The organism is Quatrionicoccus australiensis, from assembly GCF_020510525.1.
In the GTDB taxonomy this organism is placed as follows: domain Bacteria; phylum Pseudomonadota; class Gammaproteobacteria; order Burkholderiales; family Rhodocyclaceae; genus Azonexus; species Azonexus australiensis_B.
Genome location: NZ_CP075188.1, coordinates 956,898 through 1,012,422 on the forward strand (window position 1 = coordinate 956,898; position 55,525 = coordinate 1,012,422).

At 61.5% G+C, this 55,525-nt stretch carries 54 protein-coding genes, 1 tRNA gene and 1 riboswitch (2 of these 56 only partly in view); of the genes, 21 read left to right on the forward strand and 34 right to left on the reverse strand.

Features of this window, described 5'->3' with window-relative positions; all coding sequences use genetic code 11:
- Window positions 1-1,844: the 5' portion of a beta strand repeat-containing protein gene (locus KI612_RS04675; protein ID WP_226442666.1), read on the reverse strand. It extends 8,863 nt beyond the left edge of the window; only the first 1,844 of its 10,707 coding nucleotides appear in the window; its start codon is at window positions 1,842-1,844; its stop codon lies off the left edge, out of view.
- 211 nt (window positions 1,845-2,055) lie between these two features.
- Window positions 2,056-2,134, reverse strand: a riboswitch (cyclic di-GMP riboswitch).
- A gap of 52 nt (window positions 2,135-2,186) precedes the next feature.
- Window positions 2,187-3,050 (reverse strand): FkbM family methyltransferase, encoded by an 864-nt coding sequence (locus KI612_RS04680; protein ID WP_226442667.1) that lies wholly within the window; start codon window positions 3,048-3,050, stop codon window positions 2,187-2,189.
- A gap of 99 nt (window positions 3,051-3,149) precedes the next feature.
- Between KI612_RS04680 and KI612_RS04685 the strand changes: the two genes are divergently transcribed.
- Both KI612_RS04685 and KI612_RS04690 read left to right on the forward strand, forming a co-directional pair.
- Window positions 3,150-3,722, forward strand: a complete 573-nt coding sequence (locus tag KI612_RS04685; protein ID WP_226444149.1) for an FkbM family methyltransferase — start codon at window positions 3,150-3,152, stop codon at window positions 3,720-3,722.
- A gap of 69 nt (window positions 3,723-3,791) precedes the next feature.
- Window positions 3,792-4,028, forward strand: coding sequence for an FkbM family methyltransferase (locus KI612_RS04690; protein ID WP_404818077.1), 237 nt, complete (start codon window positions 3,792-3,794; stop codon window positions 4,026-4,028).
- Between the two features lies 1 nt (window position 4,029).
- Here the strand turns inward: KI612_RS04690 and KI612_RS04695 are convergent, their stop codons facing one another.
- Both KI612_RS04695 and KI612_RS04700 read right to left on the reverse strand, forming a co-directional pair.
- A complete protein-coding gene (locus KI612_RS04695) occupies window positions 4,030-4,878 on the reverse strand; it encodes a glycosyltransferase family 9 protein (RefSeq protein ID WP_226442669.1) in 849 nt (282 codons plus the stop codon).
- Window positions 4,879-4,906: 28 nt separating this feature from the next.
- Window positions 4,907-5,719, reverse strand: a complete 813-nt coding sequence (locus tag KI612_RS04700) for an IclR family transcriptional regulator (protein WP_226442670.1) — start codon at window positions 5,717-5,719, stop codon at window positions 4,907-4,909.
- Window positions 5,720-5,815: 96 nt separating this feature from the next.
- Here KI612_RS04700 and KI612_RS04705 point away from each other — a divergent pair, with 96 nt between their 5' ends.
- The 8 genes from KI612_RS04705 to KI612_RS04740 all read left to right on the forward strand — a co-directional run bounded on the left by KI612_RS04705 (window position 5,816) and on the right by KI612_RS04740 (window position 20,560).
- Complete coding sequence (locus KI612_RS04705) at window positions 5,816-6,433, forward strand: nucleotide-binding protein (protein WP_226442671.1); 618 nt, start codon at window positions 5,816-5,818, stop codon at window positions 6,431-6,433.
- Between the two features lie 68 nt (window positions 6,434-6,501).
- A tRNA-Met gene (locus tag KI612_RS04710) sits at window positions 6,502-6,577 on the forward strand.
- A gap of 456 nt (window positions 6,578-7,033) precedes the next feature.
- Window positions 7,034-10,687 (forward strand): response regulator, encoded by a 3,654-nt coding sequence (locus KI612_RS04715; RefSeq protein ID WP_226442672.1) that lies wholly within the window; start codon window positions 7,034-7,036, stop codon window positions 10,685-10,687.
- A gap of 219 nt (window positions 10,688-10,906) precedes the next feature.
- Complete coding sequence (locus tag KI612_RS04720) at window positions 10,907-13,891, forward strand: EAL domain-containing protein (protein WP_226442673.1); 2,985 nt, start codon at window positions 10,907-10,909, stop codon at window positions 13,889-13,891.
- Between the two features lie 45 nt (window positions 13,892-13,936).
- Window positions 13,937-16,573 (forward strand): PAS domain-containing protein, encoded by a 2,637-nt coding sequence (locus KI612_RS04725; RefSeq protein WP_226442674.1) that lies wholly within the window; start codon window positions 13,937-13,939, stop codon window positions 16,571-16,573.
- On the forward strand, window positions 16,570-17,886 hold the full coding sequence (locus KI612_RS04730; RefSeq protein WP_226442675.1) for an HD domain-containing phosphohydrolase: 1,317 nt from the start codon (window positions 16,570-16,572) through the stop codon (window positions 17,884-17,886). Before KI612_RS04725 ends, KI612_RS04730 begins: the two co-directional genes overlap by 4 nt.
- Window positions 17,883-18,449, forward strand: a complete 567-nt coding sequence (locus tag KI612_RS04735; RefSeq protein WP_226442676.1) for a response regulator — start codon at window positions 17,883-17,885, stop codon at window positions 18,447-18,449. Before KI612_RS04730 ends, KI612_RS04735 begins: the two co-directional genes overlap by 4 nt.
- 62 nt (window positions 18,450-18,511) lie before the next feature.
- Window positions 18,512-20,560, forward strand: coding sequence for a bacteriohemerythrin (locus KI612_RS04740; RefSeq protein WP_226442677.1), 2,049 nt, complete (start codon window positions 18,512-18,514; stop codon window positions 20,558-20,560).
- 18 nt (window positions 20,561-20,578) lie between these two features.
- On the opposite strand, the gene nifM is transcribed toward KI612_RS04740, so the two are convergent.
- From nifM to nifV, 6 genes are read right to left on the reverse strand one after another with little or no spacing between them, the layout of a single operon-like run.
- Window positions 20,579-21,394, reverse strand: a complete 816-nt coding sequence (gene nifM, locus KI612_RS04745; protein ID WP_226442678.1) for a nitrogen fixation protein NifM — start codon at window positions 21,392-21,394, stop codon at window positions 20,579-20,581.
- Window positions 21,375-21,848 carry a nitrogen fixation protein NifZ gene (locus KI612_RS04750; RefSeq protein WP_226442679.1) on the reverse strand — a complete coding sequence of 158 codons (474 nt, stop codon included), beginning with the start codon at window positions 21,846-21,848 and terminating at the stop codon, window positions 21,375-21,377. The genes nifM and KI612_RS04750 overlap by 20 nt, the downstream gene beginning before the upstream one ends.
- Window positions 21,845-22,186, reverse strand: a complete 342-nt coding sequence (gene nifW / locus KI612_RS04755; protein ID WP_226442680.1) for a nitrogenase-stabilizing/protective protein NifW — start codon at window positions 22,184-22,186, stop codon at window positions 21,845-21,847. Before nifW ends, KI612_RS04750 begins: the two co-directional genes overlap by 4 nt.
- An 11-nt stretch (window positions 22,187-22,197) precedes the next feature.
- Window positions 22,198-22,728, reverse strand: a complete 531-nt coding sequence (locus KI612_RS04760) for a hypothetical protein (RefSeq protein ID WP_226442681.1) — start codon at window positions 22,726-22,728, stop codon at window positions 22,198-22,200.
- Between the two features lie 7 nt (window positions 22,729-22,735).
- Window positions 22,736-23,512 carry a serine O-acetyltransferase gene (gene cysE / locus KI612_RS04765; RefSeq protein ID WP_226442682.1) on the reverse strand — a complete coding sequence of 259 codons (777 nt, stop codon included), beginning with the start codon at window positions 23,510-23,512 and terminating at the stop codon, window positions 22,736-22,738.
- Window positions 23,505-24,641 carry a homocitrate synthase gene (gene nifV / locus KI612_RS04770; RefSeq protein ID WP_226442683.1) on the reverse strand — a complete coding sequence of 379 codons (1,137 nt, stop codon included), beginning with the start codon at window positions 24,639-24,641 and terminating at the stop codon, window positions 23,505-23,507. Before nifV ends, cysE begins: the two co-directional genes overlap by 8 nt.
- A 304-nt stretch (window positions 24,642-24,945) precedes the next feature.
- Here nifV and KI612_RS04775 point away from each other — a divergent pair, with 304 nt between their 5' ends.
- The 3 genes from KI612_RS04775 (at window position 24,946) to KI612_RS04785 (ending at window position 28,549) form a co-directional block, all read left to right on the forward strand.
- Window positions 24,946-25,617 (forward strand): thiopurine S-methyltransferase, encoded by a 672-nt coding sequence (locus KI612_RS04775; protein ID WP_226442684.1) that lies wholly within the window; start codon window positions 24,946-24,948, stop codon window positions 25,615-25,617.
- 90 nt (window positions 25,618-25,707) lie between these two features.
- The gene (locus KI612_RS04780; protein WP_226442685.1) at window positions 25,708-26,544 is read left to right on the forward strand and encodes a phosphate/phosphite/phosphonate ABC transporter substrate-binding protein; all 837 of its coding nucleotides are present in this window, start codon (window positions 25,708-25,710) and stop codon (window positions 26,542-26,544) included.
- Between the two features lie 22 nt (window positions 26,545-26,566).
- On the forward strand, window positions 26,567-28,549 hold the full coding sequence (locus KI612_RS04785) for a putative bifunctional diguanylate cyclase/phosphodiesterase (RefSeq protein ID WP_226442686.1): 1,983 nt from the start codon (window positions 26,567-26,569) through the stop codon (window positions 28,547-28,549).
- Window positions 28,550-28,552: 3 nt separating this feature from the next.
- Here the strand turns inward: KI612_RS04785 and KI612_RS04790 are convergent, their stop codons facing one another.
- From KI612_RS04790 to nifH, 9 genes are all read right to left on the reverse strand, one after another.
- On the reverse strand, window positions 28,553-29,521 hold the full coding sequence (locus KI612_RS04790; RefSeq protein WP_226442687.1) for a hypothetical protein: 969 nt from the start codon (window positions 29,519-29,521) through the stop codon (window positions 28,553-28,555).
- Between the two features lie 16 nt (window positions 29,522-29,537).
- Complete coding sequence (locus tag KI612_RS04795) at window positions 29,538-30,287, reverse strand: 4Fe4S-binding leucine-rich repeat protein (RefSeq protein WP_226442688.1); 750 nt, start codon at window positions 30,285-30,287, stop codon at window positions 29,538-29,540.
- Entirely contained in the window at window positions 30,280-30,540 is a 261-nt protein-coding gene (locus tag KI612_RS04800) for a DUF6129 family protein (RefSeq protein WP_226442689.1), read from the reverse strand. Before KI612_RS04800 ends, KI612_RS04795 begins: the two co-directional genes overlap by 8 nt.
- The gene (locus tag KI612_RS04805; protein ID WP_226442690.1) at window positions 30,537-31,271 is read right to left on the reverse strand and encodes a dinitrogenase iron-molybdenum cofactor biosynthesis protein; all 735 of its coding nucleotides are present in this window, start codon (window positions 31,269-31,271) and stop codon (window positions 30,537-30,539) included. Before KI612_RS04805 ends, KI612_RS04800 begins: the two co-directional genes overlap by 4 nt.
- A gap of 118 nt (window positions 31,272-31,389) precedes the next feature.
- Complete coding sequence (locus KI612_RS04810) at window positions 31,390-31,581, reverse strand: 4Fe-4S binding protein (RefSeq protein WP_226442691.1); 192 nt, start codon at window positions 31,579-31,581, stop codon at window positions 31,390-31,392.
- Between the two features lie 102 nt (window positions 31,582-31,683).
- Window positions 31,684-31,911: a putative nitrogen fixation protein NifT gene (gene nifT / locus KI612_RS04815; RefSeq protein ID WP_028996171.1), complete on the reverse strand. Its 228-nt coding sequence runs from the start codon at window positions 31,909-31,911 to the stop codon at window positions 31,684-31,686.
- A 129-nt stretch (window positions 31,912-32,040) separates the two neighbouring features.
- A complete protein-coding gene (nifK, locus tag KI612_RS04820) occupies window positions 32,041-33,609 on the reverse strand; it encodes a nitrogenase molybdenum-iron protein subunit beta (protein ID WP_226442692.1) in 1,569 nt (522 codons plus the stop codon).
- A 146-nt stretch (window positions 33,610-33,755) separates the two neighbouring features.
- A complete protein-coding gene (gene nifD, locus KI612_RS04825; RefSeq protein WP_226442693.1) occupies window positions 33,756-35,228 on the reverse strand; it encodes a nitrogenase molybdenum-iron protein alpha chain in 1,473 nt (490 codons plus the stop codon).
- A 109-nt stretch (window positions 35,229-35,337) separates the two neighbouring features.
- Complete coding sequence (gene nifH, locus KI612_RS04830) at window positions 35,338-36,234, reverse strand: nitrogenase iron protein (protein WP_226442694.1); 897 nt, start codon at window positions 36,232-36,234, stop codon at window positions 35,338-35,340.
- Window positions 36,235-36,798: 564 nt separating this feature from the next.
- Here nifH and KI612_RS04835 point away from each other — a divergent pair.
- Window positions 36,799-37,614 (forward strand): NAD(+)--dinitrogen-reductase ADP-D-ribosyltransferase, encoded by an 816-nt coding sequence (locus tag KI612_RS04835; RefSeq protein WP_226442695.1) that lies wholly within the window; start codon window positions 36,799-36,801, stop codon window positions 37,612-37,614.
- A 66-nt stretch (window positions 37,615-37,680) separates the two neighbouring features.
- On the opposite strand, the gene KI612_RS04840 is transcribed toward KI612_RS04835, so the two are convergent.
- From KI612_RS04840 to KI612_RS04855, 4 genes are all read right to left on the reverse strand, one after another.
- Window positions 37,681-38,475, reverse strand: coding sequence for a bacteriohemerythrin (locus KI612_RS04840; RefSeq protein ID WP_226442696.1), 795 nt, complete (start codon window positions 38,473-38,475; stop codon window positions 37,681-37,683).
- Between the two features lie 36 nt (window positions 38,476-38,511).
- Entirely contained in the window at window positions 38,512-38,994 is a 483-nt protein-coding gene (locus KI612_RS04845) for a nitrous oxide reductase accessory protein NosL (RefSeq protein WP_226442697.1), read from the reverse strand.
- Entirely contained in the window at window positions 38,994-39,602 is a 609-nt protein-coding gene (locus KI612_RS04850) for a nitrous oxide reductase accessory protein NosL (RefSeq protein WP_226442698.1), read from the reverse strand. The genes KI612_RS04845 and KI612_RS04850 overlap by 1 nt, the downstream gene beginning before the upstream one ends.
- A gap of 81 nt (window positions 39,603-39,683) precedes the next feature.
- The gene (locus KI612_RS04855) at window positions 39,684-40,385 is read right to left on the reverse strand and encodes a sulfite exporter TauE/SafE family protein (protein ID WP_226442699.1); all 702 of its coding nucleotides are present in this window, start codon (window positions 40,383-40,385) and stop codon (window positions 39,684-39,686) included.
- Between the two features lie 169 nt (window positions 40,386-40,554).
- On the opposite strand from KI612_RS04855, the gene KI612_RS04860 reads away from it, so the two are divergent.
- The 4 genes from KI612_RS04860 (at window position 40,555) to KI612_RS04875 (ending at window position 45,384) form a co-directional block, all read left to right on the forward strand.
- Window positions 40,555-41,046, forward strand: coding sequence for an RNA polymerase sigma factor (locus KI612_RS04860; RefSeq protein WP_226442700.1), 492 nt, complete (start codon window positions 40,555-40,557; stop codon window positions 41,044-41,046).
- Complete coding sequence (locus KI612_RS04865; RefSeq protein ID WP_226442701.1) at window positions 41,043-41,966, forward strand: FecR family protein; 924 nt, start codon at window positions 41,043-41,045, stop codon at window positions 41,964-41,966. Before KI612_RS04860 ends, KI612_RS04865 begins: the two co-directional genes overlap by 4 nt.
- Window positions 41,967-42,068: 102 nt before the next feature.
- On the forward strand, window positions 42,069-44,792 hold the full coding sequence (locus tag KI612_RS04870) for a TonB-dependent receptor (protein ID WP_226442702.1): 2,724 nt from the start codon (window positions 42,069-42,071) through the stop codon (window positions 44,790-44,792).
- A gap of 40 nt (window positions 44,793-44,832) precedes the next feature.
- Window positions 44,833-45,384: a nitrous oxide reductase accessory protein NosL gene (locus KI612_RS04875; RefSeq protein WP_226442703.1), complete on the forward strand. Its 552-nt coding sequence runs from the start codon at window positions 44,833-44,835 to the stop codon at window positions 45,382-45,384.
- A 112-nt stretch (window positions 45,385-45,496) separates the two neighbouring features.
- On the opposite strand, the gene KI612_RS04880 is transcribed toward KI612_RS04875, so the two are convergent.
- The 11 genes from KI612_RS04880 to KI612_RS04930 form a co-directional block, all read right to left on the reverse strand.
- Complete coding sequence (locus KI612_RS04880) at window positions 45,497-47,926, reverse strand: heavy metal translocating P-type ATPase (RefSeq protein WP_226442704.1); 2,430 nt, start codon at window positions 47,924-47,926, stop codon at window positions 45,497-45,499.
- The gene (locus KI612_RS04885; RefSeq protein ID WP_226442705.1) at window positions 47,923-48,540 is read right to left on the reverse strand and encodes a hypothetical protein; all 618 of its coding nucleotides are present in this window, start codon (window positions 48,538-48,540) and stop codon (window positions 47,923-47,925) included. The genes KI612_RS04880 and KI612_RS04885 overlap by 4 nt, the downstream gene beginning before the upstream one ends.
- A 12-nt stretch (window positions 48,541-48,552) precedes the next feature.
- Complete coding sequence (locus KI612_RS04890; protein WP_226442706.1) at window positions 48,553-48,918, reverse strand: hypothetical protein; 366 nt, start codon at window positions 48,916-48,918, stop codon at window positions 48,553-48,555.
- Between the two features lie 12 nt (window positions 48,919-48,930).
- Window positions 48,931-49,113 (reverse strand): heavy metal translocating P-type ATPase metal-binding domain-containing protein, encoded by a 183-nt coding sequence (locus tag KI612_RS04895; protein ID WP_226442707.1) that lies wholly within the window; start codon window positions 49,111-49,113, stop codon window positions 48,931-48,933.
- On the reverse strand, window positions 49,110-49,601 hold the full coding sequence (locus tag KI612_RS04900; RefSeq protein ID WP_226442708.1) for a TlpA family protein disulfide reductase: 492 nt from the start codon (window positions 49,599-49,601) through the stop codon (window positions 49,110-49,112). Before KI612_RS04900 ends, KI612_RS04895 begins: the two co-directional genes overlap by 4 nt.
- Before the next feature lies 1 nt (window position 49,602).
- Entirely contained in the window at window positions 49,603-50,610 is a 1,008-nt protein-coding gene (locus KI612_RS04905; protein ID WP_226442709.1) for a hypothetical protein, read from the reverse strand.
- Window positions 50,611-50,615: 5 nt separating this feature from the next.
- Entirely contained in the window at window positions 50,616-51,290 is a 675-nt protein-coding gene (locus tag KI612_RS04910) for an ABC transporter ATP-binding protein (RefSeq protein WP_226442710.1), read from the reverse strand.
- Between the two features lie 4 nt (window positions 51,291-51,294).
- Complete coding sequence (locus tag KI612_RS04915; RefSeq protein ID WP_226442711.1) at window positions 51,295-52,428, reverse strand: ABC transporter permease; 1,134 nt, start codon at window positions 52,426-52,428, stop codon at window positions 51,295-51,297.
- Window positions 52,391-52,723, reverse strand: coding sequence for a hypothetical protein (locus KI612_RS04920; protein ID WP_226442712.1), 333 nt, complete (start codon window positions 52,721-52,723; stop codon window positions 52,391-52,393). Before KI612_RS04920 ends, KI612_RS04915 begins: the two co-directional genes overlap by 38 nt.
- Window positions 52,723-53,301, reverse strand: a complete 579-nt coding sequence (locus tag KI612_RS04925; protein WP_226442713.1) for an SCO family protein — start codon at window positions 53,299-53,301, stop codon at window positions 52,723-52,725. Before KI612_RS04925 ends, KI612_RS04920 begins: the two co-directional genes overlap by 1 nt.
- An 80-nt stretch (window positions 53,302-53,381) precedes the next feature.
- Window positions 53,382-53,558 carry a hypothetical protein gene (locus KI612_RS04930; protein ID WP_226442714.1) on the reverse strand — a complete coding sequence of 59 codons (177 nt, stop codon included), beginning with the start codon at window positions 53,556-53,558 and terminating at the stop codon, window positions 53,382-53,384.
- Between the two features lie 222 nt (window positions 53,559-53,780).
- On the opposite strand from KI612_RS04930, the gene KI612_RS04935 reads away from it, so the two are divergent.
- The 3 genes in view from KI612_RS04935 to KI612_RS04945 are tightly spaced (at most 27 nt apart) and all read left to right on the forward strand, a layout consistent with a single transcriptional unit that may run on beyond the window.
- A complete protein-coding gene (locus KI612_RS04935) occupies window positions 53,781-54,617 on the forward strand; it encodes an SIR2 family protein (RefSeq protein ID WP_226442715.1) in 837 nt (278 codons plus the stop codon).
- A 27-nt stretch (window positions 54,618-54,644) separates the two neighbouring features.
- Window positions 54,645-55,202 carry a hypothetical protein gene (locus KI612_RS04940; RefSeq protein WP_226442716.1) on the forward strand — a complete coding sequence of 186 codons (558 nt, stop codon included), beginning with the start codon at window positions 54,645-54,647 and terminating at the stop codon, window positions 55,200-55,202.
- On the forward strand, window positions 55,202-55,525 hold the 5' portion of the coding sequence (locus KI612_RS04945; RefSeq protein ID WP_226442717.1) for a bacteriohemerythrin. Its footprint extends 63 nt past the window's final position; only the first 324 of its 387 coding nucleotides appear in the window; the start codon lies at window positions 55,202-55,204; the stop codon falls past the right edge of the window. The genes KI612_RS04940 and KI612_RS04945 overlap by 1 nt, the downstream gene beginning before the upstream one ends.

Genomic DNA, 55,525 nt, shown 5'->3' on the forward strand with positions numbered 1-55,525 from the left:
GAAACACCGATGGTGGCCGCGGTGGACAAGGTGACGGTATCGTTGCCGGTCGAGCCCTGCAGGATGTCGATGTCACTGATGCTGACGACTGCGCTGGTGCCGAGCAGGCTCAGGGTGTCCTGGCCGGTGGTGCCGACGACGCTTTCGACGCCAGAGATGGCAAGAATGCCTGCTGTACGCAGGTTGACCGTGTCGCTGCCAGCGGAGCCGATGACGGTATCGACCAGGCTGACGTAGAGGCTGGTCGTGCCAGCCATCATGGTGATGATGTCGGCCCCGGCCGAGCCATTGACCGTGCCCAGTCCGGATATAGCCACACTGCCGCCGCCGGAGAGAGTCAGCGAGTCGGTCGATGCATTGCCGACTACGGTTTCGACGTTGGCCGTTGTAACGATTGTCTGGCTGGCATCAAGGGTGACAATGTCGGTGGTCGATGCCGAGCCGAGTACGGTTTCAATGTCGCTGACCTTGAGATTTCCGCCGGTCATCATGGTGACTGCATCGGTGTTGGTCGTGCCGATCACCGTATCGATGCCGGAAACCCGCAGCGTCAGACTGGCGGTGTCGAGCTGGACGCTTTCTGCGGCAGTCGTGCCGATGACGGATTCTACTGACGAAACGTTGATGGCGCCGCTGCCGGTCAGATAAACCGTATCGGTGCCGCTGCTGCCGATCAGGCTTTCGACGCCGGAGAGCGTGACGGAACCGTTGGTCAGCATGGTGATGGTGTCTGCGCCGGCGGTGCCGGTGATCGTATCGACAGCCGAAACACTGACGTCGGCGCTGGCGCCGAGCAGGGTCAGGCGGTCGGTCGTGCTCGCCGTGCCGATGACAGTGCCGAGGCCGCTGACGGAGAGAACGCCGCTGGAGAGCATCTGGACGCCATCGGTCGTCGTCGAGCCAATGACGGTATCGATACTCGAAACGGCAAGATTGGTCTGGGCCGAAGCCATGGTGACGACTTCAACCGCCGTCGTGCCAACCAGACTTTCGATGCTGGATGTTTCAACGCTGCCGGCGCTGGTGATGTAGACAATATCGCCGGTTCCGGTCGTGCCGATGATGCTTTCGATGCCGCTGATGCGGATGGTCGAGGCCGGGGCGGAAACAATCTGTACTGTGTCAGCACCGCCGCTACCGATCAGCGTTTCCACACCATCGACATTGACTGTTCCGGTAAGCGCGTTGAGCAGGGTGACGGTGTTGACGCCAGCCGTGCTGACGATTGTTTCGAATTTGTCGACGGATACAGCGCCCGCTGTCGCCAGGGTGACTGCATCGGTTCCCGTGGTGCCGATCACGGTTTCAATGCTGCTGATTTCCAGTCCGGTGGAAGCGTTGTCCAGGCGCAGGATGTCGGTGCCGGTCGAGCCGACAACGGAGTCGACATCGGAAATGTTCAGCGTGCCGGCGCCGAGTATGGTGACGGTTTCAGCGGTCGTACTGCCGATCACGCTTTCGATGCGTGAAATGCTGAGCGCGGCGGTGTTGGTGCTCAACTCCAGTGTTTCGCCAGTGCCGGTGGTGCCAACGACTGTTTCAATCAGGTCTATGGTCAGGTTGCCGGTGAGCGGGGAAAGCAGGTTGACCTGGTTAGTGCCGGCCGAACCAGTGATGGTCTCGATCCGGGAGATCGATACCGTGCCGGCGTTGAGCAAGGTGATGGCATCGGCATCGGTCGAGCCGACGATGGTTTCGACGCTGGAGACGCTGAGTGAGCCGCCTGATCCCAGAATTACCGTGTCTTGTCCGGAAGAGCCCTTGATGCTGTTGATTGTTCCATCAATGGTCATGCCATCAATATCGGTGGCGGAATTGACGATGGTTACTTGGGTTACGGACATGGCACACCTCTCAAGATTCGAATCAAGTCACCCGGCAAGGGACTATGGGCACAGACAGCAATTACGATCATTAACGACAGGACGCGAAGAAGCTTTAGGGCTTCTTCGCGCTAAATTCTTCAAGACCGGAACGAGCAAAAACCGCACTGAAACGGCGTGCCTGATCGTTGTTTTGAGGGAATGGGGGTGGGAAACTGAAGCGAGTCTGCTCCAGTGCAACCCAGCCATCCTGTCAATCAGGACCTGAGGCTTTGCGTCCTGCAGTTGCCTGCAGTTTGCCGATTTAATGAGTTTTCTTACTTTCCGAAAACTCCTTCCTTATATTTGAAGTGTAAGGAAATGTCAAGATGGGGTGTTGTTGCTGACTTTCAGGAAGCTGTCGGAGCGGTCGGTGCTGTGGATGGCGATGAAATTCAGGTGGTGTTTGTAGACGCGGTAGCCGTAGTTGGTCAGCAATTCGAAGAGTGCTGTCTGGTCGGTCTTGATGGCTTCGATCATCATCGCCGGCCGGCAGCGTTCGATGATCTGGCGAGCGCCGTCCAGTACTTCGAGTTCCATGCCTTCGACGTCAATCTTGATGAAATCGACCCGGCCAGTTTCGAGTGCGTCGAGTGGAACAAGGCGGACGTTGAAGCAATTTTCCGGGGAGTAGTCGATGGTCTGGCCAATGAATTCGGTACGTTCGCGCTTTTTCAGTTCGAGGCTGCCGAAACTGCCTGGCTTCAGGTAGTCAGGTACCGGGATGTCCAGCGTGCCATGCTCGGCCCCGAGTGCTGCGTGGATGGCGGAGGCGTTGAGGCAATTATTGAGGGCAATGTTGCCGGCCAGTGCGTAGAAAACGCGTTCCTGCGCTTCGATGGCGGTAACCCGTCCCCAGCCGTGCATGGTCTTGGCCCATTCGAGGGTATGCACGCCAAGGTTGGCGCCAGCATCGATGGCGACGACGCCATCGCCGAAGAACTCGCGGCGGGCCTTGAGAATGCTTAGCGCAACGCCGACTTCGACCGGATCAAAATTCGAGTTGTTCAGCAACTGGAAGCCGACGCCATAGGCCTGGTTTTCGCCGACCATGCGGTAGTCGTTGCGGTTCACGATCATGCTGCCATGGTCTGTCGATACGAGAACAAAGGGGGCAGGGCGCTTGATGGAGGTCATGGTGTCGGCGATGGTGTTGAGGAATGGGTTGGAAAAGGCACGGTGTGTCATGTGATCGCTTCCGACCGGTCGACACCGGGAAAAGAGCCATTTTCCCTGTTTGTTTCGTAGCGCAGGATACTACCCCGAAATTTCCGGGCATTGAATCCGGTGTGCCGCTTCCGCTTCCGCTTCCGCTTCCGCTTCCGCTTGCGGGAAGTGCTGCGCGGTTTAAACTCCGGCATCGCCCCTACTTTGATCATGGACCGTAAAGACATGCTTTCCGCCATTGCAGAAATTCCTTACACGATCTGTTTGCCGACGGCTTATGGGCAAATTCTGGTCAATCGCTATGACCTGAACCAGACCAATGCGCTGGTCAAGAATCCCTTCGGCCTGGATTACGCCGAAATCGATTTGCTGGTGAAAGTGGCGAAGCTGTTGCCGGAGGGTTCGATCTGTCTTGATGTCGGAGCCAATTTCGGGGTGTACACCCTGGCTCTGGCCAAGGCGCTGGCGCCACGCAAAGGGACAGTGCATTCGTTCGAAGCGCAGCGGGTACTGGCTTACATGGTGTGCGGCAGTGTTGCGCTTAACAGCATGGAGAATGCCCATATTCACCACAACGCAGTGGGTGCGGAAAGCGGCGAGATCGATATTCCGGCTTTTGATTACCGTCGGGTTTCGAACTTTGGCAGCGTCGAGTTCGGTGGCAAGCAGCAGGAGTTCATCGGTCAGCCGTAGGGCGAGAATAGCGGCGACCGGGTCAAGCTGGTGCGGATCGATGATTTCCACTTCGAAAAAGTGGGCATCATGAAAATCGACATCGAGGGCATGGAAGAAATGGCCTTGGCCGGCGCGGTCGAAACGATAGAGCGCAATCGCCCCCTGGTGCTGATTGAATGGTTGAAATCCGACAAGCAGAAACTTGCCGCGTTCTTCGAGCAACGGCAGTACGAAGTGTTCGTCATGGGCGGCAATTTCCTTTGTCTGCCGCAAGGCAGCAGCATCAAGATCTCGCACCAGTTGCCGCGCTGGGGTGCCGAATAGGCTAGCGGGCCGCGAGTATCCGGAAAACGGCCTTTTCGATGGCGAAGCGTTGCAGGCCGATCAACTGGTTGTTCTGCATCAGGTGCACATGGTGCTCGGTCGTTGCGCTGTCCGTGCAGGGGAGGCTGTTCCAGATGCGGCCGGCCCATGCTTCGCCATATTCGCTGGTCACGCCGTAGCTGTTGTTGCCGTACAGCGAGATGATCAGTGGTACGCGTGACAGGCCGGCAAAATGCGAAAAGCCGGTGTCGCCGCCGATGAATGCCGTGGCTGCATTGATGATGTAAAGCAGGTCGTAAGTGTTGCTGCGGGGAACGACGAAGACGCCGTCCGGAGCGTCGATCAGTTCCGGGGTGTCGGTAATGACCCAGAGTTGCTGGCCCAGCTTTTTCGCGAGGCCTTGCAGCAGTTGGTTGACCAGGGCAGGCGACATGCCGCGGCTCTGGTTATAGGGCGGGTTGAACAGGGTGGAGAAAACCGCAAATGGCGCCTTGGGCAAAGCCGGGCCGCCATACAGTGAGGACTCAAAACGGGGGCGTGGCAGCAGTTGACCGCCGTGAGCCGCCACCAGTTCGGGCACGACAATCCAGAGCGGGCCGGGGTCATGGACAGGCGCATCTGCCTCGCCTTGCGTGCGGAACTGATGGATGACGTGCGGAAACAGGCGATCCAGGTGGAGTTCCCGATGGCTGGGCTCAAGATAGGGGAAGTCGACAATTTTGCCTTCCCACATCGCCATGTATTGGGCGTAGATCATCGTGGCTGCGAGATCGCCGATGCGCAGCGTTGTCTCCATCTGCCTGGCGGGCAGCAGGATGGTTCTTCTTGATGCGGCTTGGGTGTCTTGCATGCTCGCCGGCAGAGGTGAATGCTTGCTGCTAGGCGCTCAGCGTATCCGCATTCGGACGGTAACCGAGGCGTTCGGAGAGTGCCCTGGCCGCGGCCAGGATGGTCTTGACCAGCGGGCTGTCCCATTCGACGTTGAATTCGCCGACGGCGCCCAGTGAAGTAATGGCCGCAACCATGGTGCCGCTGTGGTCATACACCGGCGCACTGAAGCCATTGATGCCCGGGGTCAGGCTGCCGGTGGCGCGGGAAATGCCGCGCGTGCGGATTTCGGTCAGCGTTTTCTCGAGTTGGCGGCGCAGTGTAGTGATTGCGGTGTCGCTGCTCTCGGCGGCTTCACGGAGCTCCTCGTCGAGCATTTTCTTCAGGTAGGGCGAGCGGTAAAAGGCCGAGAAGGCACGTCCACTGGCGGACTTGGAGAGCGATAGAACCGTGCCGGCGCGTAGGGTGATGGTGATCGGAGCGCCGGCATCAACGATGCGGACGATGGTCGGGCCATGGTTGCCCCAGACGGCGAGTGCCACGGTTTCCTGGATGTCTTCACAGAGCGCGTCGAGGATGGGGCCGGAGAGACGGACCGGATCGAGGCGGCCCAGGCCTGAGAGACCGAGGTTCAGTGCATAGGCACCGAGATCATAACGGCCGCTGCTGATTTCCTGTTCGACGATGCCGATGCGCAAAAAGCTGACCATGTAGCGGTGCGCCTTGGCGGCCGGCATGCCGGCGCCCTTGGCGATGTCACGCAACATCATCGGGCGGTTGGTGCTGGCCAGAACATCCAGCAAACGGAATCCGACTTCGATGGACTGGATGCCCTGACGATCATCCGCAATTTTTGTGGCCATGGTGACTGCTGTTTATTGAAAGGCTACATTCTATGCATCTATGACGTCCTTGCGGTGCCCGAATATAATCACCCTACAAATATTAAGGGAGCTTGTATGCGTGCAGTTCTGGTGGCGAATCCAAAAGGCGGGGCCGGCAAGACAACTTTAGCAACCAATCTGGCGGGGCATTTTGCCAATCAGGGCAAGAAAACCACGCTCTGCGACCTTGATCGGCAGCAATCTGCCCTGCGCTGGATGGCGTTCCGCGATCCGGTGTTGCCTCCTGTAACGGGGTATTTCGGTGGCAACCAGATTGTCCTCAACCTGCCCAAGGAGGCCGACTGGGTGGTCATGGATGCGCCGGCCGGGCTGCAGGGCTTCAAACTCTCGGATTACCTGCGCGTCGTTGACAAGGTCATCGTGCCGCTGGTGCCTTCCGTGTTCGACATGGCCGCGACCGAGGACTTCCTGGTCTCCATCCGCAACGAGATGCGCAGCGCGCGCAGCAAAGTCGGCATTGTCGCGATGCGCGTTGATCCGCGCACCAAGGCGGCCGGCATGCTGGAAGAGTTTCTCAAGCACTTCGACATTCCCATCGTCGCCTACCTCCGGAATACCCAGAACTACGTCAATGTCGCTGCTGCCGGGCAGACCGTGTTCGATCCGCCGCGCGCCAAACACAAGCGCGATGTCGAGCAATGGGGACCATTGCTGGAGTGGCTGGCAAAATAAATGCCGGTAAATGACGAATTTGATTGACAGAGGTCATGTGCGTCCGGATAATGCGCACCTCTGACGGACGCGGGGTGGAGCAGTTGGCAGCTCGTCGGGCTCATAACCCGAAGGTCGCAGGTTCAAGTCCTGCCCCCGCAACCAGGAAATTCAACGAAGGATCAACTGCTTAGCGGCGTTGGTCCTTTTTTGTTTTTCGGCCGAAAAAAGCTTGTGACAGCTTTGTGCCGCATTCTGATATGTCGCACTACTTGTGCGCGTACGCTAACTCCCGTATTTTGACATTCGACAGTGACCTAAGCCGCAAACGGCTCTGCCTGGGTTCGGCGGATGAGTCCAGGAGTCGAGTTGGTCATTCGCAGCAGGGTTAAAATCAATTTTGTCGAATTTGTATTTTGTGTCAATATTATCATATATTCCTGTTCGCGTCCGGTCGCTAGCGTGAGGTTTCATGGTGTTTTGCCGAGTTGACCGGTGTGACAGTCTTTAAGCAGACTTTGGTGCGGCCGCTTTGATCCGGGTGAGAACTCGTGGCGGTTGCATTGAGAGCGGTGTTTTCAGAAGAAAAACTTCTTCGGTCATCGTTTTTTGGGGAAATCAATGCGTGATCCCGCCGGCACAATATGCAGTCGACTCATTGAACTTGCTGATAGCCAGGTAATTATTTCGCGCTCAGATCTTGCCGGGCGTATCGTTTACGCCAATGCCGACTTCATTGAGGTCAGCGGTTACAGCGAAGATGAGTTGCTTGGCCAGCCTCACCGGATTATTCGTCACCCTGATATGCCTGCCGCTGTCTTCACGGACCTGTGGGCGGATATTTCCAGCGGTCGGCCCTGGGTTGGCGTCATCAAAAACCGCAGCAAGAGCGGTAATGCCTACTGGGTTGAAGCCCATGTTTCCCCGATTCGCGAGAAGGAAGCCATCGTTGGCTATCTGTCGATTCGCCGCAAGGCGAGTGCGACCCAGATCGCTGCTGCCGAGGCGACTTACGCCGCGATGCGCGAAGCGGCGGGCGGCAGCCCGGTTTTCAAGCATGGCGTGCCCCATTCCGCTGGCGGCTTCGCGCATCTGCGCCTTTTGTTTGCCAATGCACCGGTTGCCTTCAAACTGATCCTTTCCTCATTGCTGGTGGCATTGCTCGTCCTCGGCACGCTTGCCTTCTTCTTGGCAAGGAACGTCACGCAGGTGCTCGACCAGGATGCGCGTGAGCGGCTGAAACACGATGTTGGTCTGGTGTATTCCGCATTCTCGGCGCGTATCGAAAGCACCCGCCGCGAGGCGATCGATCATGGGCGTACTTTTTTTGAGCGACTGCATTGGGGGCTCGGCGAGAAAACGCCGGTCAGTCGGGCTGCTCTCGAAAAACTGGCACGTCAGACAAACACCGGAGAATCCAATTCCATCCAGCGCTTCCTGCCTGATCTGAGAACGATAGGAAGTGTCTTTGTGCGCACACCGGAGGGATTTCGGCGGGTGATGTCCAACCTCAAGGACGAGTCGGGCAATGAGGTTGTCGGCTCTTTTCTCGAACCCGGGCATCCTGCACTCGATGCCTTGCTGGCCGGAAAGCCTTCCTCGGGTTCTTTGCTTCTGTTTGGCCGCGAATACATGACGGATTACCGCCCCATTCTTGATGCCAGCGGCGAGGTGATCGGTGCAACTTTTGTCGGGATAGACCTCGCAGAAAGCCTTGAGGATCTCAAGGAGAGGATACGCGGACTGAGCGTTGGCAAGACGGGCTACTATTTCATTGTTGATGCGACTCCGGGCAGCAGTTTTGGCAATGTGATTCTGCATCCTTTCAAGGAAGGGCAGAAAATTCCCGCGATTTACAGCAGCGACGGGAAGGATGTCTTCCAGGAAATCATTCGCCAAGGGCAAGGTGAGCTGGTTTATTCCTGGCGCAATATCGAGGCTGGAGAGACCGGGCTGCGTGAGAAGCTGGTGCGTTTCGAGACATTGTCCGAGCCGCGTTGGGTGGTGGCCGGAGGGTCGGCACTCGACGAATTTACCGCCTTGTCGTCCCACTTGAGCTGGTTTTTGGTGGCGGGCGGACTGGCCATGGCGGCAGCGATATTTTTGATCGTCCTGTGGCTGTTGCGCCTGTTGGTTCTCAACCCACTCCATACCAAGGTACTGCCTGCCTTTCAGGCCATATCAGCGGGGAATTTCTCTACCCGCCTGGATATCTGTGGGGAGGATGAAATTTCACAAGTCATGCTGGGGCTGGAATCCTTGCAGAATCGTCTCGCCCTGGATGCTTGGCAGAGCCAGACGCTGGCTTCTGCGCGTGAAGCCGCATTGCGCGAAGCCGAATCCTTGTCGCAGACGCGGACACAGTTTCTGGCCAATATGAGCCATGAGATCCGCACGCCAATGAACGCGGTAATCGGCCTTGCCTACTTGCTGCAGAAGGGGGAACTCGGGGCGCGGGAACGGGAGTATGTCGGTCGTATCGAAGGTGCAGGGAAATTGTTGTTGGCGATCATCAATGACATTCTTGATTTTTCCAAAATTGATGCTGGCGAACTGCATCTTGAGGAGACCGGATTCAAGCTCGACGATATTCTGGAAAATCTTTCCCTGATCGTGCATGACCGGGTGCGGGAGAAGAATCTGGTTCTCGAGTACGTGGTCGCAGCCGATGTTCCGCAAGCTTTATGTGGTGATCCGCTGCGGCTGTCGCAGATCTTGATAAATCTGGTGGGCAACGCCGTCAAATTTACTGCCGAAGGGGCTGTGACCGTCTTTGTGGCCGTTCAGTCGCAAGATGAGGCCCAGATTCGGCTTGGCTTCAGGATTCAGGATACCGGGATTGGCATGTCGCCCGAGCAGTCGGCCAAGGTTTTCCAGGCATTCGCTCAAGCGGACACTTCCGTTACCCGGAGATTCGGTGGCACAGGACTCGGGCTGGTCATCTGCAAGCGCCTCGTCGAGCTGATGGGGGGGCAGATTCAGGTTGATAGTTCACTCGGTCGCGGCTCGGTGTTCAGTTTTGACGTCTTGCTGAAGAGAGATCGTACGGAACTCTCGCCCGCGCCGTTGCTGTCACATCACATTCTGGTGGTTGATGACAACGATCTGGCGCGAATGGTGCTGACGCGGATTCTGCAAAAACGGGGTTGCGTCGTCGAGGCAAGAAGCTCGGGCGATGCAGCGCTCGCTGCCCTGGAAAGCTCTGCCCTGCCGTTTGATTTTGTCCTGCTTGATCTGAACATGCCCGGCATGAACGGTTTGGAGCTTGCCCGGCAGATCCGGTCGAATTTTGGTCGGCAGCAAAAGCTCATTCTTGTGACTTCGGCTGATGTTTACGATGAGGATTACCGCGATGCCTTCGGTGATTTCGAGGCCGTCGTCGAAAAGCCGGTGACTGCAGCGAAAATCACCGAAATGCTCGCCCGGATGGCAAACCAGGAGACCGTCCGAGATGCGCCCGGGAACGAGGCCGCCGAGCAGTTGTCATGCTCGCTCTCCGGAATGCGGATCATGGTTGCGGAAGATGTGCCAACCAATCAGTTGATCATGCGAGATTTGCTGGAGTCGCTCGGTGCTCGTGTAGACGTTGCCGACAATGGTCATGTTGTCCTCCAGCTGCTGGCGCGAGAGGGCGCGTCGATTGACCTGATCCTGATGGATATCCAGATGCCGGTCATGGGGGGGATTGAAGCGTGTCAACGGATCAGGAGCGGGCAGGTGAGGTCTGACATTCCAATCATTGCATTGACAGCCCATGCGATGGAGGAAGAGCGTCAGCGTTGCCTGGGGGCGGGCATGAATGACTTCCTGACGAAACCGATAGAGCCGGACGCCCTGATTTCGCTGATCAAGCGCTGGCGTCCGCAACATGCCGACCCGGTCGCCGCAAAGCCATCCGTGAGCGCAGCCTTGCCGGATGTTGTCGTGCCCGAGTTGCCTGGTATCGATGTTGAAGATGGCTTGAGCCGCATGCTCAACCGCCCCGCCTTCTACAAAAAGGTCCTGCTCGATTTTCGCAGTCGCTTCATTGGTGAAACCGGGCGAATTCTGGCCGCGCTTGAAGCGGGGCAGCAAGAGGACGCAATTCGGCGTGCGCACAGCCTGAAGGGAACCAGCGGCACCATCGGTGCCACCCGGCTGGCTGCTCTGGCGCGAGAGCTCGAGCATGCCATCCGCGACGGGAAATCCGGTGGCGATGATGTGCTGGCGGATGTCGAAAAGGAGCTTGCCCTTGTCCTTGATGGAATTGAACGAGGCTTTGCCACTCGTGAGTGAGTCGTGCACCGCTCCGTTCCTGGCCCGGCTTTGCCTGGCAAAGCGAACGTATCGCAGGTCTCTGCTTCCGGCGGACAAGAGGCTATCCGGGTGGTCAAGGCGGCGCAGCAGAGCCTTTTTTGCGGGATGTGACGGTGATCCCGTGGCGGAATCTTTGTCTGGACATGCCGCTTGCAAGGGAGCGACACTAGTGTCACCGGAGCGCGAAGGAGACTGGGTATGTCCCAAATAGAAAATAATGTGCCGGATCGCAGTGAGGCGGGTAAGCGCCTGCTGACGGTTGACGGCCAGAAACCGCTGATTCTGGTCGTTGATGATGTGCCGGTAAACGTTGCCGTGCTGGCCGAGATGGTGCGTAGTGAAGGGGCCGAAGTACGTGTTGCGGACTGTGGTCTGGTGGCCTTGCAGCGCGCCCGGCTGGCGCCGTTGCCGGATTTGATCCTGCTCGACATCATGATGCCGGGGATGGACGGGTATAGCGTGCTCGGCGAGTTGCGCAAGAATCCGGAAACGAAGGATATCCCGGTGATTTTCATCACCGCACTGGACGGCATGGATGACGAAGAACACGGCCTGCAGGTGGGCGCCGCCGACTTCATTACCAAGCCGGTCAAACTGCCTATCCTGATTGCCCGAATTCGTACCCAGCTCGAGTTGCATCGTGCCAAGCGCCTCTTGTCCAGTCAGAAAAACTGGCTTGAAATCGAGGTCGACCGGCGAGCGATGGAAAACTCGCAACTGGCAACCCGGCTCCAGTTGGCCTTTGAAGCCGCCGGTTTCGGGATCTGGGAACATGACGCCACAAAGGCGAGCGTGCAGTGGAACGAGGCGCTCTGCCAGTTGCTCGGTTACGAAGAGGGGCCGGGCAATATTGCCGGTTTTCTCGATCTGGTCTATCCGGAGGATCGGCCTGTCGTGCAGCATTTGCTCGCCGGTTCCAACCTCGGTAACCAACATGTCGATGTTGCCGAGTTCAGGTTGCGGCATCAGGATGGTTACTGGCTCTGGGTCGAAACGCGCAGTCGGGCGATTCATCATGCGCCGGATGGCGCGCCGCTGAATACCATCGGGACCATGCTCGATATCAGTCCGCGCAAGGCTGCCGAAGCCGAGCACCAGCTGGTGGGAGCGGTTTTCAACGGAGTCAGCGACGGGATCTGCATTACCGATGCCGATCAGCGCATCCTGCTTGCCAATGAAGCATTCAGCCAGGTGACCGGCTATACGGCCGAGGAAATTCTCGGACACACCCCCAAGCTTCTCAAGTCCGGGGTGCACAACGCCGCTTTTTACCGGGAAATGTGGGAAACACTCAATGCCTGTGGCAACTGGCAGGGTGAAATTACCAATCGGCGCAAGGACGGTTCGCTGGTCAGCGAGTGGTTGAACATCTCCTGCGTGCGCGATGGCTCGGGAAATGTGGCCAATTATGTCGGGGCCTTCAGTGATCTGTCCGAACGCAAGTCGGCGGCCGAGCGCATCCAGTATCTGGCCAGCTATGACACCCTGACCGCCTTGCCCAACCGTAACCTGTTTGCCGATCGGCTTGGCCAGGCCTTGCTGACCGCGCATCGTTTCGAACGAGGTGCGGCAGTCATCCTGCTTGATCTCGATCGCCTGCGTCTGGTCAATGAAACCTTCGGGCCGCCGTGTGGGGACGAAGTCCTGGTCGAGGTGGCTCGCCGCCTGCAGCTGCAGGTGCGGGAAGGAGACACGGTCGGCCGGCGGGGCGGTAACGAATTCGGTTTCGTCATGGCCAACCTGGGTCAGGAGCGGGATGCCCTGGCGCTGGCGCAGCGCATGCTGGAAGCGATTGCGGTGCCTTTTGTGATTGCCGGTGAAACAACCGTGATCACTGCCAGTATCGGCATTGCCGTCTATCCGAAGGACGGTACCGATGGTGAAAGCCTGCTCAAGTGTGCCGATGCCGCCCTGCACCGGGCCAAGCAGGGGGGGCGCAATACTTTCCGCTTTTATTCGCCGCAGATGGATGCCGATGCGGCGCGGCGACTGGCGCTGGAGAATGGCCTGCGCGAAGCGCTCAACCGTAACGAACTGAGTGTGCATTACCAGCCGCAGATCAGCCTGGAGAGCGGTCAGATGCTCGGCATGGAGGCGTTGCTGCGCTGGCACAGTCCGCAGTTCGGGCATGTCTCGCCGGTCGAGTTCATCCCGATTGCCGAAGAAACCGGTCTGATCATTCCGATCGGCGAATGGGTGTTGCGTACCGCCTGCCGGCAAACCAAGGCCTGGCTGGATCTCGGGCTGATGCCCCTGCGCGTGGCGGTCAACCTGTCTACCCGGCAGTTTCGCCAGGCCAACCTGGCTGCTACGCTGGCCAGCGCGCTGGCCGATAGCGGGCTGGCCGCGGGGGCGCTGGAGCTTGAAATTACCGAAAGTGCTTTTGTGGACGATCTGGAAGAGGCTGTCCTCATCTGTCGCAAGCTCAAGTCGCTTGGCGTCAAGTTGTCGCTGGATGACTTCGGCACCGGTTACTCCTCGCTCGCCTATATCTCGCGCTTTCCTTTCGACAAGATCAAGATCGATCAGAGTTTTGTCCGCGACATCACGGAGAACCCGGTCAATGCGGCGATTGCCACGGCGGCGATTGTCATGGCGCGCAGTCTCAATCTGTCGGTGCTCGCCGAAGGTGTCGAAACCGAAGCGCAGGCCAGTTTCCTGCGTGGTCGCCGGTGCGATGCAATGCAGGGCTTCCTGTTCAGCAAGCCCTTGCCGCCGGATGAATTTGCCCCCCTGCTGCGCGGCAACAAGCGCCTGCCGCTGGCCGAGCGGCCACGCGAGGCAGTACAGAGCATCCTGCTGGTCGATGACGAGCCCAACATCCTGAGTTCGCTGTCCCGCCTGTTGCGGCGTGAGGGCTACACGATCCTGACGGCAGCCTCGCCACTGGAGGCTTTCGAGTTGCTGGCCAAGCATCCGGTGCAGGTCGTGGTCTCCGATCAGCGCATGCCGGAAATGTCAGGTACCGAGTTTCTTTCGCGGGTCCGCCAGCTTTATCCGAATACGGTGCGTCTGGTATTGACCGGCTATACCGATCTGGAGTCGGTGACCGGCGCCATCAATCGCGGCGCCATCTACAAATTCCTGACCAAACCCTGGGACGATGACCAGTTGCGCGAGCAGATCCGCGAAGCTTTTCGTCTGGCCAAGCAAACAGCCCATCTGGCGGGGGATGGCGAGTGATGCGCCGGATTGATGCCTGTGAAATTTTGCTGCCGGGTGAGCCACATGCCTGATTTCGGATTATTTGCAGTACTGGTCGTGGTGGCAGCCGGCATGCTGTGGCGGATGAGCCGCAGGAAGTCATGCAATGCTGAAGCCGAAATGCGGTTCCGCATCTATTTCGAGCGGGCGATGGTCGGCATGGCGGTGGTCGGTGTTGATCGCCATTGGCAAGTGGTCAATCCGGCCCTGTGCAATATTTTTGGTTACGCCCAGGACGCGTTGCTGAAAATGACCTGGACTGATCTGACGCATCCTGACGATCTGCAGGTCAGCGAGCTAGCGTTCGAGCGTGTGCTGCGTGGCGAAACCAACGGCTATGAGCTCGAAAAGCGCTACATCAGGGCCGATGGCAAGGTGATCGATACCTTCATCACGGTTCAGGCCGTGCGCCGGGATGATGGCAAGGTTGATTATCTCCTGATCATTATCGAGGACATTACGGCGCGACTGGCCGCTGAAAAGGCCTTGCGGAGCAGCGAAGAGCGCTTGCGCCACCTCGGTGACAACCTGCCGGAAAGCTATCTTTACCAGTGCACAAAGACGCCTGAGGGTGATGTTCGCTTCATTTATGCCAGTTCCGGTGTCCGGCTGATCCACGGTTTCGAACCGGGAGATCTGCTGAATGATCCTGGCTTGCTCTTCCAATATACCGATCCGGCGATGCTGCCCGAATGGCGGGCCGCCGAACAGGAAAGCATACGGACACTCAGCGATTTTTCGATGGAACTGCGGGTGCGCCGGGCCGATGGCGACTGGGGCTGGCTGCTCGTGCGTTCGCGGCCGCGCCGGCTGCCTTCCGGCGAGATCATCTGGGATGGCGTTGCCTCGGATATTACGGCTCGGCGCAAGGCGGCGGTCATGCTCGACCTGCAGGCACGCCGGGCTGAGGTGTTGCTTGAGTTGCCACGCCGGAGCAATCAGCTTGGCGAGCGTGAATTCATGCAGTACGCCCTGCAGCAAATTGAGGAAATCACAGCCAGTCAGATTGCCTTCATGCATTTCGTCAATGACGATGGTGAAGGCATCGAACTGGTCGCCTGGTCCAGCCAGACCCTGGAAAAGTACTGTACGGCAGCTTTTGATAACCACTACCCGTTGAGTCAGGCTGGCCTTTGGGCTGATGCTGTTCGCCAGAAAATGCCGGTCGTCATCAATGACTACGCCAGCGCCCCGAACAAGCACGGTCTTCCCGCCGGTCATTCGCGGCTGGTACGGCTGGTCAGCCTGCCGGTGGTCGAGAATGGGCGGGTCCGGATGGTGACCGGTGTCGGCAACAAGGACGTCCCATACACCGAAACCGATGTCGAATCGATTCAGCTGATCAGCAACGAAGTCTGGCGCATTGTCGATCAACGGCGGGCCGAACGGGCCTTGAAGATTGCCACGCAGGTGGTCAATGCCAGCCACGTCGTCTGTTTTCGCTGGCAGGCCAGCGCCGGGTGGCCGGTGGTTTTCGTGTCGGATAACGTCACCCATTGGGGGTACAGCGTTGAAAAGCTGATGGCCGGTCAACCCGCTTTCGCCGATATGGTGCACCCCGACGATCTGACCCGGATCGTCGATGATGTCAGCCGGTACACCGCCGAAGGACGTGATTTTTTCGATCAGGAATACCGCTTGTTGACTGCCTCCGGCGAGGTGCTGTGGGTTGCCGATCGAACCAGTGTGCATCGCGATGCGGCTGGCAATGTCGAGTTCTACGACGGCGTGCTGTCTGACGTCACCAGTCACAAGCGGCAGGAAAAGGAACTCGCCGACAATCTGGCAGCGCAGCGCGTCCTCAACAAGCGCCTGGAAGAAGCCCATAACCAGTTGTTGCAGTCGGAAAAAATGGCTTCCATCGGCCAGCTGGCAGCGGGCATCGCGCACGAGTTGAACAATCCGATCGGTTTCGTGCATTCCAATCTCGGGACGCTGGAGTGCTATCTGCGCGACGTCATGGCGATTATCGATGCCTATGACAAGGCTGCGCATGATCTGGGGGATGACTTCCCCGATCGGGCGCGCATCGAGAGCCTCAAGGAAACATGCGATTTCGCCTTCATCCGCGAAGACACCGTGCAGTTGATGGCCGAATCGAAGGATGGCCTGGCCCGGGTCCGCAAGATCGTTCAGGACCTGAAGAATTTCTCGCATGTCAGCGAGCAGGAGTGGCAATGGGCCGATCTGCAGCAGGGGCTTGATTCGACGCTGAACATCGTCTGGAACGAGCTCAAGTACAAGTGCAAGGTGATCAAGGAATATGGCGATATTCCTCTGGTGTATTGCCTGGTCTCGCAGCTCAACCAGGTGTTCATGAACCTGCTGGTCAATGCCGGACATGCCATCGAAAAGGACGGCAGCATTACGTTGCGTACGCTCATGTACGGAGAGCATGAGGTCTGCATCGAAGTTGTCGACACCGGCAAGGGAATCGCGCCGGAACACCTGTCGCGCGTTTTTGAACCCTTCTTCACGACCAAGCCGGTCGGCAAGGGGACCGGGCTCGGGCTTTCCCTGTCTTACGGCATTGTTGACCGCCATCATGGGCGGATCGAGGTGGCGAGCGAATTGGGCGTGGGCACAACTTTTCGCGTCATTCTTCCCATCGCGCCGAAAAACGGTGAAAGTGCCGGTACTAACACGGAGATTCCGACATGAGCGAAGCGCTCACCCCCGCGACCCTGCTTTTCGTCGATGACGAGCCCAGCATTCTTTCAGCCCTGCGTCGCCTGTTCCGGCCGCATGGCTATCGCATCCTGGTTGCCGAAGGCGGTGCCGCCGGCCTTGCCCTGCTGGAAACCGAGACAGTCGATCTGATCATTTCCGACATGCGCATGCCGGAAATGGACGGTGCAACTTTCCTGAAGCAGGTGCGTGCCCGCTGGCCGCACACCATGCGCATCCTGCTTACCGGCTATGCCGACGTGACCTCGACGATTGCCGCGATCAACGATGGCGAGATCTATCGCTATATTGCCAAGCCCTGGGATGACCTGGAAATCGTCAAGACCGTCAAGGAAGCACTCGAGCGGCAGGCGCTGGAGGCAGAAAATCGCCGGCTGACCGCACTGACCCAGGTCCAGAACGACGAGCTGAAAACGCTCAATGCCAGTCTCGAGCAGAAGGTTTCCGAACGTACGGCCGAACTGCGCCAGGCGCTGACTTTCGTCGAACAGGCGCACGGCGAACTGAAAAAATCCTTCCTGACCAGTGTCCAGGTCTTTGCCGGCCTCGCCGAATTGCGCAACGGGCCGGGCGGCAGCCGCCTGGCCGGGCACGGCCGGCGGGTCGCGGAAATGTCGCGCAGCCTGGCTTTGCGCATGGGCCTGAGCGATGCCGAGGCGCAGAGCATCATGCTCGCCGGCCTGTTGCACGACATCGGCAAGCTCGGCCTGCCCGACGAACTGCTCGGCAAGCCCTTCAATACGCTGAGCCAGGAGCAGCGGGCGCTGGTCATGAAGCATCCGCAGATTGGTCAGAACATCCTGATGGCAATCGACAAGTTCAAGGACGTCGCCATTCTCGTCAAACATCACCACGAATGCTTCGACGGCAGCGGCTTTCCCGAACGCCTGGCCGGCATCAGCATCCCGCAGGGAGCTCGCATCCTCGCCCTGGTCAATGATTATGACGCGCTGCAGATGGGCACGCTGGTGCAGCGGCCGTTGCGCCAGGAAGAGGCGCTCGCCTTCCTGATCGACAATCGCGGCAAGCGTTACGATCCCGCAGCGGTCGACGCCTTCGTCAAGCTGATTTCCGAAACCCAGAAGGGCGGGCCGAGTGAAGTGCCTTTGCGCAGCATGCATCTCAAGCCGGGCATGGTGCTCAGCCGCGATCTGGCACACCGCGACGGTTACCTGCTGCTTGCCAAGGGCAGTCCGCTGACGAGCGACATCATCGGTCAGCTGGTCAAGCTGGAGCAGGCCGAACAGCAGAATCTGACCCTCTATATCCGCCAGGAGGAAAAATGAGCCGCATCCTGCTCGTTGATGACGAGGATTCCATCCTCAAATCCCTGCAGCGTTTGCTGCGTGTTGCACCTTGTGCCTACGGCAATCAGACCTTCAAGCTGGAGGTGCATGCCTTCAATACGCCGGCCGCCGCGCTGGAAAGCGCACGGCACGAGGAATACGACCTCTTCGTCAGCGATTACCGCATGCCATTGATGGATGGCATCGAGTTCCTCAAGGCCGCCAAGGCGCTGCAGCCGGATGCTGCGCGCCTGATCCTGTCCGGCTATGCCGATCTCAATGCGCTGCTGCGGGCGGTCAACGAAGTCGGCATTGAGCGTTTCATCGCCAAGCCGTGGAACGACTACGAGCTGATGTCGGCGATCGCTCAGGCCCTGGCGCATCGCGAACTGCTGCTCGAGAACCGGCAACTGGCCAATCTGGTTCGCCTCGAAATGGGCGACACGACACCGGAGGAACTCGAAGCGCAACGTCTCGAGGCGATCGAACCGGGCATCACCGAAGTCAATTGGGGGCCGGACGGTTCCGTGCTGCTTGATCCGGAGTTTCAGCCGAGGGGCTGAGCCAGTCTGGTCGCAGCTGTGTCTGCGGCCGATCCGGCAGATAAGGTGGAGACAATATAAAAATGGATATCTTTGTCTGGAACGAGAGTTTTGTTACCGGCGAACCGGTAGTCGATGCCGAGCACCAGGGGCTGGTCAGCCTGGTTAACTGGCTGATCGAGCACCAAACGACGTCGACCCCGGCCGAGGAAATCGACAAGGTGCTGGTCCAACTGGTCGATTACGCCGTCACGCATTTCCAGCATGAAGAAGAGCTGATGCAAAGCAGCGGTTGCGATCCACGTTTCGCCGAGATTCACCACAATGTGCATGCCGATTTTGGCCGCCAGGTGGTCAAGATGCGTGAAATGCCGGCTGGCGACCAGGAATTCCTGCTGCGTTTCCTGAGCAGCTGGCTGGCGCACCACATTCTGGGTATGGACCAGTCGATGGCACGCCAGATTCGCAAGATCCGGGCTGGCGTTTCTGCGACGCAGGCCTTCGAGGAAGAGAAGGACAAGGTTGCCGATCCGGCGATGACCAGCCTGCTGGCCGGCATGAACACGATGTTCCGCCTGATCGCGGCGCGCAATGACGAATTGCAGCAGGCAAATGCAACCCTGGAAGCGCAGGTGGCGGCACGTACCGAAGCCTTGTCGCAGAGCAACGAGCAGTTGCTGCTCGAGCAGGCGCGCCTGCAGCATGCGATGCAACAGGTCGAAATCACCCAGAAGAAACTGCTCGAATCCGAGCACAAGCGGGCCGAAGCGGCCAAGCGCAGCATGGCGCAACTGCTGTCGCAGATCATCGATGGAGATCCGGTGCCGACCTTCGTGATCGATGCCAGTCACCGGATCACGCACTGGAACAAGGCCTGTGCCGCGATCAGCAGTCTGCCGGCCGCAGACATGGTCGGCACCAGCGAACACTGGAAAGCCTTCTACCCGGAGCGTCGACCGCTGATGGCCGATCTGATTGTTGATGGCGGTTTTGACGAGCAATTCATTTCGTATTACCAGAACGGCTTTCGGCGTTCCGCCGTGGTGGCGGGCGCATTCGAGGGCGAGGCTTTTTTCCCCAGCCTGGGCGAGCAGGGGCGCTGGCTGTTCTTTACCGCGGCGCCGCTTTACAACGCCGAGGGGCAGAGCATCGGTGCCATCGAGACCCTGCAGGATGTCACCGAACGGCATCGTGCCGAAGAAAACCTGCTGCAATACCAGAACCACCTCGAGGAACTGGTCGTCGAGCGAACCAAGCAACTGGCTACGGCCAATGGCGCCCTTGAGAAGGACAGGCAGGAGCTGGAAATGCTGCTCTCCAAGATCGAGGAGGCGCAGCAGCAACTGCTGCAGTCCGAGAAGATGGCGGCGATCGGCCAGCTGGCAGCCGGTGTGGCGCACGAAATCAACAATCCGGTCGGCTTCGTCAATTCCAATCTTGGTACCTTGAAAACCTATGTCGACAGTCTGTTTGCGGTGATCGATGCCTACCAGGCGGTCGACGCCGGCGCAGACCGAAAAATGCTCGAGGCGGCGCAGCAGAAGGCTGATCTCGAGTTCCTGCGCGAGGATCTGCCGTCTCTGCTGCTCGAATCGCAGGATGGCCTTAACCGGGTAACCAAGATCGTCCAGGATCTCAAGGATTTTTCCCGCGTTGACCAGGCCGCGCGTCAGCTTGCCAATCTCAACGAGGCGCTGGAAAGCACCCTGAATGTCGTCTGGAACGAAATCAAGTACAAGGCGGAAGTGGTGCGCGAGCTGGGAGAAATTCCCGAAATCGAGTGCGTCCCGGCACAGATCAACCAGGTCTTCATGAACCTGCTGGTCAATGCGGCGCAGGCGATCGAGCAGCGCGGCAGCATCACGCTGCGCTCCGGGCTGGAAAATGGTTACGTCTGGTTCGAATTTGCCGACACCGGCAAGGGCATGAACGCGGAAACCGCAAAACGCATCTTCGAGCCTTTTTTTACAACCAAGCCGATTGGTCAGGGCACCGGGCTCGGCCTGTCCATTTCCTACGACATCATCGTCAAGAAGCACGGCGGGCGCATCGACGTGAGCAGCGAGCCGGGGCAGGGCACGACTTTCCGGCTCTGGCTGCCGCAACGCATGCCGGCCGAGATTGTCGCCTAGGCCTGGCGCCGGCTGCGTTCAGATTTTCGGCAGGGCCAGTATCCAGGTGCGCTGGGCGTCCTTGCGGCGCTTGTCGCTGAGGCGCTCGATGATCTTGTCGGCGACTTCGGCGAAGGACAGCATGCCGCTGTCGAGGATTTCGTCGCAACGCATCAGGTGCAGGCCGATCGGCGATTCGAGCACGGCCGACACTTCTCCCTCTTCCAGTGCGAAGGCATACGGCTCGAGTTCGGCGTAGAGCTGGCCGCGCTTGACGGTGCCGAGCTTGCCGCCTTCGACGGCGGTCGGGCATTGCGAATGGCGCAGTGCGGCGTTGGCGAATTTCTCGTCCGAGGTCAGCGTCAACCGTAGCGCTTCCAGCTCCTTGAGTACCTTGAGCTTCTGTTTCGGATTGTTGAAGGTGACCAGGATGTGGCGCAGGCGCCGGGCTTCCGGCCGGTCGAAGGCTTCCGGGTGCAGGCGGTAATAGATCTCGGCATCGACGGCACTCACCGGCGGTGTATCGGCCGCGATTTTCTCGAGCACGCTTTCGACGCGCAGATCGCGCTCGACCGCTTCGGCCAGCGTCGTTTCGTTCAGGCCGCTGCGTTCGAGATCGTGCTGGTAGTCGTCAATGCTGGCGTAGCGCTGGCGGATTTCGCCGAGGCGGGTGCGCAGCGTAGCCGCCGGAACGATCACATTGGCGGCTTCCGGGCTGAGCAGGATGCGCTGCTCGATGCTGTTCTGGCGATTGGCGACTTCGGCCAGACGGCCGCGCTCCGGTTCGGAAAGGGTTTCCGGCGCCTTGTGGAACAGTTCCCAGGCAAGTTTCAGTTCAAGATATCCGGTCTGCATTGTCTTGCTCCACTGCATCCAGGGCGTCTTCAGGAATCTGCAGGACGCGCCCGAGCAGGCATTCGAAGTGAATGTGATAGGCGGCACCGCCGGGGGCGTGACGGACCACCTTGATGACCTCGCCGATCGCGCCGGGCGGGACCAGCACTTCGCCGCCTACCGACAGGCCCTTGATCGAGCGGACCTTTTCGCGGAACTCGAAGCGCGAGGGGACCCACGGATCGTCGCCACCGATCAGCTCTTCCTCGCGGCAGCCGACGATGCGGTCTTCGTCGAGGAAGTTCACCGAATAGATGATCTGGTCCTGCAGGAAGGTGCCGACGTCCATCACGTAGCCGATGCTGCCACGCCGGACGAGCGGCATGCCAGGGTCCATGCCGGGATAGGTGCCGTCATTGCGGACGTTGCGGATCAGGCGGACGGCATCGCCCTGTTCCCAGCGTGAGCCGTTCATTCGCGGAATACCTTGTCGATGGATACGAAGGAACTCATGCCGCCTTCAGGCTTGGAAACGGTCTGGAAGACGGCGAAGACCTTCTCGGTCAACGAGTCGGAAACGACGAAATCCTGATAGGCGCGTTCCAGCCACAGGCGGTAGATGCCGCGCTGCTGATCTTCTTCCGGCGGCAGGTTGGGCGCCTGGCGGGCGAGATAGTCGTGGAAGCGCTGCAGGATGTGCAGGCGGTTCACATGCACCACGCTCGGTTCGTAGGGGATCTCGAAAAAGTCGAGAAAATCCTCGGCAGAGACCAGGTCTTCGAGGGCTTCGGCTAGGCTAAGTGTTTCGTCCATGGTGCTACTCCTCAGGCTGCTGCTAATTGGATTTCGGGTTCTTCGGCGGGGTGGTGGAAGGCATCGACGACTTCGATCAACTTGGCGGCGCCGAGTTGATCGCGGCTGTCGAGGCCGGCCAGCTTGATGAGACGGTCACGCGAGGCATCGATCTGGCCAAGGCGGAGCAGGACCACGCTCGCCGCCTTCAGGGCCAGCAGGTAGAAACGCATCATCCCGAACGAATTGGCGGCGGCCGTGCCGAGCCGTGTTTCGTCGAGCGTGCGCCAGTCCGGCGAGAGGCCGAGCAGGCGGCCGGACAGCTGCATGGCGCGTTCGGCGACCATCAGCGCGTCGTCCAGGCGATGCTGGTAAAAATAGTAACGGTAGAGACCGACCAGTACGGTCAGGTTGTCCGGCGCCATCAGGTGGGCACGCAGCAGCGCGAGCTCGGCCGTGTCTTCGCCGTACTCGGTCGACGCCTGCGCGATCAGCTTTTCGGCCGCGGCCGGCAGCGGATCTTCGAAGTAGAGCTTGCAGTCGGAAAAGTCGAGCAGGTCCATGGTGCGCTCAGTGCATCGCTTCGTGTTCGCAGCACAGGTCACCGGCCGTGCACGTCCGGCATTCGTCGCTGTGATCGGCGGGCGGCGGTTCGTGGCGCAGTTCGGCGAGTTCCTTTTCCATGCTTTCGATGCGCTCGATCAGGCAGGCGATCGACTTGGCAACCGGGTCGGGCAGCAGGTTGTGGTCGAGGCTGATGCCGTTTTCCGGGCGGGCACTGCCGGCGCGGGTATCGACGATGCGGCCGGGCACGCCAACCACGGTGCGGTCAGCCGGCACATCCTTGACGACCACCGAGTTGGCGCCGACGCGGACGCGCTCGCCGATCGTGATCGGGCCGAGTATCTTGGCGCCGGCACCGACGACGACACCGTCGGCCAGGGTCGGATGGCGCTTGCCCTTGTTCCACGAGGTGCCGCCCAGCGTGACGCCGTGATAGAGCGTCACGTCGTTGCCGACTTCTGCCGTTTCGCCGATCACGACGCAGGCGCCATGGTCGATGAAGAAGCGGCGGCCGATGGTGGCGCCGGGATGGATGTCGACATTGGTCAGGGTGCGTCCGAGGAAGGACAGCAGACGGGCCGGGAAGCGCCAGCCGGCGCGCCACAGGCGATGTGACAGGCGGTGGGTGAGAACGGCATGCACACCGGGATAGGTGGTCAGGACTTCCAGCGTCGAGCGGGCGGCCGGATCGCGCTGGAAGACGCAGGCCAGATCTTCGCGGAGAATCGCCCAGAGGCCTGGCGTGGCGGTAAGGCTAGCTGTCATGGTGATCGCTTCAGACATGGAGGTGGCTCCTGACGGAGACCAGAAGAGCCCGCAGATCGGGCGTTTCCGGCGGATGTTTGTGTTCGGCGACAAAGTTGCGGACGCGCGGCAGCAAGGCCTGGGCTTCGCTTTCATTGACCGTGATGCCGAGTCCGGCATAGACGACCTGCACGGCGCGCGAGCCGGAATGCTTGCCGAGCACGATGCGGTGCGCGGCGCCGACTTCCTGCGGGTCGTAACCCTGGTAGTTGTCGGGGTGCTTCAACAGGCCATCGACGTGGATGCCGGCTTCGTGCGTGAAGGCGCCGGCGCCGACGATGCTCTTTTGCCAGGGGACGGCACGTCCGGAGGCACTCGCGACCTGGCTGGAGAGGGCGGGGAAGCCCTTCAGGCTGACCCCGGTTTCCATGTTGTAGAGTTTCTTCAGGCCGAGCACGACCTCTTCGAGCGGTGCATTGCCGGCGCGTTCGCCGAGGCCGTTGACCGTGGTGTTGACGTGCGTCGCGCCGGCCTTGCAGGCAGCCAGCGTGTTGGCGGTGGCCAGGCCCATGTCGTCGTGGGCGTGCATTTCGATTTCCAGACCGGTCGACCGCCGCAAAGTGGCAATTTTGTCGTAGGTGCCGAAGGGCTCGAGGATGCCCAGCGTGTCGGCGAAGCGCAGGCGACGGGCGCCGCAGCGTTCGGCGGTTTCGGCCAGGGCACAGAGGAAGTTCATGTCGGCGCGCGAAGCATCCTCGCAGCCGAGGCCGACTTCGAGGCCGAGGTTGAGGGCGGCGCCGATGAATTTGGGCAATTCGCGCAGCAACCAGGCGCGGTCCTGCTTGAGCTTGTAGGCGAGGTGCTGGTCGGAGGCCGGCACCGAGATGTCGATCAGGTGCGCGCCGAGATTGGCGCAGGCGGCGATGTCGGCCGGGTGCATGCGGCTCCACAGCATCAGGCGCGGCGCGAGCTTGAGGTCGGCGACGGCGCGGATCGAATCGCATTCTTCCGGGCCCATTGCCGGGATGCCGACTTCCAGCTCGGGCACGCCGATGGCGGCGAGCTGGCGGGCGATCTCCAGTTTTTCGGCCAGCGAGAACGCCACGCCGGCCGACTGTTCGCCGTCGCGCAGGGTAGTGTCGTTGATGGTGATGCAAGCCTGGGTCATGGAATTCTCCTCGCCACCTTCTAAGCAAGGGTGGTGCCAATTATCAAGCTATTGAAAAACATGAGTTTTTTTGTCGTTGACCGGATGGCTGTCTGGTCTGTGTCGAGAATCCGACAATTGCTGCAGGTCACCGGTGCGGCAGATTCGGTGTTAGGCTGAATGCACTCCGGGCGTCTGTGGCGCCCGTTTTCCTGCGCATGCCTTTCGGCCTGCATGGCGCTTCCCGCGAAGTGTTGTGTGTTTCGATCAGCAGCTTTTCTGCTTCAACCACACGCAACAATACGACTAGCGAAGGGAGTCCGTCATGACCGGACGCGACAATGAACTCTGGCAGCAATCCTGGCGCGACCAGAATACGGATTTTCATCAGGAGGTCGTCAATCAGCATCTGGTCCGCTTCTGGTCCGGCCTTGGTCTGGCGGCTGGCGAGCGGGTTTTCGTGCCCCTCTGCGGCAAGAGCCTGGACATGCTCTGGCTGGCGCAGCAAGGGCATGCAGTGATCGGGGTCGAGCTCAGCCCGCTCGCGGCGCACGCCTTCTTTCATGAGAACGGGATGCAAGCGACGCAGCGCCGGCTCGGGGCATTCACGCTATGGGAGCATGGCCGGATCGCCATCCTCTGTGGTGATTTCTTTCAACTCAAGGCCGGCGATCTGGGCGAGATTGGCGCCGTTTTCGACCGTGCGGCGCTGACGGCCTTGCCCGATGATCTGCGTGCCGCCTACCTGAAACATTTGCGCGGCATCGTGCCCGCGACCTGCCGGATCCTGCTGCTGACGGCCGAGGAGCCGGAAGCCTGGGAGACTGCCGATCAGCCGTTTGCCGTGGCTGAAGAAATCACGACGCTATATGCAGACGCCTACGAAATCCGTCTCGATCACGTCGAAAGCATTTTCGAGGCAGATCCCGATCCGGAGATCCGCGAACAGGTCAGGATCGAGCACAAGGTCTATCTGCTGACGCCGAAAGCGCTGTGAAGGCATTATTGGCAAAGTTCTTGATCTAGATCGATTTGGCCTATGCGTTTGGTGATAAATTGATGGCATCCATCGCTCAAGGCTGTCGTCATGTGTCGCATTGTTTGTTCGGTGCTGGCAATTCTTGTTCTGGTCTTCGCCCCGCCGGCTCTTGCCGCACCCCCGCTCAAGCTCGGCATCATGCCTTTCAACAGCGCTCTGGCGCTGATCAAGACACATCAGCCGTTGCGCCTTGCGCTTGAGCGGCGTCTCGGTCGTCCTGTCGAAGTGTTTACCGAAGCCGATTACACCGCCTTCGTTAACGAGTCACTGGCCGGGCGTTACGATCTGTTGATCACCGGCCCGCATTTTGCCGTGATGTCGATCGAGAAGGGTTATGTTCCCCTGGTGCATTACAAGGCCCCGCTGCAACCGGTTTTCGTCGTTCGCTCGGCTTCCGACATCACTGCTGCCGAAACTCTCAAAGGGCGTAGCGTGGCGCTTTCCAGCCGTTTTTCGATTTCCTCGATCGGCGGCATGAAATGGCTGGCTGACAAGGGCATGCTGCCCGGGCGTGACTATCAGGTCCGCGAATACCCGACCCATGGTGCCGCTGTTGCTGCCGTCGCCGTTGGCGAGGCGGATGCGGCACTGACCACGCACACGCCATTGAAGCAGGTGCCGAAAGATATCAGCGAACGGGTTCGGCTGCTGCCTTCCGATATTCGCATCCCGCATCTGATGACCCTGGCCCACGAACGACTCGGCAAGGCCGAAATCGAGCTGGTCCGCCAGGCGCTGGCCGAGTTTGCCGCCAGCGACGAGGGCATGCAGTTTTTCAGGGAAACCGGTTATCAGGGCTATGACAATGTGACGGAGGCCGACATCAGGGCCTTGCAGCCGTATGTCAGCCTTGTGCGCCAGCAGATGAATCTGGGCGCCCACTGAATACTCAGGTAACGAAACCGCGATGAATGCTTCCGGCAATACCCCGCGCAAGGTGCCTTTCTTCCACTCGCTGCGTACCCGCCTGCTGCTGACGGCGCTGTCCATCGAAATCCTGGTGCTCGCCGTGATGCTGGGCAGCGGTCTGCGGCACATGGAGAACCAGCTCGGCCGTCAGCTTGGCCAGCATGTGCAGGCACTGCAGCTGGCTTACCAGACGGCGATTGCCGTGCCGCTGGTGTCACGTGATTATGCGACCTTGCGCGACATTCTTGATGGCTGGCGGCAGGCCGACGAGTTGCATTACATCGCAGTGACTGCGCCGGATGGCAAGTTGCTTGCAACCTCCGGCCACCCCGTGGGGGAGGCACTGCCTCAGCCACAGGAACAAGAGAGTATTGCCTGGGGCGAAGTGATGCACCTGGTATTTCCGGTTGATTTTCAGGGACAGCGCTATGGCAGCGTGCATCTGGGACTGGATACCGGGTTCATTGCGCTCGCCAGCCGGCAGTTGATCTGGCAGGGCTTGCTGGTTGCTGCTGCCGGCGTGGCGCTGACCCTGGTTCTGCTGCTGCTGTCGGGGCTGTGGCTGACCCGGCATCTGCAAATCCTGACCCGTGCCGCGGCCAGGGTTGCCGAAGGTGACTATTCGGTGCACCTTGATGTACCGACCCGGGATGAAATCGGCCTGCTGGCCAGGAGTTTCAATGCGATGGCCAGTGCGGTCGAAACCCGGGTCGATGAACTGGCTCGCCAGGCCGGGCATGACTCGCTGACCGGCCTGCACAATCGACGTGCCTTCGAGGCCAATCTGGAAGAGGCGCTGCGCATCCGTCACAGCCAGTCACTGTATGTGCTTTATCTTGATCTCGACCAGTTCAAGGCGGTCAACGACTCCTGTGGTCACGCCGCCGGTGATCTCCTGCTGCAGTCCCTGGGGCGGGTGATGAGTGAACGCTTCGGGGCCGATTTCGTTGCCCGCCTGGGTGGCGACGAGTTTGGCATGGTCCTGCTCAATGCTACGCCGGACGGTGCCCGTGCCCGGGCACAGATGATGATCGACGAAGTTCGTGCCTTCCCCTTCGTCTGGGAAGGGCGTGCCTTCCAGCTCGGCGCCAGCATCGGCCTGGTCCAGGTGTCACCGCACATTGATACGGTGACCAGCTTGTTGATTGCAGCCGATACGGCCTGCTATGCGGCCAAGGAGCACGGTCGCAACCGGGTCGAAGTGTATGCGCCCGGCGATGACTATTTCCGTCAGCGCCAGGATGAGCTGGCTTCACTGGCCGGTATTACGGCAGCCCTGCAGGATGATCGCTTCGTGCTCTATCACCAGCGCATCACCTCGCTGAAGCCGGGGCGTCCGGATCATGCCGAAGTCCTCATCCGCATGCGCGACGATGCCGGCAATGTCGTCCTGCCCGGACGCTTCATCCCGGCTGCCGAACGTTACAACCTGATGCCCTTCATCGACCGCTGGGTGATCAATGCCGCCCTGTCCCGCCTGCAGGAATTTGCCCGCAGCGGCGGTCTGCCGTTCCATCACGTCAATATCAATCTTTCCGGCGCCGGGCTGGCCGAGGATGGCATGCGCCATTTCATCGCCGAACGGATCGCTTTCTACGGCATTGATCCGGCCCAGATCTGTTTCGAGATCACCGAGAGCCAGGCCATCGGCAATCTCGGCGGCGCCCTGGCGCTGATCGCGGATGCGCATCACATGGGCAGCACGATCGCGCTCGATGATTTTGGCAGCGGCCTGTCGTCCTTCGGTTATCTGAAACGCTTCAATGTCGACTACCTGAAGATCGACGGCCAGTTCATCCGCAACCTGGCGCACGATCCGATCGACCGCGCCACCGTTGAGGCAATCATCGGCCTGGCCAAGGCGCATGGCTTGCGCACGGTGGCCGAATTCGTCGCCGAGCCAGAAATCGTCGATATCGTCAGGGAACTCGGGGTCGATTACGCGCAGGGTTTTGCCCTGCACGAACCGAGCCCCTTCTAGGTATCAGACCGCGTACGGGCGGTGCAGCCAGCTGCGCACGACATCGACGTCGCGCTGCGGCAGGTAGGCGAAGCCGGCCAGGGCGTCTTCGACAACGGTCTGGGCCACCCAGTGCGGTACGGCCTTGCTGGTCAGCATGTGGAAATACCAGGCCAGCGGGTAGCCGGCTTCGCGGTCGAAATGACCGAGCGCCGCGTACAACTCCAGGCCGCTGGTGCCTGGTGCCGCATCGAATTCAGGTGCGTCGCCGGCCAGCGTGGCAATCGGCTGGGCGCGGAAAACGCTCTGGTGATAGCGGTCGAGATGCTCGCGGGTGGCGATGACCCAGTGGTTGTAGAAAGTGCTGGTGCTGCCGGCACTGCTTTTTGCCCAGTCTTCGATCATCCGGTGTACCGGCGCGGGTTCGGGTTTTTGCGCCAGCATGCGCTTGAGGAAGGCGCCGATGTGCTGCAGGCGGCGGAAGGCATAGACCGGCATGCCGATCGGTTGCTGCAAGTCGCTGCTGCCACGCGGGTCGACCAGTTCCTCCAGGGTCGCCGGCTCGTTGGCGAACAGGCGATGCACGCGCATTTCCTGCAGGTCCTCGATTTCCAGTTGCAGGAAGTCGTCAGTCTCTTCACCGGCCGAGGCAACCAGATAGTGCGTCTGGCCGACCAGGCGGGTGGCGTACAGGGTTTGCCCGGCGAAATCGTCGATCAGCTGGCCGATGTCGCCATCGCGTTCGTCGAGGGCTGCCTCGACCCAGCTTTCCAGACTGTCGGATACGCGCTGCCCATTGCCATCGACAATGCCGCCCAGGCGATACCAGCCGCCACGGCTCATCGCATGACGAAACTTCCAGTCCGGCAGCGCCTGGCCGAGTGCCTTGACGAAGGCGCCCGGGCCGCTGCTGACCGGCACCTTGCTACAGGTTTCGACAACGGCGGTGGCGAGAGATTTGCAATATTCCGACCAGGCCAGGCTTTCTTTCATCGGGTGTTCCTCGTTTTCAGTTTGCGTTTTCTTCGGTCAGGCGGGCCAGGGCTGCTTCGCGGACCTCACTCTCCGGGTCGCTGGTCAGCGGCGGCAGATGTTCGAGCGGCGCATTGCCCACGGCGGCGAGGCGTACCCACCACTCGCTGTCGGCGAGCAGGGCTGCAGCGAGGCCGGGCAGGGCACGTTCGGCAACGATGGCGCGAACTTCCGGCTCCGGGTCGTCAACCAGCATGTCCAGCGCAAAGGCAGGCAGGCGGGCGGCGACTACCTTGCGGACTTCGCGCTCATTGTCTTTTGCCATCTTGGCCAACTGGCCGTGCGGCAGGCGGCGGGCAACGGTGGCGCGGATCAGGTAATCCGGGTCGTGCAGCATGCGCGCCAGGTGTTCTTCGGGAATGCGGGCTGCCACGCCAAGGCGGACTTCGCGATCCGGGTCGCTGATCATCCTGACCAGAATATCGGCCGGAATACGGTCGACCACGACGCGACGCACGATTTCATCGTTGTCATTGACCAGATGACCGATCAGCTCGATCGGCGCATAGCGTGCTGCGATGGCGCGTCTTTCCCAGAACAGGTCGGCAAGGAAATGTTCGGCCTGGTCCTTGTTGGCGCGAAAAAAGCGGTCGATCTGCCGACCGCTGTGGGCGCGTACGCAACTGTCGCCCGGCTTGCAGCGATTATGGCTGAGGTGACTGTCGGTGTACGGACAACCGGCGCAAAGGCCGTAGCGGCCGACGCCGATGCTTGCCTGTTCAGTCATCTGACTTGGCGGCGACGATGATGCCGGTGGCCGCATTGAAGTCGGTGGTCAGCTCAAGGCAATGGCCGCTGGCGCCCGAGATCAGATAGAGCTCGTAGCCTTCGCATTCCAGTACCGGGTTGAAGCGGGCATTGATGTCATCGGCCGAACACTCGGAGAAGTGCAGCGCCGGAAACAGCGGGCGCAGACTGCTGACCGAAGGATTCAGACGGACCGCTGCACCGACCTCGGCGAGAAGTTCCTGGCTGATCATGCTTCTTCTTCCTCTTCCTCTTCCTCGACTTCGAACTTGGCGAGTGAGGCTGCCGGCAGACCCATGATGCGGGCCAGCCAGGGCGGCGGGCTTTGCAGGGCGCCTTGCAGTTCGTCGAGAACGACACGGACCGGGCCACCCTTCGGCTTCTTCAGCGGATGGACACCAACCCGGACCACCTTGGCCGCAGCCGGGCCACCGATCGACTGGATGTAAACCAGGTCGCAATCGGCGATTACGGCAGCGCGTGCCTTGTTCTTGTCCTCTTCGGCATCGGCATCGAGGCCGGAGCGGATGGCGAGCAGCTTGATCTTGTCGGCCGAGACCTGATAAACGAGGAAGCGTTCGCAGGAACCGAAGTGACCGTCGAGGTTCTCGCCCTTGTTGTTGGCGATGGCGACGCGGATCGAGCCGGGCATTTCGCCCTCTTCGTAGCTGTCGACCGCTGGCGTATCGCTGTTCTCGATGTTTTCACCCCACAGGAAGCGGACGGCTTCCTTGAGTGCATCGGCGGAGAGGCCGACGACACAGTTTTCCTCGGCATGGTCGCCGGCCAGGATGCTGCGCAGGTCTTCCACGGTGATCGAGGCGAGCTTGGACTCGGTGAGCGGCAGATCGAATTTTTCGCTCAGGGCGCCGACCAGGGCACGGACGTCCAGGCCATCGAGGGCACGGGCTGCCAGGGCGATACGGAGAGCGGCTTCGCGGGAGGCGATGGGAGGTGCGGACATGAGGGGCCTTTCAGGATCGAGGATTCAGGATCGAGGATTCAGAGGTGAGGGGATCGAGGATTCAGGATCGGGGAGGCGATTTTTCTCGATCCTCGATCCTGAAAACCCGATCCTGCCCTTAGGCCGGAGAGATGCAGCCGGACGGGCAGACGTTTACGCACATCGGCGTGTCATTCTCGCCTTCGCATTCCGTGCACTTGCTGGCATCGATGGTGAAGAACACCTTGCCCTTGCTGATTGCCTTGGTCGGGCAGATCGGCCGGCAGTCGTCGCAGGCGGTACATTGGTCGGGATCGATATACATAGCCATGATTTAGCTCCTAGTGATTAGTTGCCTAGGATCGAGTTGCCTAGGATCGAGTGAGCAGCGCGGTTTTGCCTTTGCTCGATCCTAATAGCTGATTCCCCGATCCTAGTCTTCAGCAGCGCCGAGTCGCTTGGCTCGCACCGAGATCGGCAGGCGGGGCGGTTTGGCGATCGGGTCGACGTAGTAGCTGCCACCGTTCTCCAGCTTCAGTTCGCCGCCCCATTTTTCCGGGGTGTCGAATTCGATGGAATTGATGGCAGCTTCGAGGTCGCGCTTCGGCAAATAAAACACCAGCCCACCGGCAGCGTTCTGACGAATCATGATGTTGGCCATTGTTGCAACTCCTTGAGTTGCAGGATCTGATTAGGATCGAGTTGTTAGGATCGAGGATCGAGTAGGCGGAGCACGGGGCTTGCTTACTCGATCCTGGATCCTCGATCCTTGCTTTCGATCCTGCTTTCCTTACCGAACCAAGTCGTGGTTGTAGTCAGTCGTACCCATGCCGCGGGTCTGGTCGTCGAGCTTTTCCAGAACCGTGTTGGTCAGGGTGGTCAGGACATACATGGCGCCTTCGTAGCCCAGCGTGGTCATGCGATGCAGGTGGTGACGGTCGAAGATCGGGAAGCCGATGCGGATCAGCGGAACTTCGAACTCGGGACCCTTGTGCAGCGTGTCGCGCTGGATGTACTTGCCGTAGCTGTTGCCGACCAGGAAGTCCGGCTTGTCGGTGAAGCACAGGCTGCGCAGATGCCAGAGGTCAGCACCCGGATAAACCTTGGCACCGGCGCCGTAGGGCGAGGAGGCCAGCAGTTTTTCCATGGCCTTGCCCCAACGCTTGGAACCGTTGTTGCTGACGACGTGGGTCGGTTCGATACCGAATTCCAGCATCAGCTTGACCATGCCCATGACGAAGTCCGGATCGCCGTAGATGGCCATCTTCTTGCCGTGCAGCCAGGCGTGCGAGTCGGTCATCATGTCGAGCAGGCGGCCACGTTCCAGCGAGATGGAGGCCGGGATCGGCTTGCCGGTGACTTCGGAAACCTTCATCAGGAATTCGTCGGTCCATTCGACACCCATCGGGATGTTGAGCTTCGGAACTTCATGATTCCAGGTGTTTTCGACGAATTTCTTCGTCTTTTCCAGTTGCATCGGCTGGATCAGGAAGGTGGTGATGGCGTTCGGCGCATCCTTGACTTCGTCGATCGTCGTGCCGCCGGCGTACATGCGGAATTCGCCGTCAGCCGGGGTGTCGAGGATTTCTTCCGGATCGGAGAGCATCGTGTAATCGACGCCCATTTCCTTCATGTAGCGCTTGATGATGCGGAAGTTGCCGAGGTAGGTTTCGAAGCCCGGCACGAAGTTGATCTTGCCGTTCGAGCCGACAACCTTGCCTTCCATGCTGTTCAGCGTGAAGTACTTGAGGATGCCTTCTTCCATGTTGTCCCAGCCGGTGACGTGGGAACCGACGAAAGACGGGGTGTGCGCGAAGGGAACCGGGAAATCCTTGTCCAGGTTGCCTTCCTTGCGGGCGTTACCGATGAAGGCGTTCAAGTCATCACCGATAACTTCGGCGATACAGGTCGTGGACATCGCGATCATTTCTGCGCCGTAGAGCTTGGTGGCGTTGGCCAGACCTTCATGCACGTTCTTCTGACCACCGAACACGGCGGCGTCTTCCGTCATCGAGTCGGCGATGATCGCGATCGGCTCCTTGAAGTGACGGTTGAAGTAGGTGCGGAAGTAGGCGATACAGCCTTGCGAACCGTGGATATAAACCAGGGTCTTGGCAAAACCCAGCGAGCACAGGGCGGAGCCAAGCGGTTGGCAGGCCTTGGCCGGGTTGATGGTCAGGGCTTCGCGCTTGAAGTTGAGGTCCTGATATTCCTGGGTCGTCGTCCAGGCGAAGGTTTCGGCGACCTTGTCGGCGCTGTGGCCTTCTTCGAACTGGGCACGCTTGTTCGAGATGGTGGCTTTGTAGTCATCATCGCGGAAGAGCGGGAAACACGGCTTGATTTTATCTACGGTTTGCATCTTGATCTCCTTCGCCCGCACCACCTATCTGTGGATACGGGCGTAAGTTGTGTGAATGCAGGATCGAGCTATTAGGATCGAGGATCGAGTGGCATCCGGTCTTGCTTTGCTTACTCGATCCTAATATCTAGCTCCTCGATCCTGTCTCAGGCGGCCTTCTTTTCGGCTTCCGAGCCATCCTTCTGCCAGGGAGTCTTCATCAGGTTCCAGCACGGATTGTTCAGGGTCAGGTCCATGTCCTTGGCGAAAATGGCGAAACCGTCACAACCGTGGTAGGGGCCCGAGTAATCCCAGGAGTGGAGCTGGCGGAAAGGAATGCCCATCTTGTGGAAGACATACTTTTCCTTGATGCCGGAGCCGATCAGATCAGGCTTCATGGCCTTGACGAATTCTTCGAACTCGTAGCCGGTGACGTCGTCGTAAATCAGCGTGGCGTCGCCCATGTCCTTGATCGTGCGATCGTAGTCATCGTTGTGGGCAAATTCGTAGCCGGTACCGACCACTTCCATGCCCAGATCTTCGTAAGCGCCAACCACGTGACGCGGACGCAGACCGCCGACGTAGAGCATGACCTTCTTGCCTTCGAGACGCGGACGATACTTGGCGATCACGGCATCCATCATCGGGGTGTACTTCTCGATGACGCGCTCGGCGCCTTCCTTGATGCTGTCGTCGAAGAAGGAAGCGATCTTGCGCAGCGATTCCTTGATCTTGGTCGGGCCGAAGAAGTTGTACTCGAGCCAGGGAATCCCGTACTTCTCTTCCATGTGGCGGGAGATGTAGTTCATCGAACGGTAGCAGTGCAGCAGGTTCAGCTTGACCTTCGGGGTGTTCTCCATTTCGGCCAGGGTGCCGTCGCCGGACCACTGGGCAACGACGCGCAGACCCATCTCTTCGAGCAGGATGCGGGAGGCCCAGGCGTCACCACCGATGTTGTAGTCGCCGAGGATGGCGACGTCGTACGGGGTGGTTTCGAAAGCCTGACCGTCACGGTTGGAGATGATCCAGTCGCGCACGGAGTCATTGGCGATGTGGTGGCCCAGGGACTGGGAAACACCGCGGAAGCCTTCGCAACGCACCGGCACGACCGGCTTGTTGAGGGCTGCAGCAGCCTTCTTGGAGACGGCTTCGATGTCGTCACCGATGAGGCCGATCGGGCACTCGGACTGAACGGAGATACCCTTGTTCAGCGGGAAGAGCATTTCGATTTCGTCGATCAGCTTGGCGAGCTTCTTGTCGCCGCCGAAAACGATGTCCTTCTCCTGGAAGTCCGAGGTGAAGTTCATTTCGCAGAAGGCATCGACACCGGTGGTGCCGACGTAGTAGTTGCGACGACCGGCGCGGGCGTACTGACCGCAACCAATCGGACCGTGGGAGATGGAGATGATGTCCTTGATCGGACCCCAGACCACACCCTTGGAGCCGGCGTAGGCACAACCACGCATGGTCATGACGCCCGGCAGGGACTTGCGGTTGGAAGTAATGCACTTCTTCGACGACTCGAGTTCCTTGTCGTTGATCATCAAGTGCTTGGCACGGTCCTTCTTGGCCTTCTCGGGATAAACCTCAAGAACCTCGGCGATGAGGCTCGCGGTTTCTTCGCGGGTGAGCGCTGCCATGGTGAAACTCCTTTCGTTGCGCCGGCAACTATCTGTGCACGACGCCAACAGTTGGTTGAATGCTTGGCGGTACTGGTTCGCTGCCGCAGCAGCGAACCGGGAACTACGATCAGGCTGCGGCGGCTTCGGCGGCCAGTTCGGCTGCGGTCTTGCCGACGATGGATTCGTCTTCGACTTCCATGATGCCGAACTCCATCAACAGCTGTTCCAGCTCTTCCATCTCGATCGGGGTCGGGATGACGAAGTTGGTGTTGTTGTTGATCTTGTTGGCCAGGGCGCGGTATTCGTCGGACTGCTTGTGCGACGGATCGTATTCAACGCAGGTCATGCGGCGGATTTCAGCGTGCTGCACGACGTTGTGACGCGGCACGAAGTGGATCATGGTGGTGCCCAGGCGAGCAGCCAGGGCCATGATCAGTTCGTCTTCGCGGTCGGTGTTGCGCGAGTTGCAGATCAGGCCGGCCAGACGGACGGAACCCGAATTTGCATACTTCACGATACCCTTGGCGATGTTGTTCGCAGCGTACATGGCCATCATTTCGCCGGAGCAAACGATGTAGATTTCCTGGGCCTTGTTTTCGCGAATCGGCATGGCGAAGCCACCGCAGACCACGTCACCGAGAACGTCGTAGAACACGAAGTCGAGTTCGTCGTCGTAAGCGCCTTCTTCTTCAAGGAAGTTGATGGCGGTGATAACGCCGCGGCCGGCACAGCCGACGCCGGGTTCCGGGCCACCGGATTCGACGCACTTGACGCCACCGAAACCGATGGACATGACGTCTTCGAGTTCCAGGTCTTCCACGGAGCCGGCTTCAGCAGCCAGGTGCATGACGGTGGTTTGAGCCTTGGAGTGGAGGATGAGGCGGGTCGAGTCGGCCTTCGGGTCGCAACCCACAATCATTACTTTCTTGCCGGATTCAGCGAGTGCAGCCACCAGATTCTGGGTGGTGGTGGACTTGCCGATGCCGCCTTTGCCGTAGATGGCGCATTGACGCAGTTTTGCCATGGTGTAATCTCCTTGATCTGTCAGTCGAGTTGCGAAGAAATCATTGATGAGTCGCACCATCCCTTCTGCACGTAGCGTGCCAGGTCGACGAAAACAATCTAAGCAGCTGATTATTAAATGAAAATAGAAAAAGAGCCGGCTCGGGGTGAAGCGGTAACATCCGACAATTCCCCCACGCTTTGTAGGGGTGACGACAACGCGTCGAGCGCCAGCGAGACAAAACCCGGCTCAGGAGACGCCAGTCTCCTACCTGATCCGTTGCGCGGCAGTCCCGGATTTCCGATCGGGGCAACGCACAACGCGTCGAGCGCCAGCGAGACAAAACCCGGCTCAGGAGACGCCAGTCTCCTACCTGATTCGTTGCGCGGCAGCCCCGGGTTTCAGATCGGGGCAAGGCACAACGCGTCGAGCGCCAGCGAGACAAAACCCGGTTCAGGAGACGCCAGTCTCCTATCTGATCCGTTGCGCGGCAGTCCCGGCTTTCCCATCGGGGCAACGCACAACGCGTCGAGCGTCAGCGAGACAAAACCCGGTTCAGGAGACGCCAGTCTCCTGTCTGATTCGTTGCGAAGCGGCCCGGCCCTGTCGGCCGAGGCGCGCCTGCCGATCAACCGCTGCAACCTGCCGGCCGTCGTGCTCGGGGGGCTGACCTACCAGCAATATCCCAGTCCGCTCCTGATCGATGGCGTCGCCGAACTGCATGCCGACCTTTTTCGCCGTCTTGCCGCCGCGGCCCCCGGCACGGCGGCGGAAGTCTTTCGCGATTACCTGACCGTGCGTTTCCAGCTTGAATGGCTGGAGGAGATGGGCTACACCGGGCATGCCAGCAATCGGGCCAAGGCCAATTACATCCGGATGATCCGCGGCTGGAGTTTTGATTCCGACAGCCGCGAGGGCGCCGTGCTCAAGGGGTGGGTGGAATCGCGTTTCGGCCTGATGCCGCGCTATCACGGCGAGCCCTTGCGCGACCCGAGTGGCGAGGGCTATCGCCGCTACCAGGAAATGCGTTCACAGGGCCTGTATGGCACCAATGCGCTGGAGTCGCAGTTCGACCTGGTCTATTCCTTCTGCCAGCGGGAACTGGCGCTGCGCCATCAGGGCGCGCAGCACGTGACGCTGTACCGCGGCATCAACCGGGTCGGCGAGCACGAGGTACTGGCCAAGGGCAAGGGTGGCCGCCAGACCATCCTGCTCAACAATCTCAGTTCATTTACCTGCAGTCGCGACCGCGCTTGCGAATTTGGCGACTACATCATGGCGGTCGACATCCCGCTGACCAAGATTTTCTTCCACTGCGGCTTGCTGCCCGGCGTGCTGCAGGGTGAAGACGAGTTCCTGGTGATCGGCGGCGTGGTCGATGTCAGTTTGTCGACAATCTGATTTCCGGCCGGCGTGCCGCAGGCCTGGCTTGTCGGCCGGGGCCGGCAAGCGCCCCGGTCTGTCGTCCTAGCCGGCTGTCTTGCGCAGGCTGGCGAACAAGGTTTGCGCTTCATCCGCATTGCCATAGGCCAGCTGCAGCAACAAGCGGATGGCGTCCGGCATGGCGCTTCCGGCTTCGTAGCGTGAGCCTGACGAGCGGGGAACGCCTATCCTGCCCCAGAACTGTTCCTGGCTCAGTCCGGTCTTTTTGCGCAGGGCTGCAAGCTGCGGTGCGGAAAGCGGCGCCCGGGCCGGTTGCGCGGCCTGATTGAAGGCCATGACGTGATTCCGGTAATCCATGTCGGAAATCAGGATATGGTCTTTCCACCAGCTCGACAGGAGTTTCTGCAACTCCGACTTGTCCGGCATGCCGGTTTCGGCGGCCTTGAGAAACGCGTTCACATGCCTTTCGTATTCGGCATGGTCTGCTTCCTGGGTGGCCAGGCGGGGATATTTGCAGGCGCGGAGTATCGACTCTTCGGTAGCGAAATGCTCGCGGGCGTAGGCCGAAAGGTCGGCGAGGATTTCGAAGAACAGCTTGTTGGCGGTCGCGCCGTTGTCCGCCGGGCACGTGGATAAACGATTGCACAAGCGCAGCAGCTTCTGATGCTGGGCATCAAGCGTCGGTTCGCCGACGCTGTAATTTTGATTCCAGGACAGTTTCTTCGGCATGCGATTTCTCCCGAAAGTGAAAGCTTCGACCAGCGGCGAATTATCTGCCACATGATGTGTCCGTGTCAGCCCGGGAGTGAAGTTTTTACGGTCGGCAGGGGTCGCCAAGTGATCAATACGAGCGTTTGATCGCATGCCGGCAAGAAACAATCGGGCATTTTTCCCGTTTTCGGGCAGTCGACCGGTTCAGTCGAACTTGCCGTTGTCGAGGCGTTCGGGCAGGGTCGGGCCGATCTGCTTGAAGGTGTAGATCCGGCGTCCCTTGTGATCCTTGAGGAAGTCGTCGGCATCGGCCTGGTTGGCGAGCGGCACGAACTCGTGGCCCATCGGGCCGAGCACGTCGGAGCCGGTGACGAACAAGGCCTGGCGTGCATCCATCCGTTCCAGATTGTAGAAATCGGTGACCCAGATGCCGGCGATGTCCTCCTTGCGGTGGCCCGGCGCGTATTTCTTCAGGTCGTGCAGGAACTTGAACATGTCCTTGGCACCGTCGAAGAAATGGCTGTGACCATCCTTCCAGGTGACGACGGCGACCCAGTTCGGGTATTTCGAGACGATCATGCCGCACACCGGGCAGAGGTCTTTGGCGCCCGGTTTGGGCACGCTCTGGGCGAGCGCAAGGCTTACCCAGAGGCCCAGGCAGAAGCCGAGAAAGGCGCGGCGCAGCATCAGCCCTGCTTCTGCTCGGCAGCGCGGCGACGGCGCTCGGCGCGGTTCTTGCGGACCATGTTGGCGTCGGCGGCCATGTCGAGATAGGACTCGCGCAGTGCGTCGTCGAACTTGGCCAGGGTGCCGCCGTGCTTGGCCTGGAATTCCTTGGCGACATCGGCACTGGCGAAGGAGTGCTTGCTGCGCTTGGTCATCGCGTGCTTGAGGTCGGCGCCGATCAGGTAGGTCAGCTGATCGACCGGCAGCAAGGGGCGCGGCTCGACGGTAGACGCGTAATCCGGGCCATAAATCACTTTCGGTTCGCGGTCGATGTTGAGGCCCAGGCTCAGCGCCAGGCAGTGAATGGAGCAGACGCCGTCGACCAGGTCATCCGAGTACTGAACAAGCATGCGGGTGCGGTTGTGTTCCTTGCGATCCATGCCGCAGTAGGGGCACTTGGCGTACTTCTCCAGTTCGTTGTCGAGCGGCTTGGCATCGGCGGCTTTTTTCGGGATGAACTGGTTCGGCGTGCCGTCGGTGCTGCAGGCCGTTTCGGCAGCGGCGGCGCCGGCAGAAACGGTAGCGAGACCGGCCAGGGCGGAAATTTTCAGAAGATCGCGGCGATTCATTGTTGTGCTCCCTCGGTTCGACAAACGGAGCGGCTATGTTAGCGGCGGATTATGGAGTGGCTGTGCGGCATATTGTCGCAGTCAGCCGAGCAGTTTGCGCATCACCAGGTAGTAGTCGATGCCCTGCCACAGCGTCGAGATGCCGAGCGCGATGACGAAGAGTGCCGCCCCTTTGAGCAGCCAGCCGCGCACCTTGGGGCCGAGCTTGCCGAACAGCACGGAGGCCGAGAGCATGGCGGGCAGCGTGCCGGCGCCGAAGGCGAGCATGAGCAGGCCGCCTTCGAGGACGGAGGGCGCCGTCGTCGCCTTGACCGCCATGGCCATGGTCATCGAACACGGCATCAGGCCGTTGATGGCGCCGCCGATCGCTGCGCCGAGCAGCGGCCCCTTCTCGGTGGCCAGCCCGAACTGCCGGCGCAGCCAGGCGAGCGGCGCGAAACCGACGCTGTTGCGCAGTGGCGAGACGCCGAGCAGGTCGAGGCCGAGCAGGATGACGACGAGACCGGCGACGATCTGCAACACGCCCTGCCACTTGCCGAAACTGCCGGTCTGCACCAGTACGGCGCCGAGTCCGGCAGCGATCAGCCCGACGCTGGCGTAAACGCCGAGGCGGGCGCCGTGGTAGGCGAGGTAGGGCCAGATGCCGCGGGCCTGCAGGCGCATGAAGAACGCCGAAACCAGGCCGCCGCACATGCCCAGGCAATGGCCGCTGCCGAGCAGACCGGTCACGAAGGCGAGGCTGTAGGAAAAAACGGCGAGGCCGTGGGCGTGGCTGTGGTCCATGGGCGGGCGGCGGGTGAGAGTGCGCGCAGTGTAGCAAACCGGCCGATTGCCCGCGGCCGGGCCAAGCCCGGCTGGCCGCGCTGCGGCGATATGTCGCGGGGGCGAGCGCCCGGCGCCGCCTAAAATCGCGGCTTCCCGATTTCGAGCCTGCCAGTTTCCCGCGTACGCCATGCCCAGCGCGATTGCCTCCCTGTACATCGACCACATCGGAGAAATCCGCCGCTTCCTGACCCGGCGGCTGTCCTGCGTCGAGGTGGCGACCGAACTGGCGCAGGAAGTCTTCGTGCGCTACCTGCTCGCCGCGCCGCAGCGCCCGGTCGATAACCCGCGCGCCTTCCTCTTCCGGATTGCCGGCAACCTAGCCATCGATCATGGCCGCGCCAACCCGGCGGCGCATTGGGTCGATATCGAAGAGTGCGCCGACCTGGTTTCCGATTACCCGTCGCCGGAGCGCTTCGCCATCGCCCGTCAGGAAGTCGAGCGCCTGCGCCGCGCCATCGATGCCTTGCCGCCGAAATGCCGCGAAGTCTTCATCCGCCACAAGTTCGACGGCGTGCCGCAGGCGAGGCTGGCGCAGGAATACCGGGTCACGCTCAATGCCATCGAGAAACATCTGGTCCGGGCGCTGCTTGCGCTGCGTCTGCAGGTCATGCCGGCATGAGGCCGGAGGCGGACAGCGGCGAGCCGGCCGGGCACGGCGCGGCCGAACGTCTGGCCGAAGAGGCGGCGACCTGGTTCGTGCGGATGCGTTCGCCAGCGGTCGACGCGCACGCAGAGCAACATTTCCGGCGCTGGCTCGGGGCTTCCGAGCTGCATCGGCGCGAATACGGCAATTTCGAGAAACTCTGGGGCGCGCTCGACAGCGTCGCCCGGCCGCGCCGGAAGCGGCGGACCGGCGGCGCGCTGGCCATCGTCGCCGCGCTCGCCCTGGGGATGATTTACCACACCCAGACGGTCGACCGCCCGGAAAGCAGCAAAATCGGCGAAGTCCGGCACCTGGTGCTGGACGACGGCTCGCAGGTTGAACTCGATGCGGCCAGCGAACTGCGCGTCGAGTACACGCCCTGGCGGCGGCGCATCGAATTGCTGCACGGCCAGGCGCTGTTCAAGGTCGCGCCCGGCTGGCGGCCATTCGAAGTGCAGGCGGCCGGCGGCAGCTTGCGCGACATCGGTACCACCTTCAATGTGTTGCAGGACGAGGGGAAGGTCAGCGTCGCGGTCGCCGAAGGCGCGGTCGAGATCCGCCTGGCCGACGGCCGCAAGCGCCGGCTGGAGGGCGGCGAACAAGCCACTTACCAGGCCGGGGAAATCGCTGCCAGCCGCGTCGTCAATCCCCTGAATGTCGGTGTCTGGCAGCAGGAACGCTGGATTTTCGAGGATGCCTCGCTCGGCGAAGTCGTGCGCCAGATCAACCGCCAGCATGCGCGCCCGCTCAGCCTGGGCGGGGCCGGCCTGGAGAACTACCGGGTCAGCGGCGTCTTCGACCGGACCGACCGGGCCGGCCTGCTCAAGGCCCTGACCGTCCTGCTGCCGCTGCGCGTCGAGGAAAAGGCCGAGACAACGCAGTTGCGCCGGCGCTGAAAAATATTTACAGATCCTTGTCAGGGTGCTGCCCCGTTTTACGTCTCAAGTCATACAGGACCTGCAGGTCCGCTTGAAAACAACGTAACAGGGGTTCCAAACATGCACAAACCACTACGCCTGGCGCTGCTCGTCGCCGCCATCCATTCCGGCGGCGTTCTCGCCCAGGCCAAAGCACTCGACATTCCCGCCCAGCCGCTGGCCGCTGCCCTGACCGCACTGGCCAGCCAGAGCGGTATCCAGCTGCTGTTCAACGCCGATGAACTCAAGGGCGCGCGCGCATCGGCCCTGCACGGCAATCTCTCTCCCGAAGCGGCCTTGCGCCAGTTGCTCGAAGGCAGCGGCTTCAGCTTTGCCAGTACGGGCAAGGGAACCTTTGTCGTGCAGAAACGGGCCGCGGCCAGCGGTGAAAGGGAGTTGCCAGAGGTGCTGGTAACGGCTGCAGCCATGCCGCTTTCAGCCGGCGAAGAACACCTTGATCGGCGGGTAATCGAGGCCTTGCCGCGAGGCAACGGCGACATTACCAGCCTGCTCAAAATCCATCCGAACGTGCAGTTCGATTCCAAGGTTCTGCAGTCAGCCAAGGGTGGGGAAATCGCGCCGGCCGATATCAGCATCAACGGCGCCAAGTTTTACCAGAACTCCTACATGCTGGACGGTATGGGGATCAGCAACCATCTCGATCCGGCGACGAAAACCGAGAATATGCCGCACATGCTCTCGGGCAGCGCCTTCGGCATGAATATCGACTCCAGCCTGGTGTGCGACATCGTGGTGCGTGATGCCAATGTGCCGGTCGAGTTCGGCGGTTTTACCGGCGGTGTGGTCGAGGCGAAAACCTGTGAGCCGAAACGGGCGTTCGGCGGTCAGCTGTCGTACCAGACGACCCGTTCCTCGTGGATGCATGCCTATGTCGATGAGCGTTACAAGGATGCTTATCAGAATTCCAGTGACAGCTTTCTCGGTCAGCCCAAATTCACCAAGCAAAGCTGGCGCCTTGCGCTGGAAGGCAAGCCGACCGAGAACAGCGGTTTGATCGGCAGTTTTGTCCAGACCGAATCGAGCATTCCCCTGCAGAGCTACCAGGGAGGCGGTGCCGCCAGCCCGCAGAACAATCTGACGGAAACCCGCAAGCTGGAAAATTTCTTCGTTCGCGGTTTCTGGCATCCGGTGAGCGATATTGATCTGGATATGTCCTTAACTTATGCGCCGGGCGAGGACCGGCGCTACATGAATACCTGGCAAAACTCGGGGTGGACCAACCGGACCGGCGGCATGGGCGCCAATCTTGGGATGGCCTGGCGTCTGGACAAGGGAACACTGACCCAGCGCGTCTCCTGGACCGAAGTCGAAGGCTCGCGCGGCAACGAGGATGCAACGTCCTCCAAATGGTGGCTTGCCTCGCCGGAAAAGAACTGGGCCGCAGCCGGATCGAATGCCGTCGAAGGCGGCCGCGGGCCGCAAAACCAGAGGGAGCGGACGGCTACCTATTTCGGCAAGTTCGACTGGAATGCGCTGCAACTGGGCAATTTCCGGCACCAGTTCCAGGCCGGCCTCGAACTCTCGAAAACCGAAGCCTATTACGAGCGGGAAAGCAGCTTTTCCTATTACGAGAAACCCAAGGACACCAATTCGTGCATCGGCCCTGACGGTGTCGCCGACTTTACGACCTGTTCGTTGTCGGCGCCCTACAACCAGCCGACCTGGAGCGGACAATTCCTGTCGCAACGCGCGACCTACCGCGCCGGGCGGATCGAGGCGGAAGGCTATCGCCGGGCGCTGTTCATGCAGGACGAAATCCAGCGGGGCGATGTGCGTTTGCGCCTTGGCTTGCGTTACCAGAACGACGACTTGTCCACCAAATCGGGTCTGGCGCCGCGTCTGGCTGCATTCTGGGATGTCTTTGGCGACAAGCGCACGCAGTTCGAGGCTGGCTTGAATCGCTATTACAGCTACCCGCTGTTTGCCTACCAGCTGACCGCCGGCCGGCGTGGCCTGCTGTATTACGAAACCCGGGCCAGCATGGCGTCACCTTGGGTATATAGCAGCAATGTCTTTGACCGGGATCGCGCCCGTCCTCTGGAAAATCCCTATGACGACGAAGCGATGCTTTCCCTGCGGCAGCAATGGGGAGGTTTCTCATGGACAGCAAAATGGGTGAACCGCAAGGGGCGCAAGCAGGTTGCGACGCAGACGGTGACCGATCCGGGTGGCTCGGGCAATCTGCTCTACTACTTCAGCAACGACGGGAAGAGCGATGCGGATACCTTGTCGCTGACCGTCACCAATACCACGCCCTGGAAATTCGCCGGCACGAGCACGGAAGCGATGTTCGTGCTTGACCAGACGCAAGTCACGGCATCGCACCTGAGCTATGGCGAGACCCTGGACAGCAACGGCCTGGCCCGGATGATCCGCTATAACGGCACGGTGATGCCCTGGTCCGACAAGCCGGTGGATAACTACATTCGCCCATGGACGGCACGCCTGTTGCTGAACACCGAGATTCCGGCGGCGCGCGTCAGGATTGGCAACTTCCTGCGCTATCGCGCGGGTTATGACCAGGTCGTCTCGGTCGGTAGCTACAGTTACAACGGTTCGAATATCACGGATTACGCCAAGCGCCATTTCGGCGGCGCCATGGTCTGGGACTTGAGCGCTACGTGGTCGATTCCGACCGGTATCGCCAAGCAGGAAGCCTATACCACGGTGTCGATCAACAACGTGCTGGACCGAAAAGTTGCCATGTACGACAACGGCACCAGCCTGGGCGGGCTTTACGAATACGGCCGTCAATTCTGGCTGGAAATCGGCTATCGGTTTTGATTGCTTGGCGCATGCGGCGTTATGACTTGAGGAAATTGCGATGAAAAGAAGAAATGTATTGTTGGGGGCGTTGCTTCTGGCTGGCGGCAGCCGGGTGATGGCCGAGATGGATCGAGGTGCCGGTGACCCGGAGCCGCTGGTCAATGAGCTGGAGAAGTACCCGCGCTGCGTCATCTGCAACATGGACCGGCGCAAGTTCCACTACGCGCGCCACCTGCTGCATTACGGCGACGGTGCGGCGCAGGGCACCTGTTCCGTGCATTGCGCCGCCGAGTGCATGTTGCGCGAGCGGCGGCGCGGCTTCCGGGCGATCTATGCGCCCGATTACGCGTCGACCGCTGAGCCCAAACAACTGGTCGAGGCGGCGTCGGCGACCTACCTGATCGGTAGCGATCTGCGCGGCGTGATGACGCCGGTCAGCAAGGTTGCCTTCGCCAGTCGGGAGGCGGCGCTGCAGGCACAACTGACCTATGGCGGCGAGATCGGCAGCTTTGCGACGGCGATTGCGGCGTCGTTTGACGAGACGGCAAACAGCCTGGTCCGACGCTACGCCAACGACCGCGAACGCCTGCTGCGCAAGGGCGGCAGCTGAGCAGCTAAATGGCCGGACGCGATCAGGTCACTGTTCGCGCCCGGCCATTTTGTTTGCCGACCGGTCGACTGCCTGAAAATCGTGTTTTTCCGGCAGTCGACCGGTCGGCGTTTCAGGCGCGCTGCAAACGCAGCGAATTGCTCACCACCGATACCGAACTCAGGCCCATGGCCGCAGCCGCGATCATCGGGTTGAGGCGGCCGGCGGCGGCGACGGGGATGGCGACGACGTTGTAGCCGAGCGCCCAGAACAGGTTCTGGCGGATGATCGCCATGGTGCGCCGGGAGAGTTCGATGCCGGCCGCGACGCGGGCGATGTCGCCGCCGACCAGCGTGATGTCGGCGGCCTCGACGGCGATGTCGGCGCCGCCGCCGATGGCGAAGCCGACGTCGGCCGCGGCCAGGGCCGGGGCGTCGTTGATGCCGTCGCCGATCATGCCGACCTTGCCGCCTTCGGCTTGCAGGCGGCGGATCAGGGCGAGCTTGTCGGCCGGCGTGGCGCGCGCGACGACTTCGTCGATGCCGACTTCGCGGGCGACGTGACGGGCCACGGCTTCAAGGTCGCCGGTCGCCATTACCGTCTTGAGGCCGAGCCGATGCAGCAGGGCGATGGCTTCGCGGGCGCCCGGACGTGCCTGGTCGGCAATCGCGAAAAGGGCCACGGCGACGCCGTCGACCGCCAGGAAAACCGGCGTCTTGCCCTGTTCGGCGAGGCGTTCGGCCTCGCTGGCGAGCGGGCCGCTGGCGATGGCGTTTTCTTCGAGGAGCAGGGCGTTGCCGGCGACGATGGCGTTGCCGTCGACGCAGGCGATCACGCCGCGTCCCGGTTCCGCGCGAAATTCGCTGCAGACGGCCGGGCGCTGCGTGCGCGGCCGGCACCAGTCGGCCAGGGCGCGCGCCAGGAAATGTTCGGAACCGGCTTCGGCGGCGCCGAGCAGGGCGGCGAGTTCGGCCGCATCCTGGCCGGGCAGCAGGAAGCTGTCGGTGACCACCGGCTTGCCTTCGGTGATCGTGCCGGTCTTGTCGAAAACCAGGGTGCTCAGTTGCGCCGCGGTTTCGAGTGCTTCGCCGTGGCGGATGTAGATGCCGCGCCTGGCGGCCTGGCCGGTGCCGACCATGATCGCCGTCGGCGTCGCGAGGCCCAGCGCGCAGGGGCAGGCGATGAGCAGCACGGCGACAGAATGGGCCAGGGCGTGCGCCACCGGATGGCCGGCCAGCGCCCAGCCGCCGAAGGTCAGCGCGGCGATGCCGCCCACCGCCGGCACGAAGCGCGCCGAAATGCGGTCGGCGAGTTTCTGCACCGGCAATTTGCTGCCCTGCGCCTGGTCGACCAGCTTGACGATGCCGGAGAGCACGGTGTCGGCGCCGATGGCGGTGACCGTCATGGTGAAACTGCCGTTGCCGTTCAGGCAGCCGCCGACCACCTTGTCGCCGGGCGTTTTTGCGACCGGCAGCGATTCGCCGGTGAGCATGGCTTCGTCGACGGTCGAGCTGCCGGCCAGCACGCGGCCATCGGTGGGGATCTTGTCGCCGGCCCGGACGCGCAGCGTGTCGCCGATCTGCACGGCGTCGATATCGACCTCGAACTCGCTGCCGTCGGCTTCGATGCGCAGCGCCGTGGCCGGCTGCAATTCGATGAGCTTGCGGATCGCCTCGCCGGCCTTGCCCTTGGCGCGTTCTTCGAGATAGCGGCCGAGCAGCACGAAGGTGCAGATGCCGGCGGCCGACTCGAAATAGACGTGGTGGTGCATCCGGAACACGCCGGGAATGCTGTAGGCCCAGGCGGCGCCGGCGCCGCCGGCGATCAGCGTGTCCATGTTGGCCTCGCCCTGGCGGGCCAGCGCCCAGGCCTTGCGGAAAATGCTGTTGCTGCTGCCGAACAGGATGGCGGTCGACAGCCCGAATTCGACGACGCGCAGCAGCGGCGAGCGGTGCATGGCCATGCCGGAAAGCATGACCGGCACGGTCAGGAGGGCGGCCTGCACGAAACGCTTTTTGGCTTCCGCGATGCGTTCCTTTTCGCGTTCGACGAGCAGGCGGCGCTGGCTCAGGGTATCCATCGGCCGCGCTTCATAGCCGAGGCGGCGGACCAGTTCGGCGATGCCGTCGCGGTCGATGACGCCGAACACGGCCAGCGTCGCCGAGGCGAAATTGACGGTGGCCGAGCGCACGCGCGGGTCGCGCTTGAGCTTCATCTCGATGAGCAGGGCGCAGGAGGCGCAGCTCATGCCTTCGACGGCCAGCGAACATTCCTGCACTGGCCCCTCGACCGGCGCGAGCGGTGCCTGCGGTGCACGCGGTGCGGCCAGCAGGTTGCCGAGCACGGCGTCGAGCGTCGCCAGCAGGCGCGCTTCGGGCAGTACGGCCGGGTCGTAACGGATGGTCAGCGAGCCGATCTCCGGCACCAGGCTGACGTCGCTCACCGCCGGATGCTTGCGCAGCAGGATTTCCAGGATGTAACAGCGCTCCTGTTCCTTTTCCAGCGCCGGGGCCAGCACGCGGATGCGGCGCGCCAGGCGGTGCACGACCTTGAAATGCTTCATTTGCCGGCGTTGCTCTTGCGATAGCGGACGAGCAGGAAGACGAGGTAGAAGACCGTCATCCAGGCATTGCTGTAGGCCAGCGGCGTCTTGATCCAGCGCTTGCTGATCAGCTCCCAGTGCGTCTTGACGAGGTAGAAGGCGACCAGGTCGTTGAGGAAGTTGTAGATCGCCTTCTCGGTCAGGGCGCTGGCCAGCACCGGTTGCAGGCGGGCCTGCAGGCTGCCGTCGGGGGCCGGCTCGGCGAGGCCGAGCAATTGCTGCAGGCGGTCGAGCAGCGGCTGCAGGCCGAAGGGCGTCGCTGCAGCCGGGGCGTTTTCCGGACTTTCTGCCGGCGTTTCGGCGGCGGGCGCCTCAAGCGGCAGGTCGGGCAACAGGCCGAACAGGTGGCGGGCGATTTGCGGCGCCGTGCTCACGGCCGTGTCGTGGCGCACCGAAAGGCGCTGCCAGGGCCGGTCGACCGTGGCCAGGCTGACGCCGGGCAGGGCCAGCAGGCCGTTTTCGATGGCGGTGGCCGCGGCGGGGCCGCACAGTTCGGCCGGCAGTTCCAGGCGCAGGTAGCCGGCGGCGCGATGCACCACCTGGATGCGCCGGGCCAGTTCGTCGGCGGTGCTCATGCGTCGTCTCCCTTACGCGGCCGGGGTGTCGCTGTCAGCTGCCTTGGGGGCCGGCGCTTCGCTGGCCTCGGCCATGAGGTCGGCGAGGTTTTCCTTCTGGTGCAGCGCGAAGTCCTTGCCCATGCCGCTCGCTTTCGACAGGCCGTCGATGATTTCCTTCTGGTACTTGTGGGCCAGGAAACCGGCCGCGACGCCCGCCGCAACGCCGGCTGCGAGCAGGGTCAGCGGATTGCGCAGCAGGCTGAAACCGAGCAGGCTGCGCCCGGCCGCAAAACCGCCGGCGGCCAGGGCGGCGCCCTTGGCGACGGGCTGGGCCAGCATGTGGCCGGCCGTGCTCATTACATGCGGCATTTTCTTCAGCATTTCTTCGCTCATCATGATTCTGTCCTTTCAGGAATTCGGGGGCGGTTTGCCGCCATTCTGGGCTGCTGGCGGTTGAATGTCATGCAGCATCTCGTAGATGCCGCGACAGCCTTCGCAGCAGAACTGCAATTCGCGCTCCGCCGTGGCCAGCGGGAAGGGTTTGGCGCCGACCTCAAGGCCGCACAGGTCGCAGGGGCGGGCTTCGCTCATCGCAGCAGCGCCAGCGCCTGGCGCTCGAAAGTGGCGGCATCGGCCTCGCCGACGATCTTGGCGCGGACGATGCCTTGCCCATCGACAAAATAAGTGGTCGGCAGGCCGACGACGCCGTAGCGGCGCGCAATGGCCGAGCTTTCGTCGAGCAGTGCCGGGTAGCTGACGCCTATCTTCTTGATGAAGGCCTCGACCGTCGCCTTGTCCTGGCCGGCGTTGATCGCCACGACCTTGATCTGGCCGGGGTGACGGCGGTAAACCTCCTCGATGGCCTGCATTTCGCCGGCGCAATACTTGCACCAGTCAGCCCAGAAGCGGATGACCAGCGGCTGCCCGGCGAAGCCGGCGGGGAAGTCGTGCTGGCGGCCGTCGAGCGCCGGCGCCGAAAAGGCGGGCGCGGCATCGCCGGTGTTGAGCTTGACGGCGGCGTCGTCGCCGCAGGCGCTGAGAAAGAAGGAGAAAAACAGGGCGGCGAGCAGCAGGCGCATGTCAGTGTTCGATGAGGATCAGATTGGAAGCCAGCACGAACCAGGTGGCCAGCGCAGCGAAGAGGGTAAATCCGCCGGCGGCGACGGCGGCCAGGCGCGCCGAAAGTCGCGGCAGGCTGGCGGCCAGGCTGGGAATCCTGGCGAAGGGCTGCAGTGCCCCGGCGCCGAGGCCGGCCGCGGTGGCGACGAAGAGCGGCAGGTAGAGCGCGTAGCCCTGGTAATCGTATTCCGGCTTGAGGATGCAGAACGGGCAGTGGTGATGCGGATGCTCGTAGATGTAGAGCGAGACGAAGGAGAGAATGCCGGTGATGGCCGCAACGAAGGCGCCGCCGCTGGTCGCCGCCAGGATGTAGCCGCTGGCCCGGCCGGCACGCCGCCAATGGACGAGGGCGACCGTGACCGCAGCGGTCAACGCGGCGTAGAACAGCACAATGGCCGGCTGTGCAGCCATGCCCGAGGCCTCGCCGGCGATGGTTTTCGCTTCGCCGGAGAACAGGCTGCCGCAGCAGGAGGTGATCACATTGGCCTTGAGCCCGCGGAAATATTGCAATTCCAGCCAGAAACTGCCGGCCAGCAGCGGCAGCAGGACGAGCAGCAGGCCATACTTGAGACGGACCAGCGGGTAGTCGCGGGCCTGGCTGTCGGCATGGTTGATGGTCAGCCACATCGCGGCCAGAAAGAAGACGCCGATCTGGGTGAGCAGCGAAGGAAAGCCGTAGCCATTGACGTTGAGCGTGCCGACCGCGCACATCGCGCCGACGAACATCACGCTCAGGCGGTCGGCGGTGAACACGAAAAGCAGCAGCGCGCCGAGCTGGGCCGCGAAGACGAAACCGAGCAGCGTCGAGAACAGGTAGGTGCGGCGTTCCAGCGCCAGTTGCAGCTCCGAGCCGCTGGCGATGTCCCAGCGCCGGATGACCTGCACGGCAAACGGTGCGGCAGCCGCCAGCATGAGTACGGCGAGGCCGGAGGCGAGCAGCAGGGCGATGATGGCCGGCTGAAAAAGCATGTTTTTTACGCGTCGACCAGTCGGCCGTCGCGCATGCCGACGACGCGATGCACGGCGCTCGATTCGACGACCAGCGGGTCGTGGCTGGTCAGCAATACCGTCTTGCCGGCCGCCGTGAAGCTTTCGAGGATGGCCATGAATTCCTTCGCCAGCGCCGTGTCGAGATTGGCCGTCGGCTCGTCGGCGATGATCACCGCCGGATCGTTGATCAGGGCGCGGGCGATGGCGACGCGCTGCTGTTCGCCGCCGGACAGCCATTCGACCTTGGCCGTGGCGCGGTGGCCGAGCTTGAGCTGGTCGAACAGTTGCTCGGCTTTTTCGACCAGTTCGGGGCGCGGCCGGCCGGTCGGGAAGGCCGGCAGGATGACGTTTTCCAGCGCCGACAGGCCCTTGATCAAATTGAATTGCTGGAAGATGAAACCGAAGGTCTGGCGGCGGATTTCGGTCAGGAAACGTTCCGGCAGGCCGGAAATGTCCTCGCCCCGAAGGCGGACGCGGCCGCTGGTCGGCCGCGCCAGGCAGCCGATCAGCGTCAGCAGCGTCGTTTTGCCGGAACCGCTCGGGCCGCGCAGGGCGGTGACGCGACCGGCCTCGATGGCCAGGTCGATGCCATGCAGCGCCCAGTATTCATTGGGTCGGCCCTGGTTGAAGGCCTTCTTGACGGCGGAAAGTTCGATCATGGCTTTATCTCATCACCGCGTCGGGATCGGTCGTCGCGGCGCGCCAGATCGGCACGAGCACGGCGGCGCTGTAGGGGAAGATGGTGAAGAAGGCCAAAGTGGCGATCTGCAGGCCGTCGACCGCCGGGACCAGCGTGAAGCTCGGGTAGAGTACGGCCCAGCCCTGCAGCACCGGCTTGAAAATCGCCGCGCCGAAATAGAAGACATGGATGTAGGCGGCGACGAAGCCGAGCAGGAAGGCGGTCAGCGAAACGAGGACGCCTTCCCACAGCTTCATGCGGATGACGTCGCCGGTTTCCCAGCCGATGGCCTTGAGGATGCCGATCTCGCGCTTCTCCTCGGCCGACAGCCCGGACGCCTTGTCCCAGGCGAGCAGCGCGAAGGCCAGGATGGCGCCGGCCAGCACGGTGAGCACGATGCCTTCGCGCCAGTCGAAAATGCTCTGGTAGGTGCGCAGCACTTCCTCGCGCAGGATGGGGCGCGAGTCGGGCAGCGCATTGGCGAGTTTGGCGGCGATGTTGCGCACTTCCTGCGGATTGGCCACCGACAGCGCGATGTCGGTGTAGTGGCCGGCCGGGTAGTCGAAGAAGGCGCGGAAATCGTCTTCCGAGAGCAGCACGAGGTCGGCTGCGAGCAGTTCGGAATCGGGCGAGAGCAGGGCGGCGACCTTGAAGCTGAACAGCTTGCCGGCATAGGAACGGAAGGAAATCAGGTTGCCCGGCTGCAGGCCGCGCGCCCGCGCCAGTGTCGCGCCGAGCATGATGCTGCCGCTCGCCACTTCCTCGGCCGGACGGGCCATGAAGGTGTAGTTGGCGCTCACCACCGGGTCGTAGTAATAGCCCCAGAGCCGGCCTTCCTGCTTCTGCACGCCGCGCAGGCGGCCGATCTTGTCGAGGTAGCCGGGCGGGATCAGGTCATGCCGGCCGGCCACCATGCGCTGGACGATGACTTCCGGCGAAGCGGCGAGCACGAAGCCGGCTTCCTTGCGCAGCGCCTGGGTGAACAAGGCGAGCGAGGCGAGCACGAAGACGAGCAGCGCATAGGCGGCGAGCAGGCCGATATTCTTCGCCTTGCGCCGGGCCAGTGCGGCCAGCGTGAAATCAATCAGGTGACGCTGTTTTTCCAGCCAGGGATGCATACGGGGCAGTCAGGTGAGGCGGCGGCGCGAGCAGCGAGCCGGTCGGGAAATGGTCGAAAGCGGCCGGATGGTCCTGCAATGCGGAATGCAGGTCGGCCTGCGAGGGATGGCGGGTGTAGCGGGCTTCGGTGAATAGCGAAAGATCGGTCAGGCCGAGCTTGTCGACCAGGGCGCGGCGTTCATCGCGTGCCGGCTGGCGGGCGTCGCCGAGGCTCGCCGCATCGAGCAGGCTGACCGCGAAGGCGAGCCCGGCGGTGCCGAGCAGGACGGCGGCGAAGGTCGAGGGACGCAACATCAGAGCAATTGGCGGATGGTGGCGAGCAGCTTGTCGGTCGGGACGCCGAGATCGAGCACGGCCGCCAGCTTGCCGTCCGGCCCGACGACATAGGTCGATACCGTGTGATCGACGGCATAGGAACCGTCGGCCTTGGCCGCCTGCTTGACATAGCCGGCACCGAAGCTGCCGGCAATTTTGGCGATTTCGGCCGGTGTACCGGTGGCGCCGAGCATCTGCGGATGGAAGAAGCCGGTGTATTCCTTGAGGTGCTGCAGGCTGTCGCGCTCGGGATCGACCGAGATCATCAGCAGGCGAACCTTCTCCCGCTCTTCCGGCGTCAGCGCATTGAGCGCCTGGCCGCCGGCCGCCAGCGAGGCCGGGCAGACGTCCGGGCAATGCGTGTAGCCGAAATAGACGAGCAGCACCTTGCCGCGCAGCATTTTTGTGTCAAAGGGGCCGTCGACCGTCTGCAGCACGAAATCGCCGCCGGCCGGCAGGTTGACCGGTCGGGCCGGAACGCCGCCGCGCAGGAAGAGGGCGGCGCCGAGCAGAAGCGCGAGAAACAGGGCAATGCCGATCAGGGTGTATTTTTTCATGGCGGGCAATGCAAAAGGGCAGGCCGACAGTCTGCCCTCGGATACTTTCGGGAAACAGCACTTATGTCAAAAAGCCGGTATTAAAAACGATTGGCGGCGCGCATCAGGGCGCCGCGCAGCGCGATGGTCAGGCTCGAACCCATGCCGATGCGTTGGGCGACGGCGGGCAGGATGATCAGCGATGCCAGCGCAAAACCGGCGCCGAGCAGCAATGAGGCCATTTCCGGCTCTTTTTGGGTGGTCTGGTTCTGGTTCATGGTGGTCTCCCCGGTGCAGTGCTCGCATGCTAACGAGTTTTCTCTGGGCACAAGTGCGACATAGTGTCGCACCGGGCGTGTCGCATCGTGCGCCGAATGTCGTGTCGCAAAGCCGACAACGGCCCGGCGCGAGGCGCGCAAAGCCGCATGGCTGCGTTGTTCTGCGTCGGGCGTGGATTTTGCGTGAGGGCATCTACCCTAGCCCCACGACAGAGAAAAAACATGACCCCAGAACTGCGTGCCGAGCTGCTCGCCGGCCTCAAGGACGGCAGCATCGTTCCCTATATTGGTTCGGGCGTGCTCGCCGACGTCAGGAATGTCGCGACCGGTGAGCCTATCCCGGCCGACAGCGACTCGCTGATCATCGCCATGAACGGCGGCAAGCCGATGGCGCCCAAGCTGATGTACGAATTTCCGCGCGCCGCGATGAACATCGAACTGAAGCGCGGGCGCAGCGCCGTCACCAAGTTCCTGACCCGCACCTACGGCGAGACGGAATGGACGCGCGGCGCCTTCCACGACTGGCTGAAGGAGATCGCGCCGCATTACGTCGTCGATATCAATCGCGACACGCAGTTGCAGGACTCCTACGCCGGCGTGCCGCACAACCTGGTGGTCGGCATTGCCCGCATCGGCGGTACCGATTTCCGCTACAAGCTCTATCTCTGGGACGGTGCCGCCTACCAGAAGAGCGAGGCGATCAACCCGGCCCTGCCCATCCTGTTCAAGCCGATGGGCACGCCCAAGCCGGAAGCCAACTACATCGCTTCCGATGCCGACTACGTCGATTTCATTACCGAACTGATGGGCGGCTTCTCGATTCCGCCCGAGGTCAAGGAACTGCGCAAGGGCAAGAAATACCTGCTGATGGGGCTGCGCCTCAACCGCGACACCGAACGCATGGTGATGTCCGACTTCATCTACGCCGCCGCCCAGCCGGCCGGCTGGGTCTTCATCGCGACGCCGACCGACAAGGAAAAACGCTTCTGCAAGAAGGTCGGTCTCGAAATCATCGATGCCGATATTTTTGACTTCATCGGCGCCCCCGTTCCCGCCTGAACTTATTTAATCAACCAAGGAAGAAACATGCTGCTCGATCGTTACCAACACCTCTTTTTCAATTCCAACTTCAAGGAAGCGGCCACCAAGCCGGGCGTCGTCGCCTATCGTGGCGAGTTCATCCTGAAAGAGGGCGAAGTGGCTGATGCCCAGGGTCGTCGTGGTCCGCCGGCTGCGGTTCTCAAGCAGGCTGCGCTGCTTGCCGAGGGTGACGATCTGAAACTGCTGTCGGGTTCGCTCGACGAATTGCAGGAATTCCCGCTCCTGGCTGAAATTCTGGGTGCCGATCTCAAGGCCGGCGCCATCGTCGTGCTGTTCACCATCAATATTCCCAAGGCCTTCATCACCACGGTGAATGGCGCCACCGTCGTCTTCATCCCGCTTACCGAAGGCATGGCCTGGAATGAGCTGATCGACATGGTCGGTCTGGAGAAGGGCGACTTCAAGGGCCAGACGTCGGCTGACAAGGTCGTTACGGTCTATGAAGCCCTCAAGTCCGAAAAATTCAAGTATCCGGAATCGACGGTCGAAGAAGCCATGAAGACCACCAACAACGCCAAGCGCATCACGCACGGCGCCGTCTGATGCCGTGGGATGAGCGTTTTGCGCTCGGGGTGGCGGACATGGACGCCACCCACCGGGAATTCGTCGATCTGGCCGATGCCTTGCAGGGTGCGCCGGATGCCGAATTCCCGGCCCTCTTTGCCCGTCTGCACGAACATACCCGGCTGCATTTCGAGCACGAAGGCAAGCTGATGAAGGCCTGCCGCTTCCCGGCAATCGGTGAGCACAACAGCGAGCATCTGCGCGTGCTCGGCGAACTGGCGCATTTTGCGCGCGGCGTCGCGGCCGGTCGACTGGTCAGCGCACGCCAATATGCCCAGGCACTGCCCGGGTGGTTTGCCACC

Excerpts from the sequence above, each read along its gene's own strand:
- nifD (WP_226442693.1), bottom strand. The coding sequence starts at position 35,228 with ATGGCAGCGCTCACCCGCGAAGAAACCGCGAGCCTCATCGCCGAGGTT.
- KI612_RS04680 (WP_226442667.1), bottom strand. The coding sequence starts at position 3,050 with ATGACACACCGTGCCTTTTCCAACCCATTCCTCAACACCATCGCCGAC.
- KI612_RS04895 (WP_226442707.1), bottom strand. The coding sequence starts at position 49,113 with ATGAGCGAAGCCCGCCCCTGCGACCTGTGCGGCCTTGAGGTCGGCGCC.
- KI612_RS04915 (WP_226442711.1), bottom strand. The coding sequence starts at position 52,428 with ATGCATCCCTGGCTGGAAAAACAGCGTCACCTGATTGATTTCACGCTG.
- KI612_RS04870 (WP_226442702.1), top strand. The coding sequence starts at position 42,069 with ATGCACAAACCACTACGCCTGGCGCTGCTCGTCGCCGCCATCCATTCC.
- KI612_RS04910 (WP_226442710.1), bottom strand. The coding sequence starts at position 51,290 with ATGATCGAACTTTCCGCCGTCAAGAAGGCCTTCAACCAGGGCCGACCC.
- KI612_RS04880 (WP_226442704.1), bottom strand. The coding sequence starts at position 47,926 with ATGAAGCATTTCAAGGTCGTGCACCGCCTGGCGCGCCGCATCCGCGTG.
- KI612_RS04850 (WP_226442698.1), bottom strand. The coding sequence starts at position 39,602 with ATGAATCGCCGCGATCTTCTGAAAATTTCCGCCCTGGCCGGTCTCGCT.
- nifK (WP_226442692.1), bottom strand. The coding sequence starts at position 33,609 with ATGCAAACCGTAGATAAAATCAAGCCGTGTTTCCCGCTCTTCCGCGAT.
- KI612_RS04810 (WP_226442691.1), bottom strand. The coding sequence starts at position 31,581 with ATGGCTATGTATATCGATCCCGACCAATGTACCGCCTGCGACGACTGC.
- KI612_RS04795 (WP_226442688.1), bottom strand. The coding sequence starts at position 30,287 with ATGACTGAACAGGCAAGCATCGGCGTCGGCCGCTACGGCCTTTGCGCC.
- KI612_RS04920 (WP_226442712.1), bottom strand. The coding sequence starts at position 52,723 with ATGTTGCGTCCCTCGACCTTCGCCGCCGTCCTGCTCGGCACCGCCGGG.
- KI612_RS04800 (WP_226442689.1), bottom strand. The coding sequence starts at position 30,540 with ATGATCAGCCAGGAACTTCTCGCCGAGGTCGGTGCAGCGGTCCGTCTG.
- KI612_RS04905 (WP_226442709.1), bottom strand. The coding sequence starts at position 50,610 with ATGCTTTTTCAGCCGGCCATCATCGCCCTGCTGCTCGCCTCCGGCCTC.
- nifW (WP_226442680.1), bottom strand. The coding sequence starts at position 22,186 with ATGGACGAAACACTTAGCCTAGCCGAAGCCCTCGAAGACCTGGTCTCT.
- nifM (WP_226442678.1), bottom strand. The coding sequence starts at position 21,394 with ATGCAGACCGGATATCTTGAACTGAAACTTGCCTGGGAACTGTTCCAC.
- KI612_RS04720 (WP_226442673.1), top strand. The coding sequence starts at position 10,907 with ATGTCCCAAATAGAAAATAATGTGCCGGATCGCAGTGAGGCGGGTAAG.
- KI612_RS04925 (WP_226442713.1), bottom strand. The coding sequence starts at position 53,301 with ATGAAAAAATACACCCTGATCGGCATTGCCCTGTTTCTCGCGCTTCTG.
- KI612_RS04700 (WP_226442670.1), bottom strand. The coding sequence starts at position 5,719 with ATGGCCACAAAAATTGCGGATGATCGTCAGGGCATCCAGTCCATCGAA.
- KI612_RS04760 (WP_226442681.1), bottom strand. The coding sequence starts at position 22,728 with ATGGACCTGCTCGACTTTTCCGACTGCAAGCTCTACTTCGAAGATCCG.
- KI612_RS04845 (WP_226442697.1), bottom strand. The coding sequence starts at position 38,994 with ATGCTGCGCCGCGCCTTTCTCGGCTTCTGCCTGGGCCTCTGGGTAAGC.
- KI612_RS04790 (WP_226442687.1), bottom strand. The coding sequence starts at position 29,521 with ATGAAAGAAAGCCTGGCCTGGTCGGAATATTGCAAATCTCTCGCCACC.
- KI612_RS04805 (WP_226442690.1), bottom strand. The coding sequence starts at position 31,271 with ATGTCCGCACCTCCCATCGCCTCCCGCGAAGCCGCTCTCCGTATCGCC.
- KI612_RS04705 (WP_226442671.1), top strand. The coding sequence starts at position 5,816 with ATGCGTGCAGTTCTGGTGGCGAATCCAAAAGGCGGGGCCGGCAAGACA.
- KI612_RS04725 (WP_226442674.1), top strand. The coding sequence starts at position 13,937 with ATGCCTGATTTCGGATTATTTGCAGTACTGGTCGTGGTGGCAGCCGGC.
- KI612_RS04860 (WP_226442700.1), top strand. The coding sequence starts at position 40,555 with ATGCCCAGCGCGATTGCCTCCCTGTACATCGACCACATCGGAGAAATC.
- KI612_RS04935 (WP_226442715.1), top strand. The coding sequence starts at position 53,781 with ATGACCCCAGAACTGCGTGCCGAGCTGCTCGCCGGCCTCAAGGACGGC.
- nifT (WP_028996171.1), bottom strand. The coding sequence starts at position 31,911 with ATGGCCAACATCATGATTCGTCAGAACGCTGCCGGTGGGCTGGTGTTT.
- KI612_RS04900 (WP_226442708.1), bottom strand. The coding sequence starts at position 49,601 with ATGCGCCTGCTGCTCGCCGCCCTGTTTTTCTCCTTCTTTCTCAGCGCC.
- KI612_RS04875 (WP_226442703.1), top strand. The coding sequence starts at position 44,833 with ATGAAAAGAAGAAATGTATTGTTGGGGGCGTTGCTTCTGGCTGGCGGC.
- KI612_RS04695 (WP_226442669.1), bottom strand. The coding sequence starts at position 4,878 with ATGCAAGACACCCAAGCCGCATCAAGAAGAACCATCCTGCTGCCCGCC.
- KI612_RS04750 (WP_226442679.1), bottom strand. The coding sequence starts at position 21,848 with ATGAACGGCTCACGCTGGGAACAGGGCGATGCCGTCCGCCTGATCCGC.
- nifH (WP_226442694.1), bottom strand. The coding sequence starts at position 36,234 with ATGGCAAAACTGCGTCAATGCGCCATCTACGGCAAAGGCGGCATCGGC.
- KI612_RS04855 (WP_226442699.1), bottom strand. The coding sequence starts at position 40,385 with ATGGACCACAGCCACGCCCACGGCCTCGCCGTTTTTTCCTACAGCCTC.
- KI612_RS04730 (WP_226442675.1), top strand. The coding sequence starts at position 16,570 with ATGAGCGAAGCGCTCACCCCCGCGACCCTGCTTTTCGTCGATGACGAG.
- KI612_RS04740 (WP_226442677.1), top strand. The coding sequence starts at position 18,512 with ATGGATATCTTTGTCTGGAACGAGAGTTTTGTTACCGGCGAACCGGTA.
- KI612_RS04735 (WP_226442676.1), top strand. The coding sequence starts at position 17,883 with ATGAGCCGCATCCTGCTCGTTGATGACGAGGATTCCATCCTCAAATCC.
- KI612_RS04865 (WP_226442701.1), top strand. The coding sequence starts at position 41,043 with ATGAGGCCGGAGGCGGACAGCGGCGAGCCGGCCGGGCACGGCGCGGCC.
- KI612_RS04785 (WP_226442686.1), top strand. The coding sequence starts at position 26,567 with ATGAATGCTTCCGGCAATACCCCGCGCAAGGTGCCTTTCTTCCACTCG.
- cysE (WP_226442682.1), bottom strand. The coding sequence starts at position 23,512 with ATGTCTGAAGCGATCACCATGACAGCTAGCCTTACCGCCACGCCAGGC.
- KI612_RS04775 (WP_226442684.1), top strand. The coding sequence starts at position 24,946 with ATGACCGGACGCGACAATGAACTCTGGCAGCAATCCTGGCGCGACCAG.
- KI612_RS04930 (WP_226442714.1), bottom strand. The coding sequence starts at position 53,558 with ATGAACCAGAACCAGACCACCCAAAAAGAGCCGGAAATGGCCTCATTG.
- nifV (WP_226442683.1), bottom strand. The coding sequence starts at position 24,641 with ATGACCCAGGCTTGCATCACCATCAACGACACTACCCTGCGCGACGGC.
- KI612_RS04890 (WP_226442706.1), bottom strand. The coding sequence starts at position 48,918 with ATGATGAGCGAAGAAATGCTGAAGAAAATGCCGCATGTAATGAGCACG.
- KI612_RS04715 (WP_226442672.1), top strand. The coding sequence starts at position 7,034 with ATGCGTGATCCCGCCGGCACAATATGCAGTCGACTCATTGAACTTGCT.
- KI612_RS04940 (WP_226442716.1), top strand. The coding sequence starts at position 54,645 with ATGCTGCTCGATCGTTACCAACACCTCTTTTTCAATTCCAACTTCAAG.
- KI612_RS04690 (WP_404818077.1), top strand. The coding sequence starts at position 3,792 with ATGAAAATCGACATCGAGGGCATGGAAGAAATGGCCTTGGCCGGCGCG.
- KI612_RS04885 (WP_226442705.1), bottom strand. The coding sequence starts at position 48,540 with ATGAGCACCGCCGACGAACTGGCCCGGCGCATCCAGGTGGTGCATCGC.
- KI612_RS04780 (WP_226442685.1), top strand. The coding sequence starts at position 25,708 with ATGTGTCGCATTGTTTGTTCGGTGCTGGCAATTCTTGTTCTGGTCTTC.